This is a genomic window from candidate division KSB1 bacterium (genome assembly GCA_034506255.1).
In the GTDB taxonomy this organism is placed as follows: Bacteria; Zhuqueibacterota; Zhuqueibacteria; order Zhuqueibacterales; family Zhuqueibacteraceae; genus Coneutiohabitans; species Coneutiohabitans thermophilus.
This window is the reverse complement of sequence record JAPDPX010000014.1, coordinates 1-57671: the sequence shown is the minus strand read 5'-3', so window position 1 is coordinate 57671 and position 57671 is coordinate 1. Positions and strand designations below refer to the sequence as shown.

The following is a 57671-nucleotide window of genomic DNA, read 5'->3' as shown; positions in this document are numbered from 1 at the left end:
GCAACAGTTGTTCGAACCGCACACCGGCGAAAGCAATGAACGAGTGGTGGATGTTTGTCTTGCCACCAATATGATTCAGGTGGGGCTGGATGTACCGCGCCTTGGGCTTATGACTGTTGTTGGTCAGCCCAAAACCACTTCGGAATACATCCAGGCCACCAGCCGGGTTGGCCGCAGCGACTCCGGGCCGGGTTTGGTGGTCACCGTTTACAACGTTGCCAAACCGCGTGATCGTTCACACTACGAGCATTTTCGCTCCTATCATCAAAGCTTTTATCGCTGGGTGGAACCGACCAGCGTCACGCCGTTTGCCATACCGGTGCTCGAGCGCGCCCTGCATGCCCAGATTGTGACGCTGGCGCGATATTGGGGTGATGAGGAGGTGCGCCGGCGGCCTCAACCCGCACCGCCTGATGCGCTTTTTCAGGAAATTGAAAAGCTGATTTTGCAGAGAGTGCAGGCGGTTGACCCGGAAGAATTCGATTCCACTAAAAAGGTACTTGAGGAGGTTGTCGGCAACTGGCGGCTCATTCCACCGCCATTGTACGGGCATTTCGGCCCGCCGCTGGATCAAACGCCGCTGATGTATCCCAGCGGCTCCCAAGTACGCACGGAGTGGGACGGCCGTTCCCTGCCAACACCCAGCTCAATGCGAAACGTGGATGCCGGTTGTGAAGCAGGGGTTGTCAGGAATTACATTTACAACGAGGATTGAAGGATGCCCGCCATCAAACCCATCAGGCGCGGCCAATTGATCACTCCATTTGGCATTGGCGCCATGGTGGATTTCCCAAATGATGAATCGTTGATGACGGCCGGACTGGATGTCTGGCCGTATGCGAAGGAGGAATGCCCGCCTGATTCCGGATGGGGAGTCATTGAAGAGCGTTTGCAGGCAAGACTGGACGTGAGCCACTTTCGTCTGCCACCCGACTTTCGCGACCCGGTGATGGGTGAACGGCACGCCAATCAAAAAATTCCCTTTGTGAGATTTCCGCGCTGGCATTATTGCCATCATTGCGGTGGCATGGAATTGCTGCCGCTGTTTGGAAATCGACAGCGCTGCGCCGGCAGGCGTTATATACAGCAAACCTGCGCCGACAAGCCCGAGAATAAGCGGCCATTTCTCATACCCATGCGCTTTGTGGCGGTTTGCAATCGCGGCCACGTCGAGGATTTTCCGTTCATGGAATGGGTGCATCGCGACGCGTCTGCCAAACCGGATTGCAAATTACGGGCGCGCGCCGGGCGCTCCTCGGCGGCGTTGACCGGCATCACCATTGAATGCTCGTGCGGTCTGAAGCGCAACATGGGTGGAGTATTTGATTTTGACGAACAGAAAGGTGGCGCGCTGCATCGCATGGGATATGACTGCCGGGGTTTGCGCCCCTGGCTCGGTGAATTTGAGAAGAAGGCGCCACAATGCGGAGAATTTCTCAGGGTCGTTCAGCGCGGCGCTTCAAACGTTTATTTTCCTTATGTGGTCAGCTCGATCTATCTGCCGTTGTGGGCGGAGGAAAGCGAGCGAAACATTATCAAGGCACTGGAGATTCCAAGGATTTGGTCTCAACTCTCGTCCGGTTTGGTCGATGGCAAGATTGATCGCACGCGTTGTGAGGTCGTTGCTGGCATGTTGAATTTGAAGCTGGAAGATTTACTGATCGCGGCACAGCGCAAACTCGACGGCATGCCCGTTCCCTCCGCCGTGCAGGCACAAAGCGAGGAGGAATACCGTCACACGGAATATGAAGCGGTGATCTCGGGCCGCGGCGGAGCGCAGACTGATTTGTTGATTGAGATTGCCGATCTCAAAAAATATCGCGCTGAGATTCGGCATTTTTTCTCGAAAATATGCCTTGTTCACAAATTGCGGGAAACCCGCGCGCTCGCCGGATTCACCCGCCTTCTTCCCCCGGATGGCCGGCTCGACAGTATGCGCATGCAGCCGCTCAAGCTCGATCCCGGGATTGACTGGCTGCCGGCGATGGTGGTACGTGGCGAAGGCATCTTTCTCGAACTCGACGCAACAGCGCTCGAGCGATGGCAAAACTCTCATCATCAAATCTCCGAACGCATCGAACAATTGAACCATTATTACAACCAGGGACGCAGCACCCGTAAGCAGGAGGTGCGCCCGATTCGTCCCAAGTTTGTTTTGATGCACACCCTGGCGCACGTGCTCATCAACCAGTTGAGTTTTGATTGCGGTTATGGCAGTGCCTCGTTGCGGGAAAGAATTTATTGCGATTTCACCGATCAAACGCATCCAATGCAGGGTATTCTGATTTACACGGCTTCCGGAGATTCCGAGGGAACGATGGGCGGGCTGGTCCGGCAGGGAAAGCCCGGCCGTTTCGAAACGGTTTTGTTGCGGGCGTTGCACAAGGCCGGTTGGTGCTCATCCGATCCGGTGTGCATCGAGAGTGTGGGACAGGGCGCGGACAACGCCAATCTTGCCGCCTGTCATGGCTGCGCGCTGTTGCCGGAAACTTCCTGTGAGGAGGGCAATCGCCTGTTGGATCGCGCCATGCTGGTTGGCACGCCACAAAATTCCTCGATTGGCTTTTTTCACGAATTGAGCTGAGATCATGGCCGACGTTTTCACCAAAGCCAAGCGTTCAGAGGTGATGTCACGCATTCGCTCGAGCGGCAACAAGGAAACCGAGCTGGCAATGATCAAATTGTTTCGCAAACACAAGATCACCGGCTGGCGCAGGAATTATCCGCTGTTCGGAAAACCGGACTTCACCTTTCCGCAGCAGCGGGTCGTTGTATTCGTGGATGGTTGTTTCTGGCATGGTTGCCCCAAGCATTGCAACATGCCGCGCAACAACCGCGCGTTTTGGAAAAGGAAGCTGGATTCGAACAAGGCGCGCGACCGCAGGGTCAATCGCATATTGCGTCAAAAGGGCTGGAAGGTTATCCGAGTCTGGGAACACGAGATCGAAAAGAGGAGTAAACGGCCCTGTTATCAAATTGTCCATGCTCTTCGCACTCGCCGCATCTGAGAAACCAACACCCTGACGTCTGAAAAATGCATGGAGGCCCATGCACTTCATCATCGCTGACACCTTCACCAAAAGCCTGGAAAAGCTCAATCAACAGTCGAACAGCCTGATCAAGCAGGCGGCGCGCGACTTTCCAACGAATCCGGCCATGCCGGGCTTGAAATGTCATCAACGACTGCGGGCCGCGAGCAAGCCTTTTTGCTCATTGCGTGTCACCGACGAGCTGTGTGTCAAGGGTCACCCGGCGCCCGGCATCCCGCAAAAAAATTCACCGGCCGGCAAAGCCGATCTGTTGTCCGGCAGAAAGACACCAGCGCACGGAAACGGCCATTCCGGACGTATGGGACAAAGCGAGCAGCCAGTTACTGCAGGCGGGCTGCGAAGTGTGATTTGGGGCCACCCCCTCCGTTTTCCATTTGCTACTCGCGACTTTTTTCCGCCAGGATCGTCCCGTCCGACGCGCGCAGCCGGACGAGCAGCGGCATGTGGCCGGGCAGCGAATGCGTGGCGCAGGCGAAGCAGGGATCATAGGCGCGAAAAGCCATCTCGATTTTGTTGAGCAGGCCTTCGGTGATCTCCACGCCTTTTTTGATCAATCCCTGCGCGGCTTTTTTAATGGCCATGCTGATGGCGGCATGGTTGTTGGTGGTGCCCACAATGAGATTGACTTTTTGCAGAATGCCGCGCTCATCGGTGAGGTAATGATGTGTGAGTGTGCCGCGCGGCGCTTCAACCTGGCCCACACCCTCGTCGGGCGTTGCCGTCGGAATCGTGCGCAGGTTGGGGCTGAGAATTTCTTCATCCTTGGCCAATTCCAGGGTGTGCTCGGCGGCATAGACCAGCTCGACGACGCGCGCCCAGTGCGTGGCGAGCGTTTGGTGCACCGGCGTGCGGCCGGAGCGATCGCCGGTCAACGTCTCGTAAAAGCGTTCATACTCGGCCTGCGCCAGCGGCGTGGCCATGCCCTCCGCGGCATTCAATCTCGCCAGTGGTGTCGCGCGATAAACACCGCTGTCCATGCCCTCCACAAAGCCTTTCCAGCCTTTGGCTTTGAGAAAGGGAAATTTCAAATATGACCACCGCTCCACGTGCTCGGCAACGTGCTGCAGATATTCGCTGCCATGATATTTGACGATCTCCCTGCCGTCACAGTCCACCACGCGAATTTTGCCGTCGTAAAAATTGACGTGATTGTTCTCGTCCACCGTTCCCATCGAGTGCAGCTTGTGTGTGTAGGTGTCGGAGAGGATGAGATCGACATAGGCCTGATTTTTGAGCACGATGTCATCGAGCATTTTGAGGGTGAATTTGGCGAACTCGACAAGCTGATTGGCCAGAGTCACGATCCGATCCCGCTCCTCCACTGTCACGCCCCTGCTGACGCCCCCCGGCAGGGAGCTGACCATGTGAATGGTTTTGCCGCCGAGAATTTTCACAATCTCGTGAGCCGCCGCGCGCGCGCCGATCACTTTCCTGCCGACGTTGACGCCGAGTTTGCCGATCATGCCGATGATGTTTCTTTCCGTCACCGGCGCCTCCGGGCCCATGACGAAATCAGGCCCGCCGAGAATATAAAAATGCGTGGCGTGATCGCCGGTGAAAAAAGCGGAGTACAAAAGTTCGCGCAGCTTTTTCGCCGCCGGCGGGATCGCGACATGATACACCGCGTCGCACGCCTTGGCGGCGGCCATGTGATGCGCTTCACTGCACACGCCGCAGATGCGCGTGGTAATGCGCGGCATTTCCTCCACCGGCCGGCCGACGCAGAATGTTTCAAACCCGCGCAGCTCGGGCACGATGAAAAAACAGTCGGCAACTTCGCCGTGGTCATCGAGGAAGATGTCAATCTGCCCATGGCCTTCGAGTCGGGTGATGGGATCTATTTGGATGCGTTGCATGATCCGCCTCACTTTTATCAGTTGGCACGACAACAACAGCAGGGTTCAGTGGGCCGCCATTGCCTTTCCTCGGGCACGGTTCCCGTTGAACTGCACCCGTCCCAGCGTCGCCTTCGCCATCGAGAAGCGATAGAATGTGCCCACCGGATCGACGATGCCGTCGAGAATTTTGTCGATCTTTTCGGGATCTTCGGAGTCGATCACGGAGGCCAGCGCGGAGATCATCTTCGCGCCCTGGTCGTGCACATTCGGCGGCGGGCCGTAGCAGCCACGGCACGGCAGGCCAACGGCGGGACACAACGCGCCACAACCGCTGCGCGTGGCCGGGCCGCAACACAGAATGCCCTGATCGAGCAGGCAGCGATTCGGGTCGGGAATGATCTCGTGCGGCCGCACGAATTTTTTGATCTTCTTTTCCTCCCGCGTGCGCGGGCATTCATCGCAGCAGGTTTTATTGCCGGCGCCGAGAACCAGGCCGCGCGGTGGCAGCGGCTTCCCATTCTTCATGATGTCCATCACCGTTTCCAGCACCGCCCAAATCTGATGTGCCTGCGGCGGACAGCCGGGAACGTAATAATCGACCTCCACCACCTGGTCGAGCGCGCGCACTGTTTCCCAAAATTCCGGCAGTGCCAGCTTTCCAACCGGCGTGTCCGTGGCGGTTTGCGGCCGCACATTTTCGGGATTGACGGTCGAAGGCGAGTCGCGGTAAATCCAATCCAGGGTTGCCTGGCGGGTGGTGGTGTTGGACAACGCGGGAATGCATCCTTCGCAAGCGCACGATCCGAACGCCACAAGAATCTTTGCCTTCCGGCGCAGCAATTGCGCCATGTGCTCGTTTTCCGAGGTGCGAATGGCGCCGTTGAACAGGCAGAGATCGATGGCCCGATCGTCCATGGCCTCGACGTCTTTGATTTTGGCGTCGATCGCCACCGGCCAAAAGACGAGATCGAAAAACGCCGCCACGTCCAAAATCTTGTCTTGAATGTCGAGCACCGCGATTTCACAGCCTCCGCAGGAGGCGGCCCAATAGAGCGCCAGTTTCGGCCTGGAGGTTGGATTTGATGATTGTGCGTTGTTCATGGTTTCACCTTGAACTTTCGTAGTAGCGCCTTCAGGCGCAACGCGTCAGGCAATAATTCGTCAAATGCTGGGATTGTTTTGCACTCCAACGCGCGTGCGCCTGAAGGCGCTACTACAAAATAGTTTCCAGCTGCAACGGGCCCAGGCTGCGGATTTGTTCCGTCATGTCATTGCAAATGGTCGCCCAGCGCTCGCCTTCGCTGGCCGAGACCCAGACCAGGCGCAGACGCCGCGGATCGATGCCGAAACCGGCGAGCAGCCGTTTGAGCAGAAGCGCACGCCGCAGCGCCTTGTAATTGCCCTCCTGATAGTGACAATCGCCGGGATGGCAGCCGGAGACAATCACACCGTCGGCGCCGAGTTGAAAAGCCTTGACGACGAAGGTGGGATCGAGCCGGCCGCTGCACATGATGCGGATGATGCGCACCGCCGGCGACCATTTGATGCGCGAGATGCCGGCCAAATCTGCGCCGGTGTAGCTGCACCAATTGCACAGAAAGGCCACGATTTTCGGCTGCCAGGGCGTCGTCACTTTTTCATCCGCCATCGTCGTGGGTTGCGGCATGGTTGCGCTTGTCATGATTCACCTCACGGGGTCGTGACAAAAATTCCATTGCCTTGCAAGCGGGATTTCCATATCCTTCAATCGCGTTGTCGATGTTCGCCACCCATTCCACCGGTTGCAATCGCAGAGCGAAACCAATCCGCAGGGCGAGACGCATGGCTGCCATGACAAATATCAACGTATCTCGAGCATCGCAAAACGAGCCCGCTACCCTTTCCACCCGCCATGACATTCCCATTGAGCAGCGCACCGATGTTACCGTCGATGAGCTGGAGGGAACCTCGCTTCCTTGTCCCGCCGAACTTTATGACGGAAAGGTGGTTTACAAAATGGCAAACTATGCTCATGGCAAGAGCCAGACAAGGTTCATTTCCAAACTTGATCGCTACCTGGAAGAGCATCCTATCGGCGATCTGGTGACCGAAACCAACTTCCGTCTTTGGCCGGAACTTCCGGATCAGTCGCGCATTCCCGATGTCGCTTTTGTGAAAAACGAGCGTGTTCCTGATGATCCACATCGCTTTCCAGCCTTGGCGCCTGACCTGGTCATAGAAATCATTTCTCCAGAAGACAATTTTATGCAGGTGATGAACAAAGTCGATGCCTATCTCGAGCAAGGTACTCAAATGATATGGCTGGTCATCACCATTACCCGCGAGGTGCTGGTCTGCACCACCACGGGCAAATACAGCGTCCGCGACCTCCTCACCGCGCCCGATCGGCTGCCGGGCTTTGAGTTGCCGGTCAGCAAGATCTTCGAGGGCATTCCCTTGCCGCCTCGATCCTGATACTCATACCCCGCCATCAGGAACAGATTCCGGTCCCCTCAACCTCTTTCCCAACTAAAGTTGTTTTGGGGAGAATTATCGAAGAGCGTGACCTCATACTTTTGGGGCTCTCTGCTCACCTGCTCTTCCATTCACTCATGGCCTCGTCTTTTTTACACCAAAACGCCTTCCAATTCCGCAAAAATTTGCTCGTCGGAAAAACCCGCGCCGGTGATCGCGCCCGCCGGGCACGCCGCGACGCAGGTGCCGCAGCCTTTGCACAAAACTTCATTCACCGTGGAGACTTGTTCCTCTTCATCGAACGAGATCGCTTCATACGGGCACAGGTTGTTGCAAATGCGGCAGCCGCTGCACAGGTCGTGATTGATCGAGGCGCGGATCGGATCGATCAGCGTTTCACCCTTGCTGATCAGCGAGAGAATGCGCGCCGCCGCGGCCTGTCCCTGCGCCACGGCATCCGGGATGTCCTTGGGCCCCTGACAGGCACCGGCGAGGTAGACACCATCCATCGTCGTGCCGACCGGATCGAGTTTGGGATGTCTTTCCAAAAAGAACCCGTCAGGGCTGCGGCTCAAGGAGAACAAATGCGCGACATGGCCGGCATCGCTGCGCGGTTCAATGGCGTTGCACAACACCACCATGTCCACCGGAATCTCGCGATGGCGGGCGATCAACGTGTCTTCGCAACGAATGACGAGATGGCCGGGTGCGCCATTGGCTTTGCCGCTGGTGCGCGCCGGGACCACCTCGGCGGCTTTGCCGCGAATCACCGTCGTGCCTTCGCGCAGCACGCGGCTGTAAAATTCCTCGTAACCCTTGCCGAACGCGCGCATGTCGATGTAGAATTGATAAACCTCGGCATGGGTGCGCTCTTTGGCGAGATGGGCAAATTTCAACGCATACATGCAGCACACGCGCGAGCAGTAGCGATGGTGATTCTCATCGCGCGAGCCGATGCAATGAATGATGCCGATTGCCCGCGGCGGCTGGCCGTTCCTGCACAGAATCCTGCCGCCGGTCGGGCCGGTCGAGCTGAGCATGCGCTCGAATTCGAGACTGGAAAGCACGTTGTCGTAGCGGCCATAACCATATTGCGACATCTTGCGCGCGTCGAAAATCTGATAGCCGGTCGCCACCAAAATTTGGCCGACCTCGATTTCGCTGATCCGGTCAACCATGCCGTGCATGACCGCTTTCGGCTCACACACGCGCTCGCATTCGTAGCATTCGACGCACACGCCGCAGTTGAGGCAGCGTTCCGCCTCCTGCCGCGCTTGTTCGGCGCTGTAGCCAAGGTTGACTTCTTTGTAATCGCGAATGCGTTCGGCAGCCTCGCGCTGCGGCATCGCGACGCGCGGCGCATGCGGAATGTCTTCGTATTTGGGTGCATACGGGTGCGGCCGGCTCTCGAACGACCTGCGCGGATTCGCCGGCGGGATGTGTGTTGTGAAATCGCGCAACGGCTCGCCGCGCAGATATTTGTGAATCGCTTCCGCGGCGCGCCGGCCCTGGCCCATTGATTCCACGACCGTCGAGGGTCCGAGCACCACGTCGCCGCCGGCAAACACGCCGGGAATGTCGGTCTGCATCGATTCCGTGTGCACCACGATGGTATCCCACTTGGTGAAAGCCAGTTGCGATTTGCCATTGCCGGCGGACGCCGGGCCGTCGTTGCCATACCAACTGCGATCCGGCTGCTGGCTGATCGCGGTGATCACCTGATCGAATTCCAATTCGTGTTCGGAGCCGGGGATCGGGATCGGCCGCCGCCGGCCGCTGGCATCCGGCTCGCCCAGCTCCATGCGAATGCATTTCAGGCCGCGCACCCGGCCGTTTCTGCCGAGGATTGCGACCGGCGCAATGAGATAATGAAATTTCACGCCCTCGGCGACGGCATCATCGAACTCGTCTTCTTCACACGGCATCTCCTCGCGCGTGCGGCGATAAAGAAGTGTGACCTCCGCGCCTTCGCGCCGCGCGGTGCGCGCTGCATCGATGGCGGTGTTGCCGCCGCCGACAATCGCGACCCGCCGGCCGGTGGTTTGCCCCAGGCCGAGGTTGATGTTGCGCAAATAATCGACGCCGGAAATGACGCCCAGCAAATCTTCGCCGGGAACATTCAAGGCGAAGCCTTTGTGCGCGCCGGTGGCCAGAAAAACCGCCTTGAATCCAAAGCCGGGCTGATCGCTCAACAAATCCGGCAGCGTGAAGTGTTTGCCCAGCTCACGGCCCGTCAAAATTTCCACGCCCAGCCTGCGGATGTAATCAACATCGCGCTGCACGATGTCGCGCGGGCAGCGATAAGGCGGCAAACCGACCGCCAGCATGCCGCCCGCCACATTGTGTCTTTCAAAGACCGTGACTTTGTAACCCCGGCGCGCGAGATCGAACGCCGCGGTCAACCCCGCCGGGCCCGAACCGATGATCGCAACTTTTTCCGGATAATCATTCTCCGGCGGCGGCGGTTCAACTTCGCGGATATGATCGCGCTCCCAATCCATCAGAAAGCGTTTGAGGTTCTGAATGGCCAGGGGCTGATCGACGCTGCCGCGGTTGCACTCGGCTTCGCAGGGATGATAGCAGACGCGGCCGCAGATGAAGGGCAGCGGATTCTCGCGGCGCACGAGCTTGCAGGCCTCGGCGAAGCGGCCCTCGCGAATCAGCGCGATGTAGCCGGCGGCATCCTGGTGAATCGGGCAGGCCTGTTTGCACGGCGGCCGCTCGCGCTTCTCGATGACATAAGTGCCGGGCACGGACTGCGGGAAGGCGCGATGAATGGCGGTACGCTCGGATTGCAGCTCATCGAAGACACTGGGCACATGCACCGGACAAACCTTGACGCATTCCCCGCACGCGGTGCAATCCGGCGTGACATAGCGTGCCCGGGTGCGCACGCGCACTTTGAAATTTCCGACATGGCCTTCGACGGCTTCGACTTCGCTCAGGGTCAGCAAATGAATATTTTCACGATGGCTCACCGCAACCATTTTCGGCGTCAAAATGCAGGCGGCGCAATCCAGCGTGGGAAAAGTCTTGTCGAACCTGGCCATTTGCCCGCCGATGGTGGAATCGCGTTCGACCAAATAAACCGGATTGCCGGACTCGGCGATTTCCAACGCGGCTTGAATGCCGGCGATGCCGCCGCCAACGATGAGCGTGGCGGGATTGATCCTGGCGCGCAACGGTTCCAATGGTCGATGAAAGCGCACGCGCGAAGCCGCGCCGCTCACCAAACTTTTGGCTTTGAGGGTCGCTTCGTTCCTGTCGTCGTGAACCCACGCGCATTGCTCGCGGATGTTGGCGATTTGCACGAGATAGGGATTGAGGCCGGCGTCCTGTGCCGCGGTGCGAAATGTGAGCTCGTGCATCAACGGCGAGCAGGCGGCCACGACGACGCGATTGATGCCGTTCTCTTTGATGTCCTTTTTGATCAAATCCTGGCCGGCATTGGAGCACATGAATTTGTAATCGCGCGCCTGCACCACGCCCGGCCGCTGCGCCGCAAAATCGCGCACGGCTTCAACGTCAACTGTCGAGGAAATATTGACGCCACAGTGGCAAACGTAAACGCCGATGCGGATGTCATGGTTGTTCATGGTCAATCTCCTGACACTCCTGCTTGAAAGGGTTTCGTAATAGTGCCTTCAGGCCCTGACCCTGAAGGGTCCACTACGAAACTGTTTCCCGTTGCTTCGTCCCGCCAGCGGAACCGGCAGATCGGTCACTTTCATTTTGATCGGGACCAATCCATGTTCCAGGCCCACTTCCTCCGGGGTGCAATCCAGTGCCAGACCGAGAAGCTGCGTGAAGTACAAAATCGGGAAAGCATAATCCGTTCCCATCTTGTGGTTGATCCGCCGGGTGAGCAGATCGAGATTCGACTGGCACATGGGGCAGGTGACGACGATGCAGTTGGCGCCGCCGATTTGCGCCCACTCCAACAGCTCGTGGCATAATTTCAATGCAACGTCTTCGCAGGTCGCGACCAGCATGCCGCCGCAGCAACGCACTTTTGGCGGATAGTCAACCGGCTGCGCGCCCAATTCTTCAAAGAGAATATCCATCGCCCTCGGCACTTCGGGATCTTCGAGAACGGCGCGCTCCGGCCGCACGATTTGGCAGCCGTAGTAGCACGCCGGCTTGAACTCCGCAATCGAGCGCTTCTGCGCGGCGAGGATGCGATCAAGCCCGATATCGTTGATCAGCACTTCGAGCGGATGGCGGACGGGCAGGCCATTGTGGTATTGCAGGTTGCCCTCCGCCAGCGCCGCATTCACGTTGCGGCGCAGTTCCGGCAGTTCCTGGAGAAATTTGCGCGTCTTGTTGAGCACAGTAAAACAGGCGCTGCACGGCGCGACAATATCGTGGCCGGCTTTCTGCGCCAGGGCCAGATTGCGCGCCGAAATCGTGAACGCCACGGTTTCTTTGACCGACATGTAGGCGGTGGCGCCGCAGCAGTTCCAGTCCTCCAGCTCGACCAGCTCCTGGCCGAGCTTGCGGAACACCGCACGCAGCGATTTGTCGTAGGCAATGCCCGTCGCATGCAAACTGCAACCGGGGTAGTAGGTGTAGGTCATGATCCGCCTCGCGATAAACTCTTGCTCATACTCTTTATCTTGCTCATGCTCTTGATCGCTGTTAAAGCATATATTGAAAAGCGGGTACAAGTACGAGCAGGAGTAAGAGCAGAAACAGAGATCATTATTGTTTGCCATCCAGTGTCTGATACCCCACCACATCCGTAATTCTTTCCTTCCGCACCAATTCCCGGGGCCGGTCGAAGGTCTCGGCTTTTTTGATCATGCGGCGCAGGCCGTCGATGCCCTTGATCCTTTCCGCGCGAAATGACAAGCGCCTGCGCCGCCACAAGGCCAGCCCTTCGCCCATGCGCCTGAGCATGACGCCGGGCCGGGTGCGCAAAAAGTATTTGCGCAGCAAACCCAGCTCGTAATTGCGACCGTATGTTTTCACCATGTCGACAAAACTTTCCGACAACATGTACACGGGAAACCTGCGCGGAAAGATCTTGCGTTCGATGGCGAGGCGTTTCAGCGCGTAAAGCAAATCGGTGATTTTGATCTCCGCCGGGCAGCGCACGGTGCAGTGATAACAGGAGGCGCACACCCAGATGGTGCGACTGCGCAGAAGTGTTTCAATCGCGCCGGCGCGGAACAGTGCCACCACCTGCCGCGGCGAAAAGTCCATCGCGTAGCTCACCGGGCACGAGCCGGAGCAGGTGCCGCATTGAATACACTGATTGAGCCGGCCGCCGCCGGGAATGCGATCGACTTCCGCGAGAAAAGCGTGACGCAGTTCGGCTTCGCTCAGCGGAAGGACGCCGGGTGCGACCGGACCCTGGAGGGGGGTTGCGTGTGTTGCCATTTTTTGCTCCGACGAAGAAGGGATTGCTGGATCAATGTCTTTTTGGATTGATGTGACGCACCGCAATCCCAAAATTTATGGCCACATTTTTCAGAGCGAATTCAAGATCAAGAAAACCGAGTATTTCATTGACCACCTGATCGACTGCGCGCAAGACTGCCGGCGAAAGTTCTTCTTGAAAACGATCCATCACTTCACCTTCGATGCCCCAAATCGCGATCTGCTCCGGCATCTGCCAGCCCATTTTCCCTCCCAACTCCAGCACGGTGGCAAAATTGATATCGTGAAAGGAATTCAGCCGCACCGAGCCGCGAAAATCGCTTTCCTGCAAGCGGACAACGGTGCCGGGGGGATGAAGGCCGGTGCACAAGCAATCGACAATGGCGGCACGTTGCCGGCCGGCCAGCACCTCGAGCAGCGCGAATCCCGCCCACGGCAGCGGCACGACTTCCACCTCCCGCCGGTCGTGCAGAATCTTGGCGAGTTGCCGCGCCGCCCAAATGCCCGCACCATCATCGCCGGCGATGTCATTGCCGAGGCCGACGATGAGGTTGGGCCGGAGTTGGGGCGCGCCACGCTTCGGCGCTTGCGAAAAAGCCATCATGCTCTTCAGCGTCTTACCTGCCCGCTCTCTCCCTTTGAGGATCAGGCGGGGGACATTGTCCCTCCCTGTTTTCCAGGGCAAGAACGGTGCCGCATCAAAACAGCGTGCGGGTCAAGGCTGCGCCGGCTTGCCGAGGAGTATTGGCGCGTGAAAACAAACAAATGGCACTGCAGTACGCGGGAAGAAAAACAGGTTAAAAACAGCAGGATGCCAGGAATGAAGTTGGCGGGAGATTATTTTTTACACGGCGGGTGTAAAAAGGAGACGCCCCATCTTCAGCCCTTCTGCAGCAGGGCGTATTGCTGCAATTTGGCGTAGAGAGTTTTCTTGGTGATTCCCAAAATTCTGGCGGCCTGGGTTTTGTTGCCGGCGGTTTCGGCCAGGATTTTGAGAATATGCTCGCGTTCAATGGCGGCGAGCGATTTGTCATTGGCAGGGGGAAGTGAAAAGGCAGAGGGCTGAATCAGGTCGACAGGCAGGTCGTCGAGAGTGATGGTATTGCCCGCCGCCAGAATGACCGCGCGCTCGATGACGTTTTCCAGTTCGCGGACATTGCCGGGCCAGTGATATTGTTGCAGCGCCGCCAGCGCCTCCGGCTCCACGCCGGCGACACACTTGCGCATGGTGGCGCAATACTTTTTCAAAAAGTACTCGACCAGCGCGGCGATGTCTTCGCGCCGCTCGCGCAGCGGCGGGAGCTGGATGTTGATCACGTTCAGCCGATAGAACAAATCCTCGCGGAATTTGCCTTCCTGCATCATTTTTTTGAGGTCGCGATTGGTGGCGGCGATCACGCGCACGTCTGCGCGGCGGGAATGCGTGCTGCCCACCGGGCGAAACTCGCCGTTTTCCAGAAAGCGCAGCAGCTTGATTTGCAGGTTCGGCTGCAGGTCGCCGACCTCATCGAGAAAAATGGTTCCGGTGTTGGCCACTTCGATCAGACCGGATTTGTTTTTCACCGCGCCGGTAAAGGCGCCTTTTTCGTAGCCGAACAGCTCGCTTTCCAGCAGGGTCTCCTGGATGGCGCTGCAGTTGACCACGACAAACGGCTTGGTGTGGCGCAGGCTCTGGCGATGGATGGCTTTGGCGATCAGCTCCTTGCCGGTGCCGGTCTCGCCGGTGATCAACACGGTGGAATCCGTCGGCGCCACTTTTGCAACCAGCGCGAGGGCCGCCAGAGTTTTGTCGTTGCCGCCGATAAAATCGTCGAACTTGCGCTGCCGCTCCAGTTCGCGCTGCAAAAACTGGTGGTCGCGTCGCAGCGCGGAAAGCTCGCAGGCACGCTCGACCAGAATGAACAATTCCTCGGGATCAAACGGCTTGGTGAGATAGTCATAGGCACCGAGTTTCATCGAGGCAATGGCGTTGCTCACCGTGGCATTGCCCGTGATCATGATCACCTGCGTTTCCGGCGCGCGTTCCCGGAAAATGCGCAGAACTTCGACGCCATCCAGGCCGGGCAAAACGATGTCGAGCAGCACCACGTCAAACTGCCGCCGTTCGGCCAGGGCCAGCGCCGCGGCGCCGGTTGCCGCGTCCGAAACGGCGAATCCGCGGCGGACGAACAGCTTCATCAAGTGGGCGCGAAACGATTCTTCGTCATCCACGATGAGTATGTTTTTCCCGGTCTTCATGGTTCATCACATCAGCCGCCCTCGGCATTCAACCACGATCAGGCGACGCAGACGTCTTGTCGGCCAACCACTGCAAACAGAAACCTGCACCACGGCATTTTCGTGACGCTGCTAATGGCACTGTCTCTCCTGCGTCGCGGTCGGCTGCCCGCATGGAAGGAAATGCTGCTTCACACTTTTTGCGCCGCCGGCAGACGCCATTCCTCGGCGACCGGCAAAATGACCGTCACTGTGGTGCCTTTGCCGACGATGCTATGCACTTCGATCCGGCCGCCATGCCGCTTGATGATACGCTGGCTGATCGCCAGCCCCAAACCGGTGCCCTGACCGGGAGGTTTGGTCGTGAAAAAGGGACTGAAAATTTTCGGCAAATTGACCCACGGGATGCCGGCGCCGTAATCGACGATGCGAATGGCGATCTCGCCCGGCCCATGCCTTTCGGTGAACACTTCAATCGCCTTTCCCGCCGGGGAAAAATCCATGGCATTGATGAGAATGTTCAGGAACACCTGCGCCAGTTCATCGGCTTCCGCCCGCACCAGGGGCAGATCCGGACTCAGCTCGGATTTGATTTGCAAATGCAATTGCTCGGCGCGGTGCCGGATAAACAGTGCCGCGTTGCGCACCACTTGATTGACATCCACCGGTTCGAACTGCGGTGCCTTGTGGCGGGAGAAATTCAACAAGCCGGTGGTGATGCGTTTGCAGCGGTTGATGTCGTTCTTGATGCTTTGAATGCACTCCTGCATTTCCCGCGCGCCGGGCGCGGCGTCCAGCCCGCCGTTGCACAGCATTTCGGAGAGATCTTCAACACAAACGGCGATCGAACTGAGCGGATTGTTGATCTCGTGGGCGATGCCACTGGCGAGCTCACCGATGGCCGCCAGTTTGGCGGATTGCGCCAGTTGCGCCTGCAGCGCTTTTTCCTCGGTGATGTCCTGAATCAGTTCCAGCACGTTGACCACTTCCCCCTGCTCATTGCGAATCGGCGCCGAGGTCAGACGGTAAAATTTTCGCTGCCCTGAAGAAGTGGTGCGTTCCAGCTCGGCCTGGGCCACGGTGCCGTCCTGAAAACTTTTGACGGTCGGACATTGGTGGCACAGGCCGTCGTTGCCCCACAACGCCCGGGCGCAGATTCGGCCGCGCAGCTGTTCGAATGCCCCGAACCACGACTCCACGACGTTGTTGACCCAAACCAGGTGCGTGCCGCGGTCCACCAGGCACAGGCCGGCGTCAATGCCGCCGATGATTTTGGTGAGCTTTTCCTTTTCGGTTTGCAGCTCGAAACGGCGCCGCTCCAATTCCGTGTTCAGCTTCTCGATGCGCACACGGTCACTCTGTTCCTTGCGGGAGAGCATGGCCATCGACACGGCGATCAGGAGAAAAAAGGCCAGGCGCAGGCCAAGCTGTGACGCCGGCAGGGCGGCGAAGTCGAATTTTCCCGCCAGCAAATAAACGCAACTCGAAGCCAGCACAACCGCCAAGCCGAGAGGCAGGCCGAAATAAAAGGAGTGCAATGCAATCAGCAGAGAAAAAGCCAGCATGAAATCGCTTTGCAGGCCGCCGCTGTACCGCACCAGCCAGTAGAGAAAAATCAGATCGAGCAGCAGGGCGACGAGATAGAGGGTGCGCAGATGCCGCGGAAAATGCAGGATGAAAACATAGAGTGCGGCACTGTAGAGCAGGAAGAAGACAAAATTCCACAGGAGGTAGTCGCGTTGCGGCCGGGCAATGGTGGCCATCTCCAGCCATGCGAAACCACCGGCAATCACCAGAATCCGCAGCAGGGCAAACCAGCGGTCCACGCTGCTGAACGGCTCGTGATACAGGCGGGCAAAACTGCCAACGTGAAACAGCGACTGTCGCATTGCAGATTCTCCGCCGAAACAACCGCGGAAGTTTTTTTATACCTGAATTTTGCACCCCGATTGTTCTCCTGCGCGAGAAACGCCGCTTTGATCGCGACGGCCCAACCACCCACGGGGGTGATACCTAAAAAATTTTGCAGACAAACGTGCGCTCAGCTCCGGCAGAAGCGACCCGGCTGGTTCTCCTCAAAAAACTGTGCCAGATCATGAAAAATTCGACAGGCCGCTCCTCTGGAGCTTGCATTTGAGGGATGGGGCGCAGCTATAAACAGTTCGCTCCGCTGGCGCTGTTTCTGGGCGCTGCTTCGAGATGAGAGGGGGCACACCCGGCAGCCTCGCTCGGGATGCGCTGTTTATAGCACAACCGCGATTCAACCAGAGGTATCAGGATCAAACACGAAAATCCTCCCACGAAAGCGGCGCGCTCACGGGAAAAAACATTTCGTGGGAGTCCATTTTCATGGGAGAAAAAAACGTGACGCTTTCGGCAAACGGTCGAATTTCGAAGTCGGGACCGCTCCACATTCGGAAAAGTCTTGCTTGACCTCGAACGGAATAACTGATGGCGTTTTGTGAGCACGCCATCGCTTCCGGGCAACAGCAAGCCAGCATGCAAAATTCAGGTTATCCGATCACACCGGCTCTTGTCTTTCCCTGCTGCAACGGACATGACGCCGCCTGCAGCAGGCAGCCACCCACTTTGCACCGCCAGCCTCGTGCATGATTCTGCATTTTGTGCAAAACTCACCTGCAAAGCTCACTCCCGCCCCGCAGACGGCGGGCATCATCCGCAGCTCATGCTGATTCAGGGGACAGTCATCATGCCACTGCGCTGGTCATGTTCCTGGCGCATTGCAGTTCCCGGCACGAAAAGGAATGAGGCAGGATGATTTCCCGTTTTTCCTGCGTCGGGTGAATACCTCGCGTCCACCGGTTGATTCCGCAGGGATCAGGTCACCGGCGGCGGCAGAAGCTTCGCGACCTTGACACCGGCATTGTCCCCATCAAAGCAAAAAAGCCCGCACTTCTCTGGCGATCACCGTCTGATGATCGATGGAGAAGGCCGGGCTGTCACCCGCCCTGCTTGATTTGGACGGCTGCACATATTCACCTCACCGGCCGCAGTCGGCACGAGAGCGAGGTCAAACGGCCTGCATGGTATACTGGCGCTCCAAAGATAGGAGGAATAGCCATAAAATCAAGGGCAAACTCCCGCGCTTGGGCAACTTCGGATGGCAGATGCCAGCCGCGAAGCCACGGTGATCACCGCCATGCCTGCCGAGCAGGACAATCTCACCAAGGTGCTGATGATCAACGATTCTGGCTATTCCGACGTGCGCGGCCTCGCGACCAGGCCCGACACGCGCTGGGGCGCGCCGTTCAATTGCAACGCCAGCCATGACATCTCCTGGTCATTCCGGGCGAAGCGGGCTACCGCCAGTTACACGAACCCGGCCTGCCGCGGGTGGACATGCCCACGGGCCTGCGGCAGAGCGAAGACTACTGGAGCAGCTTCCATCGGGTGAGGCCCGGCGCGAATTTATCTGTTGTGTCAAGCCACGGCGACTGTGCAGTTTGCCACCCGCGCGTCTGATTCAACGCGCCAGCAGCAGGCGACGGGTCTCCACGCGCGTGCCGGCGATGAGCTGATAGAGGTAGATTCCCGCGGCAACGGGTTGATCGAACGAATCACGGCCGTCCCATGTGACCAGGTACCGGCCCGGTGGCAGCGCGCCTGCAAACAGGGTGACGACGAGCTGGCCTTGCAGGTTGAAGACGCGCAGCGCCACCGGCGCGGGCGCGGCAGCGGGCAGCTCCAGCGCGATCTGCGTGGTGGAAACGAAGGGATTGGGCGAGTTTTGTGAGAGCATGAAATGGCGTGGCAGGCCTGTCGGCGAGGCCAGCCCCGTCACCGCGGGAATGAACAAGCTGCCGTTGTAGGTGACGGCGGGCGGATCGCCGGAATTGAACAGGAACTCCGCAAAGGTGAGCGCGGTGCTGTCGCCGGGCGCGCCCACGACAGTGAATACGAGATTCACCAGAACGCCGGCGCCGCTCAACGGAAGGGCGCCGAAACTGCCGACTTTGATCTGGCCGGGCAGCGAGTTGTTGAAAAGGGGATCGCCGAACGACTCGGAAAGAGTACCGGCACTGGAGGCGGAGACCGCTGCGAGCACGCTGCCGTCAAAGGTAATGGTCGCTTGATAGGCAATGACCAGACGGTCGGTGAGATTGCCAACCGTGACCGGCACGATGATGGTATCGCCACGGCTGGCCACCAATTTGGCGGGCAGCCGCACCTCGATGGGTTGCGGCCATGCTGCCGGCACATTCAGCAACAATGGCAGACAGCAGCAGACGAGAAGTTTGACAGACTTCATGGGTTATGCGTGAGCAAACGAGATGAGTTGGAAAAGAAGGAGGGGTGAGTGTTTCACCCCTCTTCGCCTGTCTTCAGACCGGGGCACGGTTCAACGAATCACCGCCATTTTCCGGGTTGCTTCGAAATCTCCCGCCACCAATTTGTAGAAATAAGCACCGGAGGGAACCGCAACACCGGCCTGGTCGCGACCATCCCATTTGACTTGATGGGAGCCGGCTGGTTTCTCCTGATCGACCAGCACGGCCACCAACTGTCCTGCGAGATTGTAGACGGCAAGCCGGACCTTGAGCATGGTGCCGGCATTGCCGGGCAGGTCGAAACGAATCAGCGTTTCGGGATTGAAGGGGTTGGGATAATTCTGCCCGAGAGCAAATTGTCTCGGTGTGGTTGCACCAGCAGCTCCCACCAGCAAACTCGCTTCCGCGCGCTGCAGCGTGCCGGCATTCACCTGGTAACGCGACAGCCGCAGCGGGCTTTGCTCACCTTCCCTGCCGACAACCTGGAAGCACAACGTCAGCAGCTCGCCGGTGCGGCTTTCCGCTTGCGCCGCGTAAGCTCCCACCCGCAGCCGGCCGGCTTCGGAATTGACCAACAGATCGAACTTCCCGCTCAAGCCCGCCCGCTTCACTTCCACAAATTGCAGCACCGCAGGATCATAAGAAAATTCCACATCCACCGCCAGCACCTCCGTGCGCTCCGTCACCATCAGCGGAAGGTGCACCCTTTCGCCGGTGCGAACCATCAAATCGGGGAGGTAGGGATAGACTGCCACTCGCGTCATCAGGTTGGGATTGTCCGGTGCCGGCTTCCAATTGCCATCCACCTCGCCCAGCAGAGTGGCGGCAAAATCCTGGTTGCTCTGATCGGCAGCCAGCGCGGAATATTTGCGTTCCACCGGCCGGAAGCGCCACTCGCCCACATGGGAGACGGCGGTGCCGAAAGGCGGCAACCCGAGGGCATAGCGACAGGTCAGTGCCGCGTCAAAGAGCCGAATCGCGCCGTTTTCATCGACATCGGCGGCCAGCGAGTCGCAGGAGCCAGCCGGCTTCAGACCGAGTGCGAAACGCGCGATGAGCGCGGCATCATAGCAACTGATCGCAGCGGCATCGAAATCGCCGGACTTGGCGGGCGTGACGCGATAATCCAGACCGCCGCCCAGGTTCGCAAAGGCATAATCCCCATTGGCATCACTTGTGTCGCTGAGCGTGGCTCCTCCCGACAAGGCGAGTGCAACCCCGGCCACCGGCGCGCCGCTCGAGCAATAGAGGGTCTTGCCGGAGATGCTGAAGGTGCCGGGCGAAACCGCAGTCGTGGTGAAACTCCAGCTTGCCGACCAGGGACTGGTGCCTCCGGCATTGCTGGCGGCCACCCGCCAGTAGTACGTGGTGCCGGCCGTGAGCGTCGTCAGTTTCACCGTCGTGGCGGTGAATTTTTCCTGTTCGACCGCCAGCGTGGTGAATGCCGAATCCGTGGCCACTTGCAAGTGATAGGTTGCAGCGCCCTCGACCTTTTCCCAGGACAGGGTAACCGGCATGGTCAGATCTTTCGCACCATTGGGTGGGGCAAGCAAGGCGGGTGCTGCAGGTGCTGTTGGAATGGTGGTGAATTGCCAGACTTCAGAGAAGGCTGTTTCCGTGTCGTCGCCATGTTTGGCGGCCACCCGCCAGTAGTGCGTGCGGCCATTCTCCAGCGGGCCGACATTCTTGAAAGTATCGGCCACTACCTCATCGAGCAGGAAGGTGGCAAAGAGCGGATCGCGCGCCAACTGCAGGCGGTAACCCTTGGCACCGGCGAGAGGATACCATTGCAAAGTCAGGGTCACCGGTTGATCGCTGGCGCCATTTGCCGGCCGGGACAGACGCGGCGGCGCAGTCACGGCCGCCTGGAGGTATTTGATCGTGGTAATCGCGCTGGCGTCGCCGCCGGCCTGGGTGGTTCCGGTGACATAGACATTGCCGGCGGCATCAACGGCAACATCTGCCGCGCCATCAGCTTGTTTACCGGAGCTGGAATAGCGCGCCACCCACAGCTCCTGACCGGTGCTGCTGTATTTCACGGTGGCATAGTCGGCACCGGTGGTCTCATCGCCGGCGCTCTGCCCGGTCACGTAGAAGTTACCGGCCGCATCCACAGCCAGGGCGCGGGCTTCATCCCAGTCCTTGCCGGGGCCATCATAGATTTGCACCCATTGCTCGGTGCCATCGGCGGCGTATTTGACGGTGGCGTAATCCCGTTTGGTGTTGAAGCGCGAGCCATTGGCCGTGCCGGTCACGCAAACCCCGCCATCCGCAGCAAGCACCAGGGCGCTGGGTTGGTCTTCGCCATTGTCCACGCCATTGTAGCGCTTGACCCAAAGCTGCTGTCCTCCGGGATTGTATTTCACCGTCGCAAAATCGAAGGCGGTTGAGGCCCCGACACTGGCACCGGTGACATAAACATTACCGGCGGCATCGAGCGCCAGGGCGACAGCGATGTCGTCGCCATTACCCGGCCCGTTGTAGCGCGCCACCCACTGTTGTTCGCCCGCCGGGCTGTACTTGACGGTGGCAAAATCCGTTGTGCCGCGCGGCCCTGCAGTGGCGCGGCTCATGCCGGTCACATAAACGTTGCCCTGGGCATCCACGGCAATGGCATTGGCCTCGTCGAAATCATTGCCCGGCCCGTTGTAACGCGCCACCCACTGTTGTTCGCCGCGGGCGTTGTATTTGACCGTGGCATAATCCGTCGTGGGAAAGTTGCCGCTGTTCATGCTGGCGCCGGTGACATAAACATTGCCGCTGGCATCCACGGCAATGGCGTTGCCATCATCTTCCCGCTGCGCCGGCCCGTCATAACGCGCCAGCCACTGCTGCTCGCCGGCATGGTTGAGTTTGAGGGTGAGAAAATCGGTGAACTCGCCTTTGCCCTCGCTTTCGCCGGTGACATGGATGTTGCCGGCGGCATCAACGGCCAGCGCTTCCAGATCATCATCCTTGTCATAAGTGCTGTTGAAGCCCTGCACCCAAAGCCGGCTGCCGCCACCGTCATATCCCAGAGTGAGATAGTCGGTGGTCAGATTTGCTTTGAGTGCGATGCCGCCGACGATGACGTGGCCGGCCTGATCCACGGCAAGGGCTTCCGCAAAAACGGCTTTCTGTGGTGCCACAGGCAGGAAATGCCTCACCCATGCTTCCTGAACCGCCGGTTGTGCCTGGGCGCCGGCACCTGCGATCATGAGACCAAACAGCAACTGTCTTGCATTCATAGCTCCTCCATTCAGGCTCAACAGAAGGCACGCTGCAAACTGTGCCGCGCGGAGAAAAAACCAAAGCAGCCCCGGTTTGAAGAGTTGCCGGGGCTGCGGCAGATATGCACTGCGATGTCCACGGGCGGACACCCTCATGTGCAGACACGCTTCTACTGGAGCAACACGACTGCCCTGGTTTGCATGCCATCAGCAGTGGTCAGCCGGAAGAAATACAAACCGGGTGCGACGGCACGGCCGGCATCATCGCGGCCCTGCCACTGAAACCGGGTGCTCCCCTGCGGCAGCAAGCCGTGATGCAGCGTCGCCACCTTTTGTCCCATCACGTTGTAGATCGTCACTGTGGCGCTTTCGCGGCGTGCCATCTCAACGGTGATGGTGGTGACAGGTTTGAAGGGATTCGGATAGGCCTGCTGCAAACGATGGCTGCGGATCACCCCGGCGTTGCCGTCCTCGGTCACACCCGTCGGCACCAGGCTGATCTCCAGCCCGCTGCGGAACAAGCCGGTGGACTCGTCGACTTCAACGACGCGCGTGGCATCGTTGTAGCCCATGGACGTGACCCGGATCTCATACTGGCCGTAGGTTTCGATGGGCAGCTCGAATGCGCCATCGGCATCGGCATAAGCGGCGGCAAACCAGTCAGCCGACCCGTTTTTCCTCACATAAACAGTTGCCCCCATTCCCTGCCCCGCCGCCTTCGGGCGGCCGGGGAGCCACACCATACCACGCAACCAGCCCAGCACGGTCTGCCGGTTGCGTTTGGCCAGCACGAAATCGATGCCGCTTTTATCCCCGTTCATCACCAGCACATCGGCTTCCCGGAACGAGAATTTATTGTCATAGAACTCCGGCAGGTAGGCGGGTGCGCCCCACGCCTGCAGAATCACGTGGGTGCCCGCGGGGAAACCCTCGATCTTGTAGAAGCCGGTGTCATCCGTGCTGGCGAATTTCACGCCGGCGGTGGAATAAGCGATCACTACGCCACAGGAAAACGGCCGGCCGTCCTCTCCCTGCACTTTTCCGGAAATGCTGTAACCGGGTTGGGCAATGATCCTGGTGAGTGAAAAATTGATGCCGGTGAGGTTTTCGCCGGCTTTGACGACGATCGGGGTGGCGGTCAGGAAGCTGGGCTGGTTGTCGTAGAATTCCAGGAAATAGCCGTCCTGATAAGCCGAGCCGATCAGGGGAACCTGATCGAAAAAGGTGTAGCCGGTGAAGGAATAGTTGCCGTTGCCATCGGTGCGCACGACATGCCGGCTCGCCAGACTGTCGCCATAATGAACGTTGTAGCCGATGAACGTGACAAAGGCACCGGCCAGCGGAGCGCCTGAGCCTTCTTCCACCACCTGTCCGGAGATGGTGAAGGCGGCCAGCGCGCCGACAGGCGGCAGGCGAAAGTCGATACCGGTGGCGTCATTGATGGTGATGTCCACCGGAGTCGCCTGCTGCGGTGAGGTCACGCCGTCATAATAAACGGTGTAAAGCGTTCCATCCAGATAAGCATCACAACGCACGATATACTTGCCGGGCGGGGCTTTGAGTTGGTAGCTGCCATCGGCGGCGGGGCGATCCGCCGAGATGATCCCGGTGGTCAGCGAGTGCGCAGTAACCACGACCCACTTGTAGTCCCCGCTGTTGCTCACCCGGCCGGCAATTGTCTTGAACAGGGGACGGGGAGTGAGTTCGATTCTCACATTGGCAGTGTCGCCTGCGCCGACAAAAATCGGCGAGCTCCAGAAGGGCAGATAATCATCCGTGCCGCGCAGGAAGATGAAGTAACTCCCCGGCACCACTTTGACACTGAAATTGCCCTGGTCATCGGTGGTGTCACGGTAGACGGCGGCCTTGGGATCCCAGTCTTGGCCCTGGTATGGCGGGGTGGTGCTGTTGATCTTGTAGAGAAAGAGTTCAACGCCGGCGACGCCCCGGCCCGCCAGAGATACGTTACCGCTGATGACGGCATTCAAATCCTGCCGCACCAGTTGCACGTCGACAATGACATGCTGGCCGAGATCGACTTTGATGTGGGGAATCGTCACTGGTTTGAAAAAAGCGGTATCGACGGTGGAGAGCATGTAGGTTCCCGGTGCCAGCAAAGTGGAATAGTAACCTGCGCTGTCGGTTATGGCGGCATACCTGCCGGGGCCGGGTCCTGGGCCCTCACGCAAAAGGAGCAGGGGGAAATTCGGCACGGGCGTGCTGTCCGCTGCCACCATGACATGCCCCGAGAGGCGCGGCAGCACCTGCGCCGAGGCCGGCCAGATTGCCAGCAGCAGCAGCAGCCCACACCATCGCAATTGTCTTCGCATTTGCATGTCGTCCTCCATGAAATGAAGTTTATCCATTTTTCTCTCAGAATCATCCGCGTGCCCAATGGCACTCTCTGACCGGCCGGGGCAAATTGCATTGCCGCCATCGTTGTTCATGGCGGGGCGGCAAGATATTGCGTTGGAGAAGAGCTCGCTTCAACTGGCCGGCACGAACCAAGCATACAATCTCAACAACCGTGCCGGCGGGCCCAAAACAATGCGAGACAACATGCCATCAGTGTAAGTGATTGACTGCCATATGGTTCACTGCAGGCAGCATCAGCCTGGGAAAACTGATTTCCGACCGCGCGTGTGTTTCGACCTACGCAAAAAATGCATAGTGGCGAAAAAGATTCCAATCTCACCAGCTCTTGTTGAGGTGCAGCAGGAGCTGTGGCGCCGAGGGCTCATAAGCGAGAGCAACTGCGACACTCCGATTTGCGCGGGAGTGCAGGTCGTACAGGGCCAAGACACTGAGCAGTCCGTATCCCGCCATGAGGGCGTTACGCCGTTTGTAGGCGGCATTGTACCTGGCATAAAGGCGGTCATAATCGGCTTCGCCGGTGGCGCGCAAATACTCCCGCTCGCGCACACGGGTCTGCCTGGCATAATGGAGAATGCCGCCGAGCACCGCCAATGAGGCGGCAGAGAACACCAAACCTTTTTTGTTGTGCCTGGCGAGCAGATGACCACTGCCGGGGAGCACCAGCGAGGCGAGCAGGTACTCCGTCCGCAATGCCACTCGCGGTTGCGACCACATCACCTGGCTGGAATCCTGTGGTAGTGCACGGCCGTGGGGCTGGCGCGCAGCCCGGCGCCGGCTGTGCGCATAGAATTCGATGATTTTGGGTGAAGTGATTCTGGCATCCGGCTCAAAGGTGGGTGAAAGCGCCACCATATCATCCGCCAGCCGGCGGGCCTGAACGGTATCCTGCAGCGCATAGGCGGCATTGAGCATGTACTCCAACACACGCAGACGATCGACAAGCGACAGCGCTTCCTGTGCCAGAGTGGCACGGCCGTTGGTCAGCACCCGTTCATATGCGAAGGCTTTGAGCTCTGCTTCCAGCGCCGGCAGGGCAGCTGCCTGACCGGCTGCTTCACCGATCCAGGTGAGCAACACCACGGCAGCGGACAGCAGGAGCACACCCGCGCCATGCCGGCCGTGTCTGTCTGTTTTCTCGAGGTTCACGATTTTTCTCGCAGGACGATTTTCATTACGATCCGGCTCCGGCCGTCCCAGGCAAGGGTATCCACCCAGGTTTGATAAAAAGGATTTTCCACCCGCACGAGCTGGCGGCGGCGGCGATCGAACAGCAAAGGCGAGGGCAGCGGCGTCGTCCCGGCGTATGCGTCATCCACGAACACCTCGCCCCAGGGCGTGACTTGCAACTCCACCTGGAAAAACAGCGAATCGAGATTGAATCCGAATTCGTAGGCGGTATTCGGCAGAACCACAATCGAGTCGTGCCAGACCGGATAGGCGGGATGGTGGAGTGACAACTGATAATGGCCGGGCGCCACGGCCAGCGCTGCGGTCATCGGGGTGGTTTCCACATGGCGGTTGTTCAGGAATATTTTGCACCAGGGCCAGGTTTTGATGAGCAAACTGGCAGGCGTGTCTGCTTGCGAGCCGCGTTCGGCTAAGGCTGGCGAAGTGGCCACGGCCGCCGGCTTTTCCGCAACCGCAGCGCCTTCCCGGGTTGCATCAACAGCTTTTCCGGGGAAAGTGGATTCCCGGGAGAAGCTCGTCTTCTCCGCATGGTTACCGGCCGAGGCCGGCGTGGAATCCGGTTGAACGGTCGGCAGGGCGGTGTGCGGCCCGGCCGGCGCACTGGCGCCGGGGTGTTCACGGGAAAGATTCCAAATGAGCAGGAACAACAGAGCGATTGCTGCTGCAACCAGCGTGGCGCCGGTCGCCCATCTTTTCGGGCTGGAGAGGGCGCGCGCTTCACCGGCAGGAGGCGAAAGACCGGCGGCATGATGATCGATGATTCTGACGATTTCTTGCGCGTCCTGCGGCCGGTCACCGGGTTCCTTTTGCAAAAGCTGAGCGATGAGATCGGCAAACCAGGCGGGCAAATCCGGATTCAGCCGGCCGGCCGGCTGGGGCTGATGCGAGAGAATTTTCGCAAAGATCTCCCCGTAATGCGTTGCCTCGAAGGGATGGGTACCGGTCGCGACCTGATAGAAAATGATGCCCAGCGCAAAGACATCGCTGCGCGGGGTGAACGGCAGATTGTTGATCTGCTCGGGCGACAGGTAGAGTGGCGTGCCGACCAGGCCGCCGTCGAGTGTCACGTGTTTGAGAGAGTGATGCCAGGCCACGCCAAAATCGGTGAGCTTGACCCGGGCGCTGCGCGCAATCAGAATGTTTTCAGGTTTGAGATCGCGATGAATGTAACCGTGGGCGTGCACGATGGCAACACAGGCGGCGATGCGGCGTGCCAGCGCGACGATCTCCGCCGCGGTCAGGCGGTGGGTTTGCAAATACTCGGAGAGATTGTACCCGTCGACGTATTCCAGGCTGAGGTAGAATTTGCCCTCCACTTCGCCGTAGTCGTAAACCGCGACGATGGCCTCGCTGGCGAGGGCCGCGACGATGCGCGCCTCCCGCTCGAAACGCTGCACCACTGTCGCGTCGCCGCCACTGTAGACCTTGAGCACACACTTGCGGCCGAGCACCCTGTGCTCAGCGAGGTAAACGCTGGTGGTGCCGCGCCGGGACAGGGTGCGCAGAATCCGATAATTGCCCAGGCTATCCATGCAATTGCCTCCGCTGCTAAAATCCCAGCTCCTTGGCCTTGGCCTGCAGCGAGCGCAGGGAGATGCCGAGGCTTCTCGCGGCCCGGGTTTTGTTGCCCTTGAATTCCTGCAGGCGCGCGAGGATGAGTTTGTTCTTGTATTCCTCCAGCGTGCCGGTGAAAGGGGGCTCCAGCTCGTCGAATTGGATGTCGTCGCTCTCGATCACCTCGCCATTGGCCAGCACCGCCGCGCGTTTGACGATGTTTTCCAGTTGTCGGACGTTGCCGGGCCAGTCGTAGGCCATCAGCTTTTTCAGGGCCGCGGGGCTGAAGCGCAGTTGGCGCCCGGACTTTTGCCGCTGCAGGAAATGGTTGAGCAGCAGGGGAATGTCCGCTTTGCGCTCGCGCAGGGGCGGCACGACAATGCTGATCACATTCAGACGGTAATACAAATCTTCGCGGAACTGCCCGCTCTTGACCAGCGCCACCAGATCCTTGTTGGTTGCCGCCAGAATGCGCACATCGACCCGGCGCACGGTGTTCTCCCCCAGGCGCTTGATCTCCTGGTTTTGCAACACGCGCAGCAGTTTGATTTGCAGCTCGATGCTGAGCTCGCCGATTTCGTCGAGAAAAAGCGTGCCGCCGTTGACCGCTTCAAAGATCCCGATTTTGTCGGTGTGCGCGCCGGTGAAGGCGCCGCGCTTGTAGCCGAACAGTTCGCTCTCCAGAATCGTGGCGGGAATGTTGCCGATGTACTGGGCCAGGAATGGTTTGTCCTTGCGCGCGCTGAGATTGTGAATGGCCTGCGCCACCAGATCCTTGCCCGTGCCATTCTCTCCCATGATAATCACCGGAACATCCGCCGCCGACACTTTGCTGATCAGCTCGAACAGGCGCTGCATCGGCGGGGACTCGCCCACGATGGCGGGAATCTGAAACACCCGTGCCATCTGATGGCGCAGCACGACATTTTCGCGCTTGATCTCCTGGCTGCGCAGCATCTGCTCCAGCGCCAGCGAGGCGATCGGAGCAAACAAAGAAAGAAACTGGCAGGTCGATTCGTTGAAACGCTGCCGGCTGCGGCGGCTGTCGAAATAGACGATCCCGTAAACCCGCCCCTGGATGATGAGCGGGAAAGCGAGCACGGCGTGAATTTCATTGAGCACCACGCTTTGCCGCGCCTGATAATCTTCCTCCGCCTGCACATCGAAGGAGAGCACCGCGTCCCGACTTTCCACCACCCGGCGAAAAACCGTCTGGGAGAACGCCACAGCCGAGGGGTCCTGGGGGGGCAGGGTCTTGCACTTCCTGGGCGTGAAGCTGTCCTGCACGGCATCATAGTGAACAAAGGCGCCGACCTCCGCGCTGGTTTCCTGCATCAGTTCCGACAGCATCGCATCGAGAATATCCTCTTCGTCGGTCCTGGCGGCCAGCATGCTGGTCAGACGCTGAATGAGCTGCAATTGCTCGGGGCGGAGCTTGTCATAGGCACTTTTCATGGCACAGCCTCATTTGAAATACTGAAAACTGACGGCATTCGACTCGCCACGATTGCCCAGCCTGTCTTCCACCTGCAGGATCCACAAATACCACCCGGGCGCGAGTGCCGACAGGATGTCGGGGTCTTCGAGCAGGAAGCTCTCCTGGGTTGCAGGCAGCGGCCCGAAGTCAGCAATCCGCAGCGGGCTGGCCTCCAGCCGGAAAAGAACGATGCGGTAAAAATGTTCGTAGGGCAGCGTCAGCCGCTCCCAGGTAAACAGAATGCTGCCGGATTCCGGCCGATCCAGGTTGGGGAGCAGCGGCCGGAGCGTCTGGGTGATGACGCGGCGCACGGAATAGGGTGCAAAGACGAGACTGTCCTGATTGAGGTTTTTCACCACCAGGGCAAAGTCCAGGGTGGGCAGCTCTTCGTTTGAAATATTTCCGGGGAGCTTGCCAATATTGAAGCGGGTGGAGTAGGTCTCGGTGAGCGGGTCATCCAGTTGCAGCGCGGCGCTGAAGGTGCCTGACTGCAAACGCAGCGTGACCGTTTGAATGTCGGCACGGCCATCGGCGTCGTGAATCCCGGCCTCCATGCCGACATAGGTGAGGTCGCCGGAGTTGTCGCGGATGGAGTAGATGCGCGCTGCCGTCACCTGCGGCTCGGCATTGAGATAGACCTCCCAGGCATTGTCCACGCCGGCGGCGCGGCAACGCACCGTCGTGGCAAAATAGCCGGAACGGCTGGCGGTGATCAACAGCGTATCGCGATAAGGGTGTGACCATTTCACCATGCCGTTGGCATCGGTGATGCCGAGCAATTGCAGACGGTCTTCCCGCACCACCACTTCACTGAGGCCCTGGTTGGGAGGATACAGCCGGCGCACAGTGATGGTGGAGCGGGCTTGTGCGCGATAGTTTTCCGCCCGTGGATCGAAAGGGTTTTGGCGCGGCGCGTCACAGGCCAGCAGCCCGAGCAGCAGGCTGGGAAAGGCCCACGCCGCCGTTCGGGAGAAGGTGAAGTTGATGCCGTTCATGGCAAAACGAAAAACTGCGAACGCCTCTCAGGCGCGCACGAATCCTTTGTGAATGAGGTGGGTCAGAATCCGGCGGGCATTTTCCTCCGCCGAGTGCGTGAGCGTGTCGAGCGTGATCTCGGGGTGCAGGGGCGGCTCATAAGGGTCGTCGATGCCGGTGAATTCCTTGATTTCACCCCGCCGGGCTTTGGCATACATGCCCTTGATATCCCGCTGTTCGCAAACCGCCAGCGGCGTATCAACAAACACTTCGATGAATTGTTCCGCACCCACCATGTTGCGCACGTCGTTGCGCGTGGTCCGGTAGGGACTCACGGCGGCGACGATCACCACCCCGCCATGGCGCACGATTTCCGCCGCCACGAAACCGATGCGGCGGATGTTGGTATCACGGTCTTCCTTGCTGAACCCCAATCCTTTGGAGAGATGGGTGCGGACCACGTCGCCGTCGAGCAGGGTAATCTGGCGGCCCTTTTCGAGCAAGAGCACGGTGAGCACCTCCGCCGTAGTGGATTTGCCAGCGCCGCTCAAACCGGTAAACCAAATGCAAACCCCCTGGCGATGGCGCGGTGGATACGTTTCCGAGAGAATCTCGGCCACTTCGGGGCGGGTGAACCAGTCCGGCAGGGCTTTGCCGCGATTCAGATATTCCTCCCGCACCTGCGTGCCGGAGAGTGAAATCGTACGGCGCCGGGCGCCAATCTTGTCGACTTCCTCGTAGCGCCCTTCGTCGGGCAGGAACACCAATTCGCGGAAGGGCACCATGCCGACGCCCAATTCCTCACTGTGACGGCGAACCAGCTCCTGGGCATCGTAGGGACCGTAGAAAGGTTTGCCGGTGGAATCATTGCCCGGGCTGGCGTGATCACGACCGACAATTAGAAAATTGGCGCCGTGATTGCGGCGAATGATGGCATGCCACAGGGCTTCGCGCGGCCCGGCCAGGCGCATCGCCAGCGGCAGCAGCGCCAGCAGGGTGCGGTCGGGATCATAATAGCGCTCGACCAGCGTCTTGTAGGTGCGCACACGGGTGAAGTGATCGACATCGCCCGGTTTGGTCATCCCCACCACCGGATGCAGCAGCAAAACACCGTTGACTTCCGCTGCCGCCCGTTTGGTCAATTCCTCGTGGGCGCGATGCAGCGGGTTGCGGGTCTGAAAGGCGACCACGTTGCGGCGGCCCAACTTCTCCAGACGGGTGCGCGTTTGCGCCGGGCTCAGCCGCAAACTCTGAAAATCATACTGCGCGGGAAGCTGCACCACCTGCAGCGGGCCGGAAATGTTGAGTTTGCCCCAGCGATGCATTTCCGCCACCAGGGGATGGCGCAGATCGGTGGAGCCAAACACCCGCTGCGCCACTTCCGCCAGATCCCAGGGATAAATCTCCGCAATGCTCATCACCGCTAGCAGCTCGTTTTTCGCGTTGCGCAGGGCAATGCGGTGGTCGAGTTTGATCGCCGGCCCCGCTTCCACCGGCAGGGTGATGGGAATCGGAAAGAGCCTGCCGTTGCTCAACCGCATTTCATGAACCACGCGCTCGTAGTCGGCACGGCCCATGAAGCGATCGAGCGGGGAAAAACCGCCGGTTGCCAGCAGGGTCAGATCACAAACCGAGCGTTCGGAGATTTGGATTGCGGGAAGCTGTGCCGCGCGGGCCCGCAGTTCCTCCCGTTGCTCAGGGTTCACCATCAAGTCCACCAGTTTGCCGCCATAGGGAGGAATGAGCAGTGCAGCCATGATTTTTTCTTTTTCCTTTCCTGAATATTTGAGAACATGCCTGCCAATTCAGCGGTCAGCGCCGGGTGTTTTACAAACCGCCCGCCGGCCGACCCGATTGGGGCGGGAGGCCGGCCAGCAGGCGGGAATTGGCAAACGCGGGAGGGAATTTGAACCGCGTTGTCAAAACGCCGCGCGCCAGTTCCCGGTGGGCTGATATTCCAGACTCTGGCTCGCGACCGTGGTCAAACGGTGATCTTCTGTGACCTTGGAATACACCACCATCATGCGGGCACCGGCAAATTCACTGCCTGACACCAGCTCGCCATCCGGCCTGCCAAAGGGCGCAATGCCGTTCGGCAGCCGGTCGACATCGATCCGGAATTCGAAGGTTTTGCCGGGATCAAAAAGATCGAACGTCAGGCGGATGGATTTGCTGCCGTCATTGACACCATGCCAACTGGTCATGCCGACATCCCAGCCGTCATCCGTGTAGAGCGGATAAAACCAGCCGACGCCGGCTCCCAGCGGGGTGATGTCGAAATAGGCACCGCCTTGTGATCCGCTCAGGTCAAGGATCAACTCGCTGATGCGAATGCCGGGATCAGAGGTATTCTTCACGGTAAAGACGGCGCAGGGCTTTCGTACGAGCACCTCGCTGCGAAAGGTACCGACGGCGGAGAGATTCGCCGCGGTCTCGTTTTGGATTTTTGCGTCCACCAGCGGCTGATCAAGGGTGACTTGATCAGGGGCGGTCAGACTTGCCGACTCTCCGCTGCAACCGATCGCACCGAGAGCCAGCGCCGCAAGTGCGAGCGTTGCCAGACACACTCTGGCATCTGTCCTTGAGGTAACCATGAGACATCCTCCTTGCTTGAAATGAACCAACAATGAGTGGGATGGGAATCGGAGGTGTTTACCAATGTCCTCAAGCGGGTCATTCCAAGGTGATTTCTTCGCCTGTCGCGTGCCGCGGCCACTCAATTTCGATGATACCGGGTTTGAGCAAGCGCACCTTGATTTCATCCTTTTGTACCGCAGGATTGATGCGGATGCGCAATTGATGGCGGCTTTCCGTGCGCTTATAATTGATGTTTTTGCGCCACCACCAGCCCGGGCCAAAGGGGAAAGGGCCGAAGGCAAACCCGAAATCATCCCAGTAATCTGCGCTCATGGTCAAAAACCTCTGGGTTGAGTCTTTGGAAAGACGGCCTGACACTTTGCCACCCGGCAGCGGAGCGTGCCGGCTTCGCCCCTGCCACCCTCGGCGACAAAAACCGGAGTGAGAGCGGCAATGTGTGCACTTGCCGGAATACTCAGCTCATATCGGAAAAATTTGCCATTGCCAATTAGACAGTCTGCTCCCGCCACTGCCAGCATTTGAGCCACTGCAGCTCCCCCTGCACGGCGAGTGCTGCAACGTACCCTTCGGCGGGGGTGAAGGCATGCAAGGACCACGGGGCCAGCTCCCCGCCGGCTGGCGGATGGCGCAGCAGCCGCGCCGGTTCCCCCGGAGCACAGGTAACCTCGAATTGATCGAGCGGCAGCGACAGGCCCATGCCATTGGCTTTGATGAATGCCTCTTTGCGTGTCCAGCAATTGAAAAAAGCCAGCAGCCGCCCCTCCGCGGGAATCTGCCGCAGGACATTCACCTCCTGCGGCGTGAAAAAGCGTTGGGCCAACTGCAGGAGTTCCTGCACCGGGCGAACCTGCTCGACATCGACGCCGAGATTGCGATCACGTGCGACCGCGAAGAGCGCCAGTTCACCGGAATGCGAAAGATTGAACCGTACGGCCACGGCTGTCCGGTTGTCCTGCAATTCCGGTTTGCCATAAGCATTCCGGCCGAGCTGCAGGCCCGCCGGGTCGAGCTGCAGATAGGCTCCCAGAATCATCCTCATGGCGGCATGCGCAACGATGAAACGCCGCCGGTCTTTGTCAAAATAAAAACGTGCCGCTCTCTGTGTTTCACCGGCATCCAGCATCGCTTGCAATTGTTCCATCCGCGACGGCGGCAATTGCAGCCCGATACGCCAGACATGGACTTCACCATCAGCCAGCGCAGGGGCGGCGGGAGGCACCTCCCAGTCGACTGGATGGTTCATTTTTCCCCTCATCTCCCCGGTGCTTGTCCCGTCAGGCGCAGCAGCTCTTCCCGCATAATCTGCAGCAGCATGGGCGCAGCGGATTGCAAGAAGAAATGATCGCCGGGCAGGATATGCAAAGCGAAACCGGCACTCGTGTGCTCGCGCCAGGGTTCCAGCGTGGCGCGCGTGACATGGGGATCCTCCGCGCCGCCGAAAACCGTGATCGGACAGGCGAGCGGAGGACCCGGTTCACAGACATAAGTTTCGCAGACGGCGAAGTCGGCGCGCAGGATCGGCATCAAAAGCTGCATCAGCTCGGCGTGCTCCAGCACCTCCCCGGGCGTGCCGTTGAGACGGCGCAATTCGGCGATAAACTCCGCCTCGGGCAGCTTGTGCAGGGCGGGCATGGCATCCGGGAGGTGCGGCGCGGCACGCCCCGAGACAAAAAGATGCGACGGCAGGCGATCAGCTTGTCGGCGCAACCGCCGTGTGAGCTCGAAACTCAACAAGGCACCCATGCTGTGCCCGAAGAAGGCGAACGGCCGGTCCAGGTAGGGCAGCAAAGCCGGCAACGCGGCATCGATCATGGGCAGCAGCCGGGTGAAGAGCGGTTCGCGCAAGCGCGAACCGCGTCCGGGCAATTCCACCAGACAGGTTTCCACGGAGACGGGAAGCTGTTCCGGCCACGATCGAAAAATGATGCTGCCGGCCCCGGCGTAAGGGAAGCAAAACAAACGCAACGCCGCGCGGGGATTGGGCCGGGGCCGCACCACCCAGCTTGCACTAGGATTTCCTGCCAGCATGCACAATCAGGTTTTGAATGCGTTGCAAACTTTCACGGACTTCTGCAACCAGCTCCGCATTCGGAATCGTCCACCCCACCGCCGGCATCACGGTGATGACGATCTTTTCATCCATGATTTGATAATGCAGCCCGAAATACTTCACATAGGGCAACCGCACCCCGGGACGGCCAAACACGGGCACGGTCGGATAAATCTCCGGATGCGAGACCAGCACTTCGCGCGGCAACGGGCGATAGCAACCCAACAGCCGCAGGATTTTGACCGCAAGGGCGGCCACCAGCAGCACATACCATTTTTGCACGCCTTTGCGCGAGCGGAGAAACAGCGCCAGCAGGTCGTCAAACGGCAGAGCGTGTCGTGCTTTTCGACAAACCTCTTTCTGGGAATGAATGGCTTCATGCAGCAGCGTCATGGCACGGTCTGCCGCCATTGCTTCGCTGTCCATGGCTTCGACGAAGCGGATCACCTCCGGTGTCGTGACGACCGGGGTGGCCAAATCCATGCAGCGATAGCGGGACAGGCTGACAAACTGCGTGATGCGCACGATTTTTCCAGTCAGTCGCCTGGCCGCCATTTGCAATGCCAGAATGAACGCCGGCACCGCCTCCACATCATGCGCCAGAAAAAACTCCCTGCCCCAGCCGGGGATTTCAAACGTGGCCTGCTGGTTGTCGAGCACCGTGCGCAAATCCGCACTTCCCCGTCGCAGCCATTCCGGGGCAATACGCCACTGCAGCTCCGTCGCGGGGGCGAGGCTGCCCGCCTCCTGCCGTGTGTTCTGCGGCAGGGGCCAGGCTGCGGCGCGTTGCTGCAGCTCCGCCGCCGCGCGCGCCATCGTGTTGCCATCGAGATAGGCACTGAAATGACAAATCACACAAGCCTTGCCATTGCCGAAAACCACGAGCTGCATGCTGGCATGATGCCACCGGTTGACGAAATTGGTGCTGTGCGCCAGGAGGGCGGCTTCCGCAAGTGAGCCCGGCGCACTCTCCAAATCGAGGCACAAGGTCAAAAAACTGTGACGCAGCGCGGCCAGCGATTCGGCGTTGACCCGGATCTGTTGCAGCTGCGAGAAGGCTTTGATCTGAGTGGGGTGGTCGGCAGCAGACAGCACACCGGGAGCAGGCTCGTCGTTTCTGCGCCGCTGACGGCGGGCGGTGGCCGCCAACTGCTCCAGGGCGGTCAGCAGTTGTGCCATCGTGGTCTCCGTTCCCAAGTTCCCGACGCGCAATGAGTACAGGCGGCCGGCGACGGCCACGGTAATGGTCGTCACGTTCGTGCTTTTGAAAAGGCGCGCGCGTTTGTCTTCGATGATCATGCTGGTGGCGAAGAGATTGGGATATTGTCCCATTTCGAGCACCTGGTCACCGAGACGATCGGGTTCCAGACGGGCGGAGACGATGTCATCATACAGTGCGCGGGCCGCGAACAACAGGGTCGCGGCGCGCGTCAGGGCATCGGGATTCCGTGGATCATCCTGCAACGCCAGGGTGGCAGAAATCACCGGCGCAAAAAGATAGGCACCCCGCAATTCGCTGCGGCGCAGAATCGCTTCGAGCTGCCGGGGAAGCTGCCGATGAAAAGCACGAAAGCCCGTCAGGCTCATGGCCGCCTTCACGATCCCGCACGACACGCCTCCCAATTTCAGGCCCATCGCCTGCAATGATTCCCAGTCTTCGCAGGGCGGCAGGGGAATGAGAGGCGGTTGGGGATATCCGGCGATCGTCTCATAAACATCTTTTGTTCGTTCTTGCGCATACATTCGAGCCGATCTCCAGCTGGTTGTGCCGGAACACACATGGCTCACGCCTGCTTTTTGGTGCTGGCCCGGCGCAGGGCCTCGGTCAAATTTTCGATCAGCGCCGTGGCGACCATCAAAATCTGCTTCGTCTCAAAACCGGCCTTGCGCAATTCTTTGTAAAAAGCCCGGGCAACGATGTTCGCAACTTTCCCGGGAGTTTCGACGGCGGCCAAAATGGGCGTTCCCAGCACCGAGGGTGCCGCGGCTTCACCCCGGTTCGATGCGCCCGCCGGAGCAGCATAACGCGAAGCCAGCAGCTCGCGCATCCTCTGCGTTTCAACGGCAGCGCCAATATGCCGTGCCAGCAGCGCGAGCAGGGCCTCGTCGGCCATCAGCTTGCTCTGGCGCGCGTAAAGATAGCCGGCGATACGATGGCTGACCTGCACCGGCAGGACAAACTCCCGGGGATCGGGAGTGCCGGCAGCAGCGACAGGGAGCACATGCGCGCTGCCCCGTTCTGCGGCAGGATGCTGTCGGCGGTGTGCGGCGATCGCTTGCCCGACATGATTGACGAAATCATCCGTCGGCTTTGCGCCGCTACTCACCAGAACGCTGAAACCGGGCTTGCCCTCTGCCAGCCAGGCAATGGCACATTGCTGTACCTGGAAAAATTCGACCGCCAATTTTGCCGCCTCATCCAATAATGTCTTCACCCCGTCGTGGCGCTGGTAGAGGCGGTAGAACCCTTCCAGCAGAGGGTGCAGCCTTTTCGTCTCCGGCGGGTGCATTTTTCTCACCTGTAGTACAACAAGCTTTCCCCCGCGCCGGGAGCGCGCTCCCTTCGCAGGGAATCAACGACCTGGCTGTCCTGCTCGCGATGATGCCATTTCGCATCTTCCCCGGCATGGCGCAAACAAGTGCTGTGCGGTCTCCCCGCCCGCCCCGGAGCCGCGTCCAGAGAACAGCACTGCAACACCGGACCCACACTATCCTTGGCGGGCGGTTGCCTGTGCGAAAGAAAACAGTCCGGCGTTGCAGGGCGAGGCGGTCATGCCCGGAGACGAAGGGGCGGGGACCAGACAAAGCAGGAGGAACATCATGACTTCGTCAGCCCCGGCACTGTCGAGTCCCCCGTTGTGCTCATTGGTTCTGCGGCTGTTGCGCTGCTTCTTCCATTTTTTTCCGCAGGCTCAACGGCCGCATGTCCGTCCACACTTCTTTGATGTAGGCCAGACATTCCGCCTTGGTGCCGGTCTTGCCGACATCGCGCCAGCCGAGTGCGTTTTCGCGATCCGCCGGCCAGATCGAGTATTGCTCTTCATGATTGACGACGACTTTGTAGATCGTGCTGTCTTCGTTTTCATCGCGGACCATTTTGCTCTCCTTGAAAATAATGAGTGTGATGAGGTTTGCCGTTGTCTTGTCTGCAATATTTCGCAGCGCCGCCAGCCACCACGGCAGCCGGCATGGTGCAGTCAAACTGGCGACCGTGCTTCCGCCGGCGCCGGCGTGCCTTCGGCAGCCAGTTCACAGGCCAGGAATTCCCGTATCTCGCGGCGGGAGATGACAACCAGTGCCAGGACCAGCAGCGCACCACTGCAGGTCAAATAAATCAACGGAATGTTCTTTCCGGTCAAATCCGCAACCACCCCGGAAAGGCCCAAAGCCAGCGGCGTAATGCTGCCGGCGATGGTGCCGAGCAATCCGAAGATGCGACCCCGAATTTGGCTCGGCGTTGTCATTTGAATGAGGGTCGTGGTATTGATCGCAAAAAAGCCGCCGGCCGCACCGCTGAGAAAGGCCAGCGCCAATGCCGCCAGCGGCAGACGAACCACCGCCAGCAGGCCGTAAAACAGGGCGTCCAGGAGCATCACCAGCATCATCAAGCGGGCCCGCGTCCAGCCCGAGGGCCGGCACATCCCGGCGATCCCCGATCCCAGCAGCGAGCCCATGCCGAAGGCAGCCAGCAAAAAGCCATACCAATCAACTTTGACCTGGAGAAAATCCTCGACATAAAACGGCAGCAACAGCAGAATGGGCACCGAAAAGAAGTTGTTCACCGCCGAGACCATGACCAGCCCCTTCAGACCGGCAGTGTGCCAGACATACTGAAAGCCCTCGGCGAGGTCATGGCGAAATTCGCGCAGACGCTGCCGCCAGTTGCTGCTGGGTTTGCGCACCGGTTGCGGAATTGTGATGAAGGTCTCACTCACCGCCGAAAACAAAAAGGTCAGGCCATCGATCAAGAACAGGATCGGCGCGCCCAGCAGCCGGTAAAGCGTTCCCCCCAATCCCTGCCCGATGAAAAGGGTGAATTGCTCTGAGAACTGGCCCATCGAGTTTGCCGCCGCCAGCCGTTCCCTGGGCACCAGATCTGGAATGGCGGCGGAAATCGCCGGGGCAAAGAACGATGAAATGACCGCCAGTACAATCGAGACGACAAACAGCCAAACAATCGCCAGCCCGGTGGCGCCGGGTGCCAGGAGAAGCAGGAAGGCCAGCGACAAGACGGCAAGTCCGGCAAACAGATCACACAGAATGATGATGTTGCGGCGCGAGTAACGGTCGGCGATGGCGCCGCCAACCGAGATCAACAGCAGCGCCGGAATGCTCGACACCATCGAGATGAAGCCCATGAGTGTCGCCGAACCGGTGGTGTGCTTCAGCCAAAAGAGCAGCGCGACGTTGAAGGCCTGATTGCCCAGGCGGCTGACAAATTGCCCCTGCCACAGCAGCAAATAATTCTTGCTCCACAGCCGGGCGGGTTTGCCCACCTCGGCCTCTACAACCGGAGGCACCGGCGTTGTTGAAATGCAGGTGTGATCGCTCATGTCTTCATCATGTTGGTGCGTTTGCTGCCGTCGTCATTGATGCGAAGCGAGTTGGCCGGCACCCCGTCAGTGGCATAGCCCCAGGTGGCGAAGCTTCGCCACCAGGCCTCAACGATTCGCTGGCGCAGTGGTTCGGCCAGGGGAACATGTTTGTTCTTGCGATAATCGCGCCGTGCTTGCACATAAGCCTGCATTTTGGGCGCCACTGCGTCGAAGCCGGGCAACCGCAACTGCGCATAAATCTGCTGGACCTGTCCGAGTGGATCGCGCTCCAACTCCGCAAAAGCGATTTCACAAAAGCGGCCGGCGGGAATCAGGTCGCGCTCCTCGAAAAAGGCCTCGTACATGGCGGCATAGCGTCGCAGAATCCCGGCATCGATGCGCGTCGGATCGGGCCGTTGCAAATGCGAGGCCGCCGCCGCCTTGTCATACAGCGCGCGGGTCGACTGAAACACGACAAAGGGATCGCGATGGATGTGCACGAAGCGCGCCTCGGGAAACATTTCCAGCAGCAGCTTGAGACGGGCCGTGTGAGGCGGCGATTTCAAGACCAGCGGCCGGCTGCCATAGCGCCAGGAGAGCTTCATTAAAAACTTCATAAAAGCAGCCTTCCATCTGGCGAGGTCATCGTCTGACGCCTCGCGAAAGGTCAGGAAGCGATCATAATAGGCTTCATTGCGCGGGAACGACCACGCCAGCATGGGCGAGCGCAAGCTGGCGACCGCAAGCGCCGATTCATCCTCACCCGGACTGCGAAAACCGACGCGCATGGCATCCATCGGCCGCTGCTCGGTATCGGCCTGCGCCAGCGCTTTTTCGATGATCGCCTCGCGACAGAGAAAGGTGTGCGGATGCGACACCTGAAACAGGTTGGCATAGGCAAACTGTTCGTCCAGCGCGAGCAGTTCATGCAGCAGTGTCGTGCCGCTGCGCCAATGGCCGAGAATGAACAGCGGCGGTTTGATTTCCGCCCGTTTGACCTCGGCACCGTACTCCTGCTCTTCGCGACGCTGATCGCGTGTATTGGCCAGGCTCATCATCGTCACCGCCAGCGCACGGTTCCAATATTGCGGCGCGATGGCAAAGTTGTTCTCCCGCAACAACCGCAACCAATCTTCACGGGTGATTCCAATCAAAGCATCCACAAAATCCACCTTTCGCTGTAATCAAGCAACGTGGCATCGGACCATGACACAGACAAACTTGTCTGCTGATCAGGCAGGCAGAATGCCTGCGCTACGACGTTTTCGCGACAACCAAAGTTGAACCGCGAAATCTTCTGTAACCATCCTTCTCCTGCTGCACCTGCGGCCGTGTCCCATTCTCAAACCGTCAGCAGGCGGCGCAGCTCGTGCAGATAATTTTTCGCCAACTGCTCGATGGTGCGGCGTTGGTGCAGACGACGGCTGTAACTGAAGCGCACACCCAACTCACCGCCGGTGATGATGCCAATGACATAAATCACCGCACTGCGCCGGCCTTCGGGATGCTGTTCGGGGCCGGCGGATTCCGGCGCGACCGCGAACGGCAGGGCCTCGCCGGCGGCGGGATCGAATTGATCGAACTGGCCGAGATAGTTGAAATTCACCGGCGCGGCGGGCAGCGCACGCAGCGGTGCCGTGGCCTCGCGATCGGCGCAGAGATGACGCAGCAGGCCAAAACCTATGCCGTGGTGGGGAATGGCGCGCAATTGCGTTTTGACTGCTTCCAGCATTACCCGCGGCTCGCGTGCCTGCTCCAGATCGAGCCACACCGGATATTGGCTGGTAAACCAGCCGAGGGTGCGTGAGACGTCGAGACCCGGCAAAATATCTTCACGGCCGTGGCCTTCCATGTCGATCATGAGCTGGCGCCGGCCGGTCCATGGCGCAAATGCCGACACCAGCGCCGCCAGCAACACGTCGTTAATTTGGGTGCCGTGTGCCGCCGGCAGATGTTGCAGAAGCTTCCGGGTTTCCCTGGCATTCAGGGAAACCGTCACGTGATCGCTGTCGCCATAGGTGTTGCTGCCACCCGGAAAATCCACGGGCAAGGCCGGCATCTGCTGTGCCGCCACTTCCCGCCAGTGGGCCAGCTCCTGCTTCAATTCGGTGGATTGTGCATACTGCACCAGCGCGCGCGCCCACGCCTGAAACGAAGTGGTTTTGGGCGGCAGGCTCACCGGCTGACCGGCTTGGAGTTGGCGATAGACCCGCAGCAAATCCTCCAGGAACAGCCGCAGCGACACGCCGTCCACCACGAGGTGATGCAGAATGAGCAGCAGGCGGTGGCTCTGCTTCGGTCCCAAATCCATGTAGCACACGCGCAGCAGCGGCCCCTCCGCCAGGTTCAAGCTGGTTTGCATCTGCGCCGCCGTGCTTTCGATCGCTTCCTTGCGGCGGCGTGCCGGTGTTTGGGAAAGGTCGACATGCACGAACGGCGTTTCGCCTTCGAGGCCGGCGAGATATTGCCGCCAGCCCGCGGCCGTGCGCTGGAACCGCAGGCGCAGGGCATCGTGATGTGTCAGCAGAAGCTGCACGGTTTGCGCGAGCATCGCGGGATCGAGCGGCTGCGCCATGGCCAGCATGATCGAAGTGTTCCAGTGATGCAACGCCGTGTCATGCCGGCTGAAGAACCAGTGCTGAATCGGCGTGAGCGGCACCGGGCCGGTAACCAGTCCCTGCTCGGCAACCGCAGTTGTGCTCGTGCCGGCCACTGCCGCGAGGCCGGCAATGGTTGGATGCTGGAACAACAACTTCGGCGTGAGCTGGATGCCGGCCTGGCTGGCGCGTGCGATCATTTGAATGCTCACAATCGAATCGCCACCCAGCTCGAAGAAGTTGTCGTGCACACCGATGGGTTTGACCCCGAGCAATGACTCCCAGATCTCCACCAATTTTTCCTCGCTGGCAGTGCGGGGGGCGACATAGCCTGCGTTCGACTCGTCCCGTTCGAATGACGGTGCCGGCAAGGCGCGGCGGTCGATCTTGCCACTGGGCGTCACCGGCAACGAGGGCAGGGTGACGAAGAGAGCCGGGATCATGTACTCCGGCAGCCGACTGCCGAGAAATTCGCGCAGCTCTGCGCTGGCCGGCGCAGACTCTGCGCGCGGCGCCACATACGCCACCAACTGCCGTTCGCCCGCCCGGGCCTCGCGCGCCACCACCGCCACTTCGCGCAGCCCCGGGTGTTGTGCCAGCACCGTCTCAATCTCGCCCAGCTCGATACGAAAACCGCGCACTTTGACCTGCTGATCGAGGCGGCCGAGAAATTCAATGGTGCCATCCGGCAGCCAGCGCGCCCAATCGCCGCTGCGGTAGAGCCGGCTGCCGGGTTCAGTGCTGAAGGGGTTGGGAATGAATTTCTCCGCGGTCAAATCCGGCCGGCGGTGATAGCCGCGCGCGAGGCTGACGCCACCGATGTACAACTCGCCCGCCACGCCGACCGGCACCGGTTGCAGATGTTCATCCAAAATGTAAAGCTGCACGTTGGCGATCGGCCGGCCAATGGGAATGCCGGCCTGCTCCGGCAACTTCTCCACCCGATGGCACGAGGCGCACACCGTGTTCTCGGTTGGGCCATAAGCATTGATGAAGCGCCGCCCCGGTGCCCAGCGTGCCGCAATCTCACGGCTGCAGTTTTCACCGGCGGAAACCAGCGTGTGCAGTGCCGGCAGCGCCTCCGCCGGCAGCACCGCCAGCAGCGAGGGCGGCAGCGTGACCACCGAGATCGCCTGCGCGCGCAGCGCGGCGAGCAACGTGTCGGGCGCGAGCAGGGTCTCCGGCTTGATCAAACAAAGCGTCGCGCCGCTGATCAGGGCCGTGAAAATTTCCGAAACCGAGGCATCGAAGCTGAACGGCGCAAATTGCAACACCCGGCTTTCCGGCCGAATGGCAAACTCCCCGATTTGTGCCCGCACCAAATTGATCAAACCGCGCTGCTCGATGATGGCGCCTTTGGGCACGCCGGTGGAGCCGGAGGTGTAGATCATGTACGCCGGATGCTGCGGCAACACCGTGACGCCGGGATTGTCGGCGGCATGGCGCGCCAGCAGCGGCCGGACGCAATCGAGCTCGACGACGGTGAGACCATCGCCGGGCAGCATCGGCCGCAACCCGGAAGTGGTGAGCACGACGCGCGGTTGTGCATCCTGCAGCATGAAGGCCAGACGTTCGCGCGGATAAGCCGGATCGAGCGGGAGGTAGGCACCGCCCGCCTTCAACACCGCCAGCAGCGCGATCACCATTTCCAGACTGCGCGGCAAACTGACGGCCACCAACACTTCCGGCCCGACGCCCAGGCTGCGGAGATAATGCGCGAGTTGATTGGCGCACCGATTGAGCTCGCCATAGCTGCAGCGTTCGTCTTCGAACTGCACCGCCACCGCTTCCGGCGTTTTCGCCGCCTGCTGCTCGAACAGTTGCTGAATGTTTTGCGCCGGCGGCCACGTCACCGCGGTGGCATTCCAGTCGTTGACGATTTGTTGCTGCTCTTCCGGGATGAGCAGCGGCAAATGAGCGACGCGGCGGTCGGGATCGCCGGCCATGCCCTGCAGCAATCTTTCGAGGTGACGGGCGAGGCGCGCGATGGTGGCGGCGTCGAAGAGATCGGTGTTGTATTCGAAAGTCGCCGCGAGCCCCTCGCTGGTTTCCGTCATTTCCAGCGACAGGTCGAATTTGGCGGTGCCGCTGTGCACCTCCAGCGGGCTCATGCGCAGGCCGGGCACCTGCCGGCCGGCCACTGCCTGCTGCTGAAAAACGAACATGGTTTGAAACAGCGGGGTGTGGCTGAGATCGCGCTCCGGCGCGAGCGCCTCGACCAGCATCTCGAACGGCACATCTTGATGCGCATAGGCCGCCAGCGCGGTCTCGCGAACGCGGCGCAGCAGCTCGCGCACGGAGGGATTGTCCGCCAGTTGCGTGCGCAGGACGATGGTGTTGGCGAAAAAGCCGATCAACCCTTCCAGCTCGGCGCGGTTGCGGTTGGCGATGGGCGTGCCGACGCAGATGTCCTTTTGATTGCTGTAACGCGCGAGCAAAACTTGAAAAGCGGCCAGCAGCGTCATGAACAGTGTGGTTCCCATTTGCCGGCTCAACTCCTTCACCCGCCCGGTCAGGTCCGCCGGCAGCATGAAGTTCAATTGCGCGCCGCGGAAGCTGTGCACTGCCGGCCGCGGCCGGTCGGTGGGCAATTCCAACAGCGGCGGGCAGCCGGCGAGCTGCTGCTTCCAATAGGCCAACTGCCGCTCCAAAATTTCACCCTGCAGCCATTGGCGCTGCCATGCGGCAAAATCGGCATATTGCACCGGCAGCGGCGGCAACGGCGACGGTCGATCGTTGCGGAAAGCATCATAGAGCAGCGCGACCTCCCGCAGCAGCACGCCCATCGACCAGCCGTCGGAAATGATATGGTGCATGGTGAAGAGCGCGACATGATCCTCCTGTGCGAGACGGATGAGCTTCACGCGGAAAAGCGGGCCCTCCGCCAAAGCGAAAGGCTGTTGTGCCTCGGCACGCGCCAGCCGCATCACTTCGGCCTCGCGTTCGGTGGCAGGCAGCCCGCTCAGATCGATCACCGGCAGGGACCACTGCAGCGCGGGCGTGATGACCTGACGCGGCCGGCCCTCCTCGGTGACGATGCGGGTGCGCAGAATTTCGTGACGTGCAATGATGGCAGTGAGGCATTTTTCCAAAATGGCCGGATCCAGCGCCCCCTCCAGTCGAACCGCCGAAGGAATGTTGTAGAACGGATTGTTCGGTTCCAGCTGGTCGAGAAACCAGAGGCGCTGCTGCGCAAAAGACAGCGGCAGATCACCTTCCCGCGACACCGGCGTGAGCGGCGGCGCTTGCAGCCCCTGAGCGGTCAAGCGCGCCTGCTGAAGCTGTTGCGCCAGCCCGGCAATCGTCGGCGCATCGAACAGGCTGCGCAGCGGCAACTCCACCTGCAGTGCTTCGCGCACGCGCGAGAGCAGTTGCGTCACCAGCAGCGAATGGCCGCCGAGCTCGAAGAAATTGTCATGCACGCCGACGCGCGGCACGTTCAACACCTGCGCCCAAATGCCGGCGAGAATTTCCTCCTCGGGCGTGCGGGGCGCAACATAGCTGCTCTCGTGTGCCGCGGCGGGTGCCGGCAGGGCGCGGCGATCCACCTTGCCGTTGGGCGTGAGTGGCATGGCAGCGAGCGGCACAAAGAACGAAGGCACCATGTGTGCCGGCAATCGCTGCTGCAGAAAGGCGCGCAGCTCCGGCAGCACGGCATGCGTCGCCGGTGCACCCTCGCCCGGCGGCGCGGGAGTTCCCTGCGCAGCGTCGGCAGCCGTTGGCGGATCCAGCACGACATAAGCCACCAGTTGCTGTTCCTTCGGCGAGTCGCCGTGCACAACCACCGCGGCAGCACGCACCGCCGGATGCTCCCGCAGCCGCGTTTCGATTTCACCGAGCTCGATGCGAAAACCGCGCAGCTTCACCTGCTGGTCGAGGCGGCCGAGGAATTCGAGATTGCCGTCCGGCAAATAACGCGCAAGATCGCCGCTTTTGTAAAGTCGCGCGCCCGGCCGGTTGCTGAAGGGATCGGGGAGGAATTTTTCCGCGGTCAAATCCGGGCGGTTGAGATAGCCGCGGCTGACGCCCACGCCGCCGATGTAGATTTCCCCTTCGACACCCACCGGCACCGGTCGCAGCAGGTGATCGAGCACATAAATTTCCACATTGTCGATCGGCCGGCCAATCGGTACGGTGGTCGTGGTGGGGATTTGCTCGACACGAAAAGTGGTGGCACACACCGTGCATTCCGTGGGCCCATAACCATTGATAAAACGCCGGCCCGCGGCCCAGCGCACGGCAATTTCCCGCGGACAGCTTTCCCCCGCCGAGACCAGCGACCGCAGCGCCGGCAGCGGCGTCTCCGGCAACATCGCCAGCAGCGAGGGCGGCAGCGTGACGGCGGAAATTTTTTGCGCGCGCAACACTTCGAGCAATGCCGGTGGCGAAAACACGGTTTCCTGCGGCACCAGATGCAAACAGGCGCCATGCGCCAGCGTGACGAACACTTCCTCCACCGAAGCATCGAAGCTGAAGGAGGCAAACTGCAACGTGGAACTGTCGGCATCGATGCCGAAGGCCTTGCCCAGCGCCTGCACCATATTCACTGCGCCGCGATGTTCGAGCATGACGCCCTTGGGCCGGCCGGTGGACCCGGAGGTGTAGATGACGTAGGCGAGATTGGCGGCAGTGGCGCGACACACCGGTCGTTGCGTGCTCTCGCGGGCAATCGTTTCCCACTCGGTGTCCAAACAGACGAGCTGGCCGCGATGGGCGGTGAATTTTTCGCGCAAGTGACTTTGGGTGAGCGCCACCGGCGCCGCGGCATCCGCGAGCATGAAGGCCAGCCGTTCTTCGGGATAAACCGGATCCATCGGCAGATAGGCGCCGCCGGCCTTGAGCACACCGAGCAGGCCGATCACCATTTCCCGCGAGCGTTCGACGCTGATGGCGACGATGGTCTCCGGGCCGACGCCGAGCTTTTGCAGAAAATGCGCGAGCTGATTGGCGCGCTCATCCAATTCGTGATAACTGAGCCGGCGGCCCTGCATGATCAGCGCCGGCGAGTCTGGCGTTTTTTGCACCTGCGCTTCGAAGAGTTGGTGCAAACACAGGTGCGCAGGGAAAGCGGCCTGCGTCGCGTTCCAGTCCACCAGCAGGCGCCGGCGTTCAGCCCCGCCCAGGAGCGGCACCTGCGCCAGTTTTTGTTCCGGCCGCGCCACGAAGCCGCGCAGCAGATTGGCGAAGTGATCGAGCAATTGGCGAATGGCGGCCGCGTCGTAGCTCCGGCCGTCATAGACGAGACGCAACAGCAGCTCATCGGCGGGGCCGGCAACCACGGTCAGGGGATAATTTGTCTGCTCCGCGGTGCGCACCTCTGCGATGCGCAGACTGCCGTTGCCGCCGGCCGCCGGTGCAACTTCGGCGACGGGAAAATTTTCGAAGACAAAAATGTGTTCAAACAACGGCGTCCCGCGGCTGACGGCACTCCAGCCTTGAATCTGCACCAGCGGGCTGTACTCGTACTGCCGCAGCTCTGCCTGCTGCCGTTGCAGCGCCTGCAACCACGCCGGCAACGACTGGCGCGGGTCGATTTGCACGCGCACCGGCAGGGTGTTGATGAACAGACCGATCATCTTCTCCGCGCCCGGCAACTCGGCGGGCCGGCCGGAGACCGTGGCCCCGAACAGCACGTCGTGCTCGCCGGTGTAGTGACTCAACAGCAATGCCCACGCGCCCTGCACCAGAGTGTTGAGGGTCACCTGCTGCCGGCGCGCAAAGGTTTGCAGTGCGGCGGTGAGTTCGCGTGACAGTCGAATTTCTTGTTGCCGGGCAGCAGTGGCCTCTGCGCCGTTTGTGTGATACGGACGGCGGTGCAGCGGCAGCGGCGTGGGTGCATGCCAGCCGGCGAGCTGCCGGCGCCAGAAATTTTCCGCCGCAGCCATGTCCTGCCGCCGCAGCCAGACGATGTAATCGCGGAACGGCAGCGGTCGCGGCAATTGCGGCTCCTGCCCGCGCACAAAGGCCTCATAGCACAACAATACCTCCTGCAGCAGCAGCGGCAGAGACCAGCCGTCCAGCAGGAGATGATGATAGGTCCACACGAAGCGGTGGGTGTCGGGCGCGGTGCGCAGCAGCACCAGCCGCAACAGCGGGCCGCGGCTGAGATCGAAGCCCTGCAACCGCTCACGTTGCAGCAAATCCTCCAGCCGCTGCTCCTGCTCCACCGGCGACAGGGCGGACCAATCTTCGCGGCGCAGCGGCAGGGGCAGCGTGCGATGCACCACCTGCACCGGCTCTTTGAGATTTTCGCTGAGAAAGCTGGTGCGCAGGATGGCATGCCGCGCGATGACGCGCTGCCAGGCGCGCTCAAACGCCTCGGGCTGCAGGCGGCCGCGCAGCGTGCAGCACAACTGTTCCACGTACACGCCGGAATGCGGTGCGTACAAACTGTGAAACAGCATGCCCTGCTGCATCGGCGAGAGCGGGTAGAAGTCTTCGAGGTTTTTCCGGTCGAATGTCGTCATGAAACTCGCGAGAAAAGAGCGAAAGCAATGCTGCACTGCCTCCCGCAGCGCAGGATGTTCAATGTCACTAACTTTTTAACCTGAATTTTGCCCCCGGATTGATCCCCTCCGCGAACAACGCCGCTTTGATCGCGACGCCCAACCACCCAAGGGGTGGTGCATAAAAATTTTGCCGGCGAACGTGCTGTCAACTCCGGTAGGAGTGAACTGTTTTTAGTGAAGCGGCATATCGCATTTCCCAAAACGCCGTCAGGAGTGACCTGCGTGATTCTCCTAAAAAGCCGCGTCAGATCATGAGAAATTCTACAGGTCACTCCTAACGGAGTTTAAAGGCAAGCCAGATGCCCATGTCTACAAACAGTTCACTCCTGACGGAGTTTTGGGAACACGCCATTTCTCCCGGGCAACAGCAAGCCCGCATGCCAGATTCAGGTAGCACAGAGATCTTGTCGGCCTGCAGGCTGGATGCCTGCGCTACGGTATTTTCGTGGTCAGAAGTGACCTGCTTGGTTCTCCTCAAAAAAACCGCGCCAGATCATGAGAAATTCTACAGGTCACTCCTAACGGAGTTTAAAGACAAGCCAGATGCCCATGTCTACAAACAGTTCACTCCTGACGGAGTTTTGGGAACACGCCATTTCTCCCGGGCAACAACAAGCCAGCATGTAAAATTCAGCCACTAACTTTTTCAAGAAAGTCATGACAGGAAGATGTATGGCAAAAAGATATTCAAGTTTCTTACCAAGCGACTAAGAGTGTTTTTGATGAAAACCCGCCCACATATTTTTTGCCATTCATTTTCCTGTCATTATTTTTGAATTGTTTTGCCCGCAATTGGCTTGCCTTTTCGAAAAGTTAGCAGCATTGAGCTTCCAGCCTGCCCGCCGACAGGATGTCTGCGCTGCACAACTCCTCCCACGAAATCCAAAAGATTTTTCCGTGGGACTTCATTTTCGTGGGAGGAAAACTCGACGCCTTCACGGCAGCGCCTTGTCGATCTCCTGCAAAATGCCGGCAAGTTCCTGCTGATCCCAGCCGAAATCCGCAAAGGCCGCGGTCTGGTCACCGGCGGAACGGCAGCGGGCGATAATCTCCTGCAGCTTCGCCTTGAAATTTTCCGCCACCGCCGCGATGGTTTCGCGGCGATGCAAATGGGTGCTGAAAGTCCATTCCATCTCCAAACGGCCGCCCTGAATGCCGCCGTTGAGCTCGAGCACGTGCGTGCGCAAACCGGCAGGGCTGCGCTCCGCGCCCGGCGCTTCCGGCGCGGCCGTGAACCATGCCGGCCCCCCGCCCTCGTGATCCCTCTGCCCGAGATAGTTGAACAGCACCGGCGCCGGTGGTTGTGCCCGCAGGCCGGCGGCCTGCTCGTCATCCGCGCACAAGTAACGCAACAAGCCGTAATGAAAGCCGCGCAGCGGAATGCGACGCAACTGATCCCTCACTGCGGACAGCGCCTCGACCGTGGTGGCTGTTGCGGTGAGATCCAACACCACGGGATAAATCGTGGTGAACCAGCCCACCGTGCGGCTGACCTCGAGATCGGGGAAAAGATCTTCGCGGCCATGGCCTTCCAGATCGAGACGCACGCGCGGCATGCCGGTCCATTCCGCCAGTGCCGCCGCCAGCGCAGTGAGCAACACCTCATTGATCTCGGTGTGATATGCCGCCGGCACCTCCCGCAGCAAGGTTGCGGTTTCCTCTTCGCTCAACGCCACGGTCACCTCCGCCGCCGAGGCCTCGGTATTGCGGCCGGCGGGAAAATCCAGCGGCAACGCGGCGGTGGGGCTTTCCAACAGCTTTTGCCAGAACGCCAGCTCGTCGCGCACCGTTTCCGAGCGCGCATGTTCGACCAGCCGTTGCGCCCATTGCTGATAGGAAGTCGTTTTGGGCGGCAACTGCGGCGGTTGGCCGGCGCCGAGCTGTTGATAGGCCAGCAGAAAATCCTGCAGCAGGATTTGCCAGGAGACGCCGTCCATCACCAGATGATGGGCAACGATGAGCAGGCGTGCCGGCCGGGTTTCACCCAAATCGAAATAAGCGACGCGCAGCAACGGGCCGTCGCCGAGATGCAAACTGGCCTGCAAACGTGCGGCTTCGGCGGTGATCGCGGCGCTTTGTTCCGCCGCGGGCAGCGCAGCGAGATTCACCATCACGAATGACTCCGGCTCTTCCGCGGTGAATCCGGCATGGTATTGCTGCCAGCCGCTTTCATTGCGCTGAAAACGCAAGCGCAGCGCATCGTGATGCTGCAACAGCGCGCTCACCACCTGCCGCAGCCGGCTGGGATCGAGCGGTTGCGCGAGTGCAAAGAAAACCGATTGATTCCAGTGATGCGGCTCGGGCACATTCTGTTCGAAGAACCAGTGCTGGATCGGCGTGAGCGGCACCGGGCCGGTGACGGGACCCTGCTCCGCGACCATCGCGCGTGTCGCGCCGGCCACCGCCGCCAGCCCCGCCACGGTGGGATGCTCGAAAAGCTGCCGCGGCGTCAAGCCCAATCCCGCCTGTTTGGCGCGCGCGATGACTTGAATGCTGAGAATCGAGTCGCCGCCCAGCTCGAAGAAATTGTCGTGCACGCCGACGCGGCTGACGCCCAACACCTGCTGCCAGATCGCGGCGAGCGTTTGTTCCGCGGGCGTGCGCGGGGCGACATAAACATTCTCCAGCTCCGGCCGGTTCTCGCCGGGCGCTGGCAGGCTGCGGCGGTCCACCTTGCCATTGGGCGTGAGCGGCAGCGCAGCAAGGGTGATGAAACTTGCCGGGATCATGTACTCCGGCAGTTCGGCGCGGAGAAACTCGCGCAACTGCGCCGCGGTCGGTGCGGCCTCGCCGGCCGGCACAACGTAAGCCACCAGCCGGCGCTCGCCACCGGCACCCGTGTGCGCCACCACCGCGGCTTCGCGCAGACCGGGATGTTTGGCGAGTACGGCCTCCACTTCGCCCAGCTCGATGCGGTAGCCGCGAATCTTGACCTGATCGTCGCGGCGGCCGAGATATTCCATTTCACCGCTGGCAAGATAGCGCACGAGATCGCCGGTTTTGTACATCCGCGCGCCGGGCTCGCTGCAAAACGGATCGGGCACGAAACGCTCGGCGGTCAAATCGGGCCGGTTGAGATAGCCGCGCGCCACGCCCGCGCCACCGATGTACAACTCGCCGGGCACGCCAATGGGCACCGGTTGCAGATGGGAATCGAGCACATACACGCGGGTGTTGGGAATGGCGCGACCGATCGGCACCGCTTCACTGCCCGGCCAGTCCGGCGGCACGCAATAGACCACGCAGCCAACCACGGTCTCAGTGGGGCCGTACTCGTTGAACAACAGCGTGGCCGGGGCATGCCGCCGCCAGAAGGCAATATGTTTGGCGGTGAGATTTTCACCGCCGATGACAAAAGCCGCAGTCACCTTCCCCGCCCTCTCCGCGCCGAGCTGCTGGCCGAGCACGTCGAGATGCGCCGGGGTGATTTTGATCAGGCTGAACCCACCCTGCGTTTCCAGCACACGACTCAACGCCTCGATCTCCAAACCCTCGGGCACAAGCTGCACGGTTTTGCCAACCAACAGCGGACTGAACAAGCCGGTGACGGTGGCATCGAAGGCGAGCGGGGAATGCACCAGCGCGCCGCTGCCCTGCGACAACGGATACGCTGCGAGGCACCAGTTCAAATAATTGTTCAAACCGCGGTGGGTGATGAGCGTGCCCTTGGGCCGGCCGGTGGAACCGGAAGTGTAGATCACATACACCAGATTGTCCGGCGTGATCGTGACCGGCAGATTGCTGTCCTCTTCACCGGCGAATTGTTGTGCCTCCTCATCCAGCAGGATCACGGGCAGATCGTGAGCAGGCAGCCGCTCCAGAAGTTTTCGCTGGCTGAGCAACAGTGCAACGCGGGAATCCTCCAGCATGAACGCCAGACGCTCGCGCGGATAGGCGGGATCGAGCGGCACATAGGCGCCGCCCGCCTTCATCACCGCGAGCAGCGCCACCAGCATGGCCGGCGAGCGTTCGAGACACAGGCCAACCAGCACCTCCGGCCCGACACCGCATTTTTGCAAATGGCGGGCGAGGCGGTTGGCGCGGCGGTTGAGCTCGTCATAGCTGAGCAGCTCCCCGTTGTACCGCACCGCCACCGCTGCCGGCGTTTCTGCCGCCTGTTGCTCGAAGCGTTGATGCAGACAACGATCGAGCGGCTGGTCATCGCGCCGGCCGTTCCATTCCACCAGCACCTTTTGTGCTTCCCCGGCGGTGAGCAATGGCAGCCGGGAAAGCGGCCGGTCAGGCTCGGCGGTGGCGGCGTCCAGCAATCTTTCAAAATGCGCCAGCAAACGGCTGATGGTGGCGGCATCGAAGAGATCGGTGTTGTATTCCAGCGCGCCGCTGAAGTGATCCTCCTCCTCGACCATGAACAGGGTCAGATCGAATTTGGCGGTGCCGCTGTGCGCCTCGAACGGGCTCAGGGTCAGACCGGGGGAGATGCCCTGCGCTGCGAGCGGCGTGTTTTGCAGGGCGAACATCACCTGAAACAGCGGCGCGTGGCTCATGTCGCGTTCGGGCGCCAGCGCGTCCACGATTTTTTCAAAGGGCACATCCTGATGGGCATAAGCGCCGAGCGCCGCATCGCGCACGCGCTGTAACAGCAGCCGGAAGCCCGGGTCGCCGGAGAGGTCGCCGCGCAACACCAGCGTGTTCACGAAGAAGCCGATCAATGGCTCCAACTCGGCGCGATTGCGGTTGGCGATGGGTGTGCCGACGCATATATCATCCTGTCCGGAGTAGCGCGCCAGCAACGCCTGCCATGCCGCCAGCAGCGTCATGAAATGGGTGACGCCTTCGCGCCGTGCCAATGCGCGAATCTTTGCCGACAGCTCGGCGGAGAGGGAGAAGGTTTGATAATCGCCGCGATAACTCTGCATTGCCGGCCGCGGCCGGTCGGTGGGCAACTCCAGCAGGGCGGGAATGCCATGGAGCTGCCGTTTCCAATAATCGAGCTGCGCCGCCAGCACCTCGCCCTGCAGCCATTGCCGCTGCCAGGCCGCGAAATCGGCATACTGAACCGGCAGCTCGGGCAGCGGCGAAGGCTTGCCCTTGGAAAAGGCTTCGTACAGCACCGCCATCTCCTGAATCAGCACGCTGGTGGACCAGTCGTCGGAGATGATGTGATGCAGCGTCAGCAGCATGACGTGCTCGTCCGGTTGCAGCCGCAACAACGTGGCGCGCAGCAACGGGCCGGTGCTGAGGTCGAACGGCTGCTGCGCCTCGTGCCGTGCCAATCGCCGTGCCTCGGCTTCGCGTTCCGCCGCGGGAAGCGGCGAGAGATCGATCAGCTTCAGGGGAATGGTGAGCGCGGGCGCGATCACCTGCCGGGGCTTGCCGTCGAGGGTGACGAACGTGGTGCGCAGCACCTCGTGCCGCCGCACGATTTCATTCAAACTTTTTTCGAGGAGGGCGGCCTCGAGGCCGCCGGTGAGGCGCACGGCCTCGGGAATGTTGTAGAACGGGCTGTTGGGCTCGAGTTGATCGAGGAACCACAGGCGTTGCTGCGCAAAGGAGAGCGGCAGCTCCGGCGTGCGCGGCACCGGTCGAATCGGCGGGGCTTCCACGCCCTGCGCCGCCGAGAGGATTTCGATTTTCTCCGCCAAACCGGCGAGGGTGGGGAATTCAAAAATATCGCGCAGCGGCAGTTCGACGCGCAACACATCGCGGACGCGCGAGACCACCTGCGTGGCCAGCAGCGAATGGCCGCCGAGATCGAAAAAATTGTCGAAAGCGCCGACTTTCCCGACACGCAGGACCTGCGACCAAATGCCGGCCAGTATTTCCTCCACCGGCGTGCGCGGCGCAATGAAATCCTCCTCCGGCTGGCACAGGGTGCGGTCGGGCGCCGGCAGCGCGCGGCGGTCAACCTTGCCGTTGGGCGTCAGTGGCAGCGCGGCGAGCGTGACGAAATCCGAGGGCACCATGTATTCCGGCACTTTTTCCAGCAGGAATTTGCGCAGCTCGCTGCGGCCGGGCACGGTTTCATTCGCAGGAACGATATAAGCCACCAGCCGCTTCTCGCCGGGCTTGTCCTCGCGCACCAGCGCCGCCACCGCCTTGAGCTGGGGATGCTGTGCCAGCGCGGTTTCAATCTCGCCCAGCTCGATGCGATAGCCGCGAATCTTGGCCTGATGATCGATGCGGCCGATGAACTCGATGTTGCCGTCCGGCAAAAAGCGGCCGAGATCGCCGGTGCGATACATGCGGCTGCCGGGAATCCCGCTGAAGGGATCGGGAACGAATTTGGTGGCGGTCATCTCCGGCAGGTGATGATAGCCGCGCGCCAGCCCTGCGCCGCCCACGCAGATTTCACCGGCCACCCCGATCGGCACCGGTTCGAGATTGGCATCGAGAATGTAGATTTTGGAATTCGCGAACGGCCGGCCGATGGGCACCACGCGCTCATCGGGCAGATCGAGTTTGCCGCCGGTCTCGAAGAAGGTGCTGTCAATGGTGGCCTCGGTGAGGCCGAAGGAATTGATCAACCGCGTGTCCGGTCCGCAAAAGCGCTGGAATTTTTTGTATTCGCTCACGTACCACGTGTCCGAGCCGGCGATCAGCAGCCGCATGAAATCGACCTTCTGGCCGGTTTCGTCGAGATACTGGATCAAACCGCGCAGCACCGCGGGCACGAACTCGGCGCAGTTGACCTGCTCGCGCCGCATCAGCGCGTAGAGCTGGTCGGGGGCCATCATCACCTCGCGCGGACAGAGCACAAGCTTGCCGCCCGAGCACAGCGCGCGCACGAAATCGCCGGAAAAGACATCGAACGAGAAGCTCGCCATCTGCAAATGCGAACGCGCCACGGTGAGCAGGGTGTAGGATTTTTCCCACGCGAGATATTGATTCACCAGCGTGCGATGCTCCAGCAGCGTGCCCTTCGCCCGGCCGGTGGAGCCGGAGGTGTAGATGGCATAGATGAGATTTTCCGGCCGCACCGCACTCACGGGGTTGCTTTCGCTTTCGCCGGCGAGTTGCGGCCAGTCGGCGTCGAGGCAAAACACGCGGCCGTGAAACGGCGGCAAATCCGGCAGCAGCCTGTGCTGCGTCAGCAAAATCGCCGCGCCGGAATCCTCGAGCATGTAGGCCAGTCGTTCCTGCGGATAGGAGGGATCGAGCGGGACGTATGCGCCGCCGGCTTTCATCACCGCCATCACCGCAACAATCATCTCCGGTGATTTTTCGGCGGCAATGGCGACGCGCACTTCCGGGCCGACGCCAAGCTTTTGCAGATGATGGGCGAGCTGATTGGCGCGGCGATTGAGCTGATCATACGTGAGGTATTGCCCGTTGCAGGCCACGGCCACCGCCTGCGGCGCCAGCTCCACCTGCCGTTCGAAAAGATGATGCACGCAGCGATGTGCCGGAAAATCGGCGCGCGTGTCGTTCCACTCGACCAGAATTTGCCGGCGCTCCGCCGGTGACAGCAGCGGCAGCCGGGACAGGCGCTGATCGGGATCGGCCACCACGCCGTCCAGCAGCGTGAGATAATTGCCCAGCAATCGCCGAATGGTCGCCGCCTCGAACAAATCGGTGTTGTATTCCGCGGCGACCTCCATGCCCTCCGCCTCCTCGGCGAGTGACAGGGTCAAATCGAAGGTCGAAGTGCCGGTTTCCGCCTCCACCGGGGTGATCGTCAAGCCGGGCAGTTGCTGCGCCGTCACCGCCGCGTTTTGCAGAATGAACATCACCTGAAACAGCGAGGAGTGACTGGTGTCGCGCTCCGGCTGCAAGACTTCGATGAGCGTCTCGAACGGCACATCCTGATGGGCATAGGCCTCGAGGGCCACTTCGCGCACGCGGCGCAGCAGCTCGCGAAAGCCGGGATCGCCGCTGAGATCGCTGCGCAGCACCAGCGTGTTGATGAACACGCCGATCAGGCTTTCGATTTCTGCGCGGTTGCGGTTGGCCACCGGCGTGCCCACGCAAATGTCCGTGAGGCCGGTGTAGCGGTGCAGCAGCACTTTGAAGGCGGCCAGCAGGGTCATGAACAAAGTGGTGCCGGCGCGCCGGCTGAGCTCCTTGAGATCGGCCAGCAGGCGCGCGGAAATTTTCACCGCTTCATTGGCGCCGCGGTAGGTTTGCACCGCCGGCCGCGGCCGGTCGGTGGGCAGTTCCAAAACCGGCAGACTGCCGCCGAGTTGCTTCTTCCAATAGGCAATTTGCCGCTCCAGCACCTCGCCGGTGAGCCACTGGCGCTGCCATTCGGCGAAATCGGCGTATTGAATCGGCAGCTCGGGCAGCGGCGAGGGCAGGCCGCGCGTGAAGGCATGATACAGCGTGGTCAGTTCATGGATGAACACGCCCATCGACCAGCCGTCGGAAACGATGTGGTGCATGGTCACCAGCAGGATGAAATCCCGTTCGGCGAGCCGGAGCAGCGTGGTGCGCAGCAGCGGGCCGCGGCGCAGATCGAAGGGTTGCTGCGCTTCCGCGTTGGCCAGTTTTTGCGCTTCGGCTTCCCGCGCTGACGGCGGCAAATGGCGCAGATCGATTTGTCGCAGCGGGATCTCCAGTGCGGCATGAATCACCTGCACCGGCTGACCGTCGCGGGTTGCGAACGTGGTGCGCAGCGCTTCGTGGCGCTGTACGATTTCGGCAATGGCCGCGGCCAGCGCCGCGATGGCAAGTTCGCCCTGCAACCGGAAGGCCGAGGGAATGTTGTAGAATGCGCTGTTGGGCTCGAACTGGTCGAGAAACCACATGCGCTGCTGCGCGAAGGAAACCGGGAAGACGTAAACTTCCTCGTCGATCATCGCGCGACCGTCATCAGGTGGCGATTGTTGGGTATCGGATTGGATCATGCGCTTGCTGCAAAATGCCTTTTTGACAAACTGATGAAATTTTCACTGCCGGCAGACAGGATCTCTCCGCTACGTGACTCCTCCCGCGAAAACCAAATTTTTTTCCGCGGGACTTCATTTTCGTGGGAGAAAAACTTGCTACTGTTGTACTGCCTCCCGCAGACAAGATGTCTGCGCTACGTTTCGCCTCGGCTGCCGGCAGACAGAATGTCTGCGCTACGTGACTCCTCCCACGAAAACCCAAATTTTTTTCCTCGGGACTTCATTTTCGTGGGAGAAAAGGCGCGGTTCGTCTTGTTTCTACTTGGCAACCTCACCGCTCAGGCTCGAGCGTTTCACCCGTCTCGTCTCGCGCGCCACGCGCGTGATCGCCGGCGCTTGTGCCGGCGCGCTGCTGCGAACCTGCTCAACCGCCTTGGCCAGCTCCGCCACGGTCGGGCCTTCAAACAGGCTGCGCAGGGGCACTTCGACTGCAAACTCGTCCCGCAGCCGCGACATGAACTGCGTCGCCAGCAGCGAATGCCCGCCCAGCTCGAAAAAGTTGTCGTGTATCCCGACACGCTCCACAC

General features: G+C 60.5%; 34 protein-coding genes (1 of these 34 running past the window's edge). 5 read left to right on the top strand and 29 right to left on the bottom strand.

The genetic code is table 11. The features are described from left to right. The 3 genes in view from ONB52_21340 to ONB52_21330 are tightly spaced (at most 43 nt apart) and all read left to right on the top strand, a layout consistent with a single transcriptional unit that may run on beyond the window. Positions 1–715 carry the end of a helicase C-terminal domain-containing protein gene (locus ONB52_21340; GenBank protein ID MDZ7418678.1) on the top strand. It extends 2699 nt beyond the left edge of the window, so 715 of the gene's 3414 nt are visible here — the last part of the coding sequence; its start codon lies off the left edge, out of view; it ends in the stop codon at positions 713–715. Between the two features lie 3 nt (positions 716–718). Continuing rightward, the gene (locus ONB52_21335; protein MDZ7418677.1) at positions 719–2584 is read left to right on the top strand and encodes a DUF1998 domain-containing protein; all 1866 of its coding nucleotides are present in this window, start codon (positions 719–721) and stop codon (positions 2582–2584) included. Between the two features lie 43 nt (positions 2585–2627). Beyond that, on the top strand, positions 2628–3008 hold the full coding sequence (locus ONB52_21330) for a very short patch repair endonuclease (GenBank protein ID MDZ7418676.1): 381 nt from the start codon (positions 2628–2630) through the stop codon (positions 3006–3008). Between the two features lie 419 nt (positions 3009–3427). Here ONB52_21330 and ONB52_21325 read toward each other — a convergent pair whose 3' ends face one another. The 3 genes from ONB52_21325 to ONB52_21315 form a co-directional block, all read right to left on the bottom strand. After that, positions 3428–4906: a Ni/Fe hydrogenase subunit alpha gene (locus ONB52_21325; protein MDZ7418675.1), complete on the bottom strand. Its 1479-nt coding sequence runs from the start codon at positions 4904–4906 to the stop codon at positions 3428–3430. Between the two features lie 45 nt (positions 4907–4951). Further along, positions 4952–5989 carry an oxidoreductase gene (locus tag ONB52_21320; GenBank protein ID MDZ7418674.1) on the bottom strand — a complete coding sequence of 346 codons (1038 nt, stop codon included), beginning with the start codon at positions 5987–5989 and terminating at the stop codon, positions 4952–4954. 112 nt (positions 5990–6101) lie between these two features. Further along, positions 6102–6521, bottom strand: coding sequence for a hydrogenase iron-sulfur subunit (locus tag ONB52_21315; GenBank protein ID MDZ7418673.1), 420 nt, complete (start codon positions 6519–6521; stop codon positions 6102–6104). Positions 6522–6709: 188 nt separating this feature from the next. On the opposite strand from ONB52_21315, the gene ONB52_21310 reads away from it, so the two are divergent. Then, entirely contained in the window at positions 6710–7342 is a 633-nt protein-coding gene (locus ONB52_21310) for a Uma2 family endonuclease (GenBank protein ID MDZ7418672.1), read from the top strand. Positions 7343–7494: 152 nt separating this feature from the next. Here the strand turns inward: ONB52_21310 and ONB52_21305 are convergent, their stop codons facing one another. The 6 genes from ONB52_21305 to ONB52_21280 all read right to left on the bottom strand — a co-directional run bounded on the left by ONB52_21305 (position 7495) and on the right by ONB52_21280 (position 16830). Then, positions 7495–10938, bottom strand: a complete 3444-nt coding sequence (locus ONB52_21305; GenBank protein MDZ7418671.1) for an FAD-dependent oxidoreductase — start codon at positions 10936–10938, stop codon at positions 7495–7497. A 48-nt stretch (positions 10939–10986) separates the two neighbouring features. Continuing rightward, positions 10987–11919 carry a CoB--CoM heterodisulfide reductase iron-sulfur subunit B family protein gene (locus tag ONB52_21300; protein MDZ7418670.1) on the bottom strand — a complete coding sequence of 311 codons (933 nt, stop codon included), beginning with the start codon at positions 11917–11919 and terminating at the stop codon, positions 10987–10989. A gap of 124 nt (positions 11920–12043) precedes the next feature. Next, on the bottom strand, positions 12044–12724 hold the full coding sequence (locus tag ONB52_21295) for a 4Fe-4S dicluster domain-containing protein (protein ID MDZ7418669.1): 681 nt from the start codon (positions 12722–12724) through the stop codon (positions 12044–12046). 31 nt (positions 12725–12755) lie between these two features. Beyond that, positions 12756–13328: a hydrogenase maturation protease gene (locus ONB52_21290; GenBank protein ID MDZ7418668.1), complete on the bottom strand. Its 573-nt coding sequence runs from the start codon at positions 13326–13328 to the stop codon at positions 12756–12758. A gap of 275 nt (positions 13329–13603) precedes the next feature. Then, positions 13604–14962, bottom strand: a complete 1359-nt coding sequence (locus tag ONB52_21285) for a sigma-54 dependent transcriptional regulator (protein ID MDZ7418667.1) — start codon at positions 14960–14962, stop codon at positions 13604–13606. Positions 14963–15132: 170 nt separating this feature from the next. Further along, positions 15133–16830, bottom strand: coding sequence for an ATP-binding protein (locus tag ONB52_21280; GenBank protein MDZ7418666.1), 1698 nt, complete (start codon positions 16828–16830; stop codon positions 15133–15135). A 1232-nt stretch (positions 16831–18062) separates the two neighbouring features. On the opposite strand from ONB52_21280, the gene ONB52_21275 reads away from it, so the two are divergent. Further along, complete coding sequence (locus tag ONB52_21275; GenBank protein ID MDZ7418665.1) at positions 18063–18356, top strand: hypothetical protein; 294 nt, start codon at positions 18063–18065, stop codon at positions 18354–18356. A 69-nt stretch (positions 18357–18425) separates the two neighbouring features. Here the strand turns inward: ONB52_21275 and ONB52_21270 are convergent, their stop codons facing one another. The 20 genes from ONB52_21270 to ONB52_21175 form a co-directional block, all read right to left on the bottom strand. Beyond that, complete coding sequence (locus ONB52_21270) at positions 18426–19211, bottom strand: cohesin domain-containing protein (GenBank protein MDZ7418664.1); 786 nt, start codon at positions 19209–19211, stop codon at positions 18426–18428. A 90-nt stretch (positions 19212–19301) separates the two neighbouring features. Next, positions 19302–22457, bottom strand: a complete 3156-nt coding sequence (locus ONB52_21265) for an SBBP repeat-containing protein (protein ID MDZ7418663.1) — start codon at positions 22455–22457, stop codon at positions 19302–19304. Positions 22458–22609: 152 nt separating this feature from the next. Beyond that, positions 22610–24775: a T9SS type A sorting domain-containing protein gene (locus ONB52_21260; protein ID MDZ7418662.1), complete on the bottom strand. Its 2166-nt coding sequence runs from the start codon at positions 24773–24775 to the stop codon at positions 22610–22612. Positions 24776–25130: 355 nt separating this feature from the next. Next, on the bottom strand, positions 25131–25961 hold the full coding sequence (locus ONB52_21255; GenBank protein MDZ7418661.1) for a hypothetical protein: 831 nt from the start codon (positions 25959–25961) through the stop codon (positions 25131–25133). Further along, positions 25958–27535 (bottom strand): serine/threonine protein kinase, encoded by a 1578-nt coding sequence (locus tag ONB52_21250; protein ID MDZ7418660.1) that lies wholly within the window; start codon positions 27533–27535, stop codon positions 25958–25960. Before ONB52_21250 ends, ONB52_21255 begins: the two co-directional genes overlap by 4 nt. A gap of 16 nt (positions 27536–27551) precedes the next feature. Next, positions 27552–29012, bottom strand: coding sequence for a sigma 54-interacting transcriptional regulator (locus ONB52_21245; GenBank protein ID MDZ7418659.1), 1461 nt, complete (start codon positions 29010–29012; stop codon positions 27552–27554). Between the two features lie 9 nt (positions 29013–29021). Then, entirely contained in the window at positions 29022–30029 is a 1008-nt protein-coding gene (locus ONB52_21240) for a hypothetical protein (GenBank protein ID MDZ7418658.1), read from the bottom strand. A gap of 27 nt (positions 30030–30056) precedes the next feature. Beyond that, complete coding sequence (locus ONB52_21235; GenBank protein ID MDZ7418657.1) at positions 30057–31766, bottom strand: bifunctional sulfate adenylyltransferase/adenylylsulfate kinase; 1710 nt, start codon at positions 31764–31766, stop codon at positions 30057–30059. A 162-nt stretch (positions 31767–31928) separates the two neighbouring features. Beyond that, positions 31929–32603 (bottom strand): hypothetical protein, encoded by a 675-nt coding sequence (locus tag ONB52_21230; protein ID MDZ7418656.1) that lies wholly within the window; start codon positions 32601–32603, stop codon positions 31929–31931. Positions 32604–32682: 79 nt separating this feature from the next. Then, positions 32683–32919 carry a hypothetical protein gene (locus tag ONB52_21225; GenBank protein MDZ7418655.1) on the bottom strand — a complete coding sequence of 79 codons (237 nt, stop codon included), beginning with the start codon at positions 32917–32919 and terminating at the stop codon, positions 32683–32685. Positions 32920–33094: 175 nt separating this feature from the next. After that, positions 33095–33850, bottom strand: a complete 756-nt coding sequence (locus ONB52_21220) for a 4'-phosphopantetheinyl transferase superfamily protein (GenBank protein ID MDZ7418654.1) — start codon at positions 33848–33850, stop codon at positions 33095–33097. 8 nt (positions 33851–33858) lie between these two features. After that, positions 33859–34635, bottom strand: coding sequence for a thioesterase domain-containing protein (locus ONB52_21215; GenBank protein MDZ7418653.1), 777 nt, complete (start codon positions 34633–34635; stop codon positions 33859–33861). Continuing rightward, entirely contained in the window at positions 34616–36400 is a 1785-nt protein-coding gene (locus tag ONB52_21210; GenBank protein MDZ7418652.1) for a choline/carnitine O-acyltransferase, read from the bottom strand. The genes ONB52_21215 and ONB52_21210 overlap by 20 nt, the downstream gene beginning before the upstream one ends. 41 nt (positions 36401–36441) lie before the next feature. Continuing rightward, the gene (locus ONB52_21205) at positions 36442–37167 is read right to left on the bottom strand and encodes a GAF domain-containing protein (protein MDZ7418651.1); all 726 of its coding nucleotides are present in this window, start codon (positions 37165–37167) and stop codon (positions 36442–36444) included. A 352-nt stretch (positions 37168–37519) separates the two neighbouring features. Then, positions 37520–37753 carry an MbtH family protein gene (locus tag ONB52_21200; protein ID MDZ7418650.1) on the bottom strand — a complete coding sequence of 78 codons (234 nt, stop codon included), beginning with the start codon at positions 37751–37753 and terminating at the stop codon, positions 37520–37522. Positions 37754–37854: 101 nt separating this feature from the next. Further along, the gene (locus ONB52_21195) at positions 37855–39210 is read right to left on the bottom strand and encodes an MFS transporter (protein ID MDZ7418649.1); all 1356 of its coding nucleotides are present in this window, start codon (positions 39208–39210) and stop codon (positions 37855–37857) included. Next, positions 39207–40355: a sulfotransferase gene (locus ONB52_21190; GenBank protein ID MDZ7418648.1), complete on the bottom strand. Its 1149-nt coding sequence runs from the start codon at positions 40353–40355 to the stop codon at positions 39207–39209. The genes ONB52_21195 and ONB52_21190 overlap by 4 nt, the downstream gene beginning before the upstream one ends. Before the next feature lie 179 nt (positions 40356–40534). After that, positions 40535–48256, bottom strand: a complete 7722-nt coding sequence (locus ONB52_21185; GenBank protein MDZ7418647.1) for an amino acid adenylation domain-containing protein — start codon at positions 48254–48256, stop codon at positions 40535–40537. 977 nt (positions 48257–49233) lie between these two features. Beyond that, positions 49234–57102, bottom strand: coding sequence for an amino acid adenylation domain-containing protein (locus ONB52_21180; GenBank protein ID MDZ7418646.1), 7869 nt, complete (start codon positions 57100–57102; stop codon positions 49234–49236). Positions 57103–57402: 300 nt separating this feature from the next. Then, positions 57403–57671, bottom strand: a 269-nt coding sequence (locus ONB52_21175) for a phosphopantetheine-binding protein (GenBank protein ID MDZ7418645.1), incomplete at its 5' end; no start/stop codon positions are given.

Bases quoted from the DNA above. Each gene is read 5' to 3' on its own strand.
- ONB52_21220 (MDZ7418654.1), bottom strand. From the start codon at position 33,850: ATGAACCATCCAGTCGACTGGGAGGTGCCTCCCGCCGCCCCTGCGCTG.
- ONB52_21245 (MDZ7418659.1), bottom strand. From the start codon at position 29,012: ATGAAAAGTGCCTATGACAAGCTCCGCCCCGAGCAATTGCAGCTCATT.
- ONB52_21180 (MDZ7418646.1), bottom strand. From the start codon at position 57,102: ATGATCCAATCCGATACCCAACAATCGCCACCTGATGACGGTCGCGCG.
- ONB52_21265 (MDZ7418663.1), bottom strand. From the start codon at position 22,457: ATGAATGCAAGACAGTTGCTGTTTGGTCTCATGATCGCAGGTGCCGGC.
- ONB52_21205 (MDZ7418651.1), bottom strand. From the start codon at position 37,167: ATGCACCCGCCGGAGACGAAAAGGCTGCACCCTCTGCTGGAAGGGTTC.
- ONB52_21330 (MDZ7418676.1), top strand. From the start codon at position 2,628: ATGTCACGCATTCGCTCGAGCGGCAACAAGGAAACCGAGCTGGCAATG.
- ONB52_21305 (MDZ7418671.1), bottom strand. From the start codon at position 10,938: ATGAACAACCATGACATCCGCATCGGCGTTTACGTTTGCCACTGTGGC.
- ONB52_21335 (MDZ7418677.1), top strand. From the start codon at position 719: ATGCCCGCCATCAAACCCATCAGGCGCGGCCAATTGATCACTCCATTT.
- ONB52_21280 (MDZ7418666.1), bottom strand. From the start codon at position 16,830: ATGCGACAGTCGCTGTTTCACGTTGGCAGTTTTGCCCGCCTGTATCAC.
- ONB52_21285 (MDZ7418667.1), bottom strand. From the start codon at position 14,962: ATGAAGACCGGGAAAAACATACTCATCGTGGATGACGAAGAATCGTTT.
- ONB52_21320 (MDZ7418674.1), bottom strand. From the start codon at position 5,989: ATGAACAACGCACAATCATCAAATCCAACCTCCAGGCCGAAACTGGCG.
- ONB52_21240 (MDZ7418658.1), bottom strand. From the start codon at position 30,029: ATGAACGGCATCAACTTCACCTTCTCCCGAACGGCGGCGTGGGCCTTT.
- ONB52_21290 (MDZ7418668.1), bottom strand. From the start codon at position 13,328: ATGATGGCTTTTTCGCAAGCGCCGAAGCGTGGCGCGCCCCAACTCCGG.
- ONB52_21210 (MDZ7418652.1), bottom strand. From the start codon at position 36,400: ATGTATGCGCAAGAACGAACAAAAGATGTTTATGAGACGATCGCCGGA.
- ONB52_21235 (MDZ7418657.1), bottom strand. From the start codon at position 31,766: ATGGCTGCACTGCTCATTCCTCCCTATGGCGGCAAACTGGTGGACTTG.
- ONB52_21325 (MDZ7418675.1), bottom strand. From the start codon at position 4,906: ATGCAACGCATCCAAATAGATCCCATCACCCGACTCGAAGGCCATGGG.
- ONB52_21215 (MDZ7418653.1), bottom strand. From the start codon at position 34,635: ATGCTGGCAGGAAATCCTAGTGCAAGCTGGGTGGTGCGGCCCCGGCCC.
- ONB52_21200 (MDZ7418650.1), bottom strand. From the start codon at position 37,753: ATGGTCCGCGATGAAAACGAAGACAGCACGATCTACAAAGTCGTCGTC.
- ONB52_21225 (MDZ7418655.1), bottom strand. From the start codon at position 32,919: ATGAGCGCAGATTACTGGGATGATTTCGGGTTTGCCTTCGGCCCTTTC.
- ONB52_21260 (MDZ7418662.1), bottom strand. From the start codon at position 24,775: ATGCAAATGCGAAGACAATTGCGATGGTGTGGGCTGCTGCTGCTGCTG.
- ONB52_21270 (MDZ7418664.1), bottom strand. From the start codon at position 19,211: ATGAAGTCTGTCAAACTTCTCGTCTGCTGCTGTCTGCCATTGTTGCTG.
- ONB52_21185 (MDZ7418647.1), bottom strand. From the start codon at position 48,256: ATGACGACATTCGACCGGAAAAACCTCGAAGACTTCTACCCGCTCTCG.
- ONB52_21300 (MDZ7418670.1), bottom strand. From the start codon at position 11,919: ATGACCTACACCTACTACCCCGGTTGCAGTTTGCATGCGACGGGCATT.
- ONB52_21310 (MDZ7418672.1), top strand. From the start codon at position 6,710: ATGGCTGCCATGACAAATATCAACGTATCTCGAGCATCGCAAAACGAG.
- ONB52_21295 (MDZ7418669.1), bottom strand. From the start codon at position 12,724: ATGGCAACACACGCAACCCCCCTCCAGGGTCCGGTCGCACCCGGCGTC.
- ONB52_21250 (MDZ7418660.1), bottom strand. From the start codon at position 27,535: ATGGATAGCCTGGGCAATTATCGGATTCTGCGCACCCTGTCCCGGCGC.
- ONB52_21275 (MDZ7418665.1), top strand. From the start codon at position 18,063: ATGGCAGATGCCAGCCGCGAAGCCACGGTGATCACCGCCATGCCTGCC.
- ONB52_21195 (MDZ7418649.1), bottom strand. From the start codon at position 39,210: ATGAGCGATCACACCTGCATTTCAACAACGCCGGTGCCTCCGGTTGTA.
- ONB52_21230 (MDZ7418656.1), bottom strand. From the start codon at position 32,603: ATGGTTACCTCAAGGACAGATGCCAGAGTGTGTCTGGCAACGCTCGCA.